We start from the raw sequence: 55963 nt of genomic DNA on the forward strand, positions 1-55963 counted from the left end.
GGACTCTACACACCTCAAGAACCCTATCTAATCCCGCTAAGCCAGAAAGTGAACAACACCATGACCTTCGGCCTACTCATTGCGTTCACGTTTCCAGCCATAGTTGAATTTAACAACTATAGATGGGGCAGAGAAGTAGACAGAAACATTCCAAGGCTTCTTCGAGACGTCACTGAGGCAATCCGATCAGGGGTAACGCTTCCAAGAGCCCTTGAGGAAGCCTCCCAAAGAGACTATGGACCTCTCTCAAAAGAACTTGAACACGCCATTTCCAGGTTCATCTTAGGAACAAGCTGGGAAGATTCCCTCATGTCGCTTGCTCAACGCCTTGGACGCCCAATCGCCATAAGATTTTCCACCATACTCATTGAGGCACATCAGACAGGAGGCAAAATGATCGAGGTCCTCGATGCAAGCGTCGACCTCTTCTCAAGCCTCGACGAGTACAAGGAAGAGCAATACAGCAACATGAAACCCTACACCATGACAATCTACATGTCTGCAATCATATTCATGATAATCGCCTACGTCGTATTGCACCAATTTCTAGCTCCACTATACGAAACATCAACCAGCGCAGCCACCGCAGCAGTGAAGGAATCTGGACTGCTAGAAGGAATTCTCGACATCAACTATTATACTTCAATCCTCTTCTGGGCCTCAATCGTCGAATCAATCTTCGGTGGTCTTATAGCAGGGAAAATCGGAGACAGAACCCTCTCTGCTGGTCTACGTCACTCAGTCATCCTCATCATCGCCACACTTGCCTTCTTCAACACACCAAGCTTTTAGGGAGACTTGAAAATGGAACAAACACAAAAAACGATGCAAAAAAATGTTCAAAACGAAAACCACGAGCAGGAACTATTAGGCAAGCTGATTAAACGAGGAGTCTTGGAGCTCAAACCGCGTCTAAGCGATGTGGGAGTCCACTATATCGAGGCTGAAGAAACCTTGCAGACTGAGGATCCAGCTCAGGTTAAAGGCATACTCAAAAACTTGGAGAGAAAAGGAGCTCTCGTAGCCCAATTCGTAGACCGAGTCCTAACGTGTCCAGACTGTGGTTCACCAGAGGTCTTCTCAAAATACGCCTGTCCAAAATGCAATTCCATCAACGTAGAGTACACAGAACTCCTTGAACACATGAAATGCGGATACATGGGCTCAAAAGACAAATTCACTAAAGCTTCATCTCTAATCTGTCCAGAATGCCAAACCGAACTCGTAGATGACGCCCTACAATACCGCAGGATAGGAAACTGCTACCAATGCGAAAAATGCGGACACCGCTTCGACACACCAGAAGTCATCCACTTCTGTCAACAATGCAAAAGAAACTTCACACATCGAGAAGCAAAATATATCAAAATATACGCATACAAGATAGCTGAAGAAACAGTAAACAAATTCTCGAAAGACCTACCACTCTACGAAAGCGTAGAAGAAATCCTCCGCGAAAAAGGGTATGACATCCAATTTCACAGTCAGATAACAGGGACATCCGGAGTACAGCATCCCTTCGACATCGTAGCGAAAAAACAAGACGTTCTCTTGGTCGCCGACGTATCCCTCACCGGAGACAAAAACGACGCCGTCTCCCTCCTTGGAAAGAAGATGGACATAAACCCCACAGAGTGCCTCTTAATCGACCTGTCCGACCGTGAAGAGCTCCTTTCTCTAGGCAAAGTATACGGCATAACAATCCTAAAAGGCGGAAACGAAAAACAACTCAAAAGAAAACTACGTGATTTTCTTGCCATCCTCGATTCGCCCACGCAAACTAGTTAGAGTTCTTTATTGTACTAGTAACAGGGATCTAGGTTTCGTTAAGAACGCCCACTTCATGTTTCTCCAACAGACAATCGGTTGCATAATAAGAGAATCGCTCCACCTAATGTCTACTTGCAGCAAATCTTGAGTTTGTCCTAGCCGCTTTGCATAAGCGTTGCAGGAGACTTTCTTCTGAATTTAACATCAAGAACGCGTTGCTTTTCGATTTGGTGAGTATTGATTATAACCAAAAGCTTAAGGGGAATTTCATTGCACTGGATCATGGCAAAGTAGAATGGCGCGCGCGCATTGAATCATCCACAGAAAAGAGGAACCCCACGCCGGTTTAAACTAAGTAGCACCTTAATGGCAAGGCTTAGCAAGCTGCCTCCAAGGTCACGCAAAATCTTCGGAATCAAATGGAAAAACGCCATTGGCATCAACTTCAGACGCAACGCAAAAGAATCGCTGACAAACTGCAGAACCCCAGAATACTACGCCTAACGTTCCACACGTTCAGACATTGGAAAGTAACAACAGAATACCACAAAACCAAAGACATACTCCGTCAAACAGCTGCTAGGACACAAGAACATCAACAACACCCTGGTCTACATTCAGCTAGTCACCTTCGAATCTGACGAATACCATGCCAGAACTGGCAAAACCGTAAGAGAAGCATGTGAACTTGCAGAAGCTGGCTTTGAATACTTCACAACCATGGAAGACGTTTAGATCTTCCGAAAACGCAAATAAGAGTATAGCTTAAACAGACAAAAACACAGGTTATATATTCGTTTAAACTATACTCTCTGCTCTCCCGAAAATCCATATTTCACCTATTTGGAGGAAACTCATTGACTGGAAAACCATTAGTTTCCATAGTTTCTGCTGGTCTTTCAAAATTTGGAAAGCGAAAAGGACTATACGGCAGAGAACTTTTCGTCGAAGCCGCAAGCGAAGCGTTCGAGAGATGCCCTAACCTAGACCCCAAAAAAGACATCAAAGCAGCGTTCATAGGCATGATGGGCGAATCTTTTGAACACCAAGGTCACACAGCACCAACTGTCATAGACTGGGTAGGATTACTACCCATGCAAGCAGTAAGAACCGAAGGAGCATGCGGCTCTTCAGGCGTGGCCATACGTTGCGGAATCTTTGCGGTTCTCTCAGGTCTCGCAGATGTTGTGATGGTTGGAGGCGTTGAGAAAATGACCCACAGAGCCACCGCAGACGTCACAGAATACCTAGCCATGGCATGTGATTTCCCCTTTGAACAGTGGAATGGCTTAACCTTCCCCGGACTCTTCGCCATGGTAGCTACATCTCACATGCACAAGTATGGTACAACCGAAGAGCAAATGGCTCTAGTGGCAGTGAAGAATCACCATCACGGCGCTATGAACCCAAAAGCCCACATGCAAAAAGAGATAACGTTGGAGAAAGCTATGTCTTCGCGTGTTATTGCGTGGCCCCTTAAGCTTTATGATTGCTCGTTAATAACTGACGGTGCGAGCTGTCTAATTCTAACCAAGCCAGAACTTGCCAAAAAATTCACGGACGCACCTGTCCACATAATTGGCTCAGGACAAGCGAGCGACACTATTGGACTGTACGAAAGGAAAGAATTTACAACTCTGAGAGTTGGCAAGCTTGCAGGAGAAGAAGCCTACAAGATGGCTGGCGTCGCTCCTTCTGACATAGATGTTGCAGAAGTACATGACTGCTTTACAATCGCAGAAATTGTGGCTTATGAAGACCTCGGCTTCTGTAAACCAGGAGAAGGCGGCCCCTTCATAGAGGAAGGACATAGTCAAATCGGTGGTAAAGTAGCCGTATGCACAAGCGGTGGATTGAAATCAAAAGGACATCCCGTAGGGGCAACCGGCGCAGCTCAAGCGTATGAGATATATTTACAATTAACTGGACAGGCAGGAAAAAGACAAGTTAAGGGCGCTGAGATAGGTTTAACCCACAACGTTGGAGGCTTAGGCGCAACAGGCGTTGTAAACATTTACAGGAGGGGTTAAAAATGACAGAGAAACCAGAACTTTTCACCATCGAAAGCTTCTACAAATTTGTGAAGGAAGGAAAACTTATGGGCGCCAAATGCAACAAATGTGGAGCACTGCTGGTACCTCCAAAGCCAATGTGCCCAAAATGCTTCTCCAAAGACTTGAAATGGAAAGAACTCCAAAAACAAGGAAAACTGCGAACCTACACCGTGATTCATATCGCGCCCAAAGAATTCCAGCAATCAACGCCCTACGCAGTTGGGATAGTTAAACTAGAAGATGATGCGCAACTGCCAGGAATGATAAAAAGTATAGCCTTAGATAAGATTAAAGTGGGCATGGATTTACGCGTTGGCTTTGAGAAAGAACCAGTATCCGAGGAGTGGCCACAATGGCCAAGATACTACTTTAAACCCTTGACATGATTTTTAAAACCTAGGCTCTTTCACTTTCTCTTTCGGTAGATTGCAACGTTTCCTCTGTCGTCAAAGCGTACAAATTCAAAACCAGCTTGGATAAGTTTGTCCTCTTCATCTAAGGTTTCCGCGTGCGCTACGTGCCACTCGTCGCTTTCAAAGTTAATTAGCTGTGTGTAGATGATGGTGTTTTCAATGCTACGATGTCAAGCTTTTTCTGCACAAATAATATGTCTTTGGTTTTATGGCATTCTATTGTTGTTTTCCAGTGGCAGAAAGTGTGAAAGGATATTCTCAGTAGCCTAGAGTTCTGGAGTTTGGCTGCTACCTTGACCCAGTTGGCCTAGTTGAACCATGTTAAGGTTTACCTCTTTTAGCAGAAACGAGTGCGCGTAACTAAAGCTCACGCAAAACAATCCTTTTAGCTCGCTCAAAATAGCCAGCCTCTCTCAGCTCAGATCGTTCTGGACGTAACCCACGAAGGCAAGCTTCAGGATGCTCCCACATATAAAGCTCTTCGGCCTTACGCCAAATCTGCTCACGAACAGCAGGCCAAAACGAACCCCTTACTTTCCGTGGCAAAGCCATTCCCACTCTACTCTTCTGAAACCTTGACCTTCTCAACCTTCTTTAGCCATGCATGCAGGTCTTCCGTCTCTATAACCCTCAAATTCACAACCTTACCCTCAAGCAATTCCTATCACCACACAAATTGTCAATCTATTGTTCGTTAATTACGTCTTCTGCTTCAGTTTTTATGATTTGTGGAAAAAAACTCCAGAGAAATCAATTAAAGCTGTAATTCATCTAACTGAAAATCATGAGATTATGTTCATCGTAACTTATTTTTATAATGTTCTCAAGAACAAGGTCAGACAGTTTCTTGACATAAAGAGAAGAGCAAAGAAGGTCTACTTCAGACATGGTTGTATGGATTATGAAATCTTCAGGAGTGATAACGATAGTGCTTGGAGATTAATAGATTCAGAAGCAAAGAACACTATGGTTAAAGAACACATTTTAGAACCTTAGTTTTGTGAGACGAAGTGTATTCAAGAGTGTTAGCATGGTTAGGCCGTCGTCTCCTAGGGCTACTGTGAACCAGAGAGGAGTGAATCCCATTAGTCCAAGTGCGCCGAGAACTAGTTTTACTCCAAGGGAGACCGCTATGTTTTGTTTGGCGATTCTTACTGTCATTTTGCTTAGCTTGTGTAATGTGGGAATTTGAGCTAGTTCGTCTTTGACTAAGATTATGTCCGCTGACTCCAAGGCGACATCTACTTTTCCTCCGCCCATAGCAATGCCTACATCTGAGGCTGCCAACGCGGGTGCATCATTGACACCATCTCCCACCATTGCTACTAGACCATGTTTTTCTCTTGTCTTGGCTATAATTTTCAACTTGTCTTCTGGAAATAGCTTAGCGTAAACTTCAGCAATTCCTATACGTTCAGCGGTTTCTTGAGCTATCTCAGCCTTGTCTCCAGTTAATATCGCTATATGTAATCCTGCTTCTTTTAGAGCCTTTACAGCTCGAACAGCGTCTTCACGGACATCGTCAATTATACATATTAAGGAAGTTGCTGTTTCGTCTAAAGAGACACAGACTGCAGAATGCTTCTCGTTCTCATAGGCTTCACTAATGGACTCACAATCACTGCCATATTGTTTCAGCAAATCCGTGCTTCCCACTATTACTCGAGTGCCATCTACGTATCCCATTATGCCTTTACCTGGGATCTCCTTCACATTCTTTACATCAAGCTCTCTGAAGTTAAGATTGCTATCTGCTGCGCTTTTTGTGACGGCTTGAGCAAGAGGATGATTAGAGAACTGCTCTAGTGCTGCTGCGTACATCAAAGCCTTTTCATCCAATTCAGAGACGCCTTTAATACAATGGACAACCGGTTTGCCAAGAGTCAACGTGCCGGTTTTATCAAATAAAACAGCCCCTATTTTATCCATTTTTTCTACGTAGACTCCACCCTTAATGACAACTCCTCTTCTCGCAGCAAGCGTAACAGCAGTAAACATCGTTGCTGGAACAGATATGATGAAGGCGCTGGGACACGAGATCACAAGAAGTATCAAGGCACGGTATAGCCAAATTTCAAAGGACCCAGAAAGAATACTAGGCATGAAGAAAGCCGTGAATAGGGCAAGAGAAATAACGATTGGAACGTAGAATTTGGCGAATCTATCAACAAGTTTTTCGATAGATGCCTTTCTTTTTCTAGATTGTATAACAAGTTTCACTATCCTCGAGACCAGTGTATCTCCAGCTTTTTTGCTAACAGAAATTTTTAGAACACCACTTGTGTTCAAAGTACCAGCATAAGCATTGTCGCCAAACTTCTTCAAAACAAAAGCCGATTCACCAGTCACCAAAGACTGATCAACGTAAGAAACACCATCTGTTATAACTCCGTCAAGAACAATTCTCTCCCCAGGCCTAATAAGAACGGTTGTCCCTGGCAAAACAGCCGTCACATCTACATTTTCCTCTTTGCCGTCATCAGTTATTATCCGCGCCTTGTCAGGCATAAATTCCGAAAGCTTTTCAACGGTTCTTCTGGCTCTGTCTTGAATGTACCCCTCAAAATACTCCGCTAAAGAGTACAGAAACAAGACGGTAACAGCTTCAAAGAGGAAAGCCAAGTACATGGCACCGAAGGCAGCGGTCGCCATCAGAAACTCCACTGAAAATCTTCTCTCAAAAATCAGTTCTTCAAAGCCCAAAACTCCGATGTAGCTGGCTGCAACGACAATTGTGGTGTAGTAGATGATTGTTGATACTGTAGCTTGTTCGTTCAGCAGAGGTATCACGAAACCCAGAGGAACACCTTGGACGAAAAAATCAAGTAAAGCAGCAGACGCCATTGTAAATGCCAAAGCGATAGCCATTGGAATCCAAATTCGCCTGTCTTTTTTGTCCTCAAAGTCTCCTTCTTTGATTCTAGAGACCATTTTCAACCTCTGCCTTCCTTAACATGTTCAACCTAGAAGAATCATATTAACATAGTGTTAAAAAAACGGATAGGAATATTAGTAGGATAGTATTAGGTTCTGATTATGTTAATATAAAGTGGTGTCCAATGACTGTTGTTAGTATAACTCTTCCTGGAGAGCTTCTTAGAAAGTTTGATGAGTTTACCAAAGCCAGAGGATATTATAGCCGTTCTGAGGCTTTCAGAGACGCTATTAGGAGTCTAATCGCTGAAGCAGAAATCGCTCGGCTCGAGAAGGGCCGAGTTGCAACAACCATTATGATCATATGTGACTATGCAAGAAAAGATGTGGACAGGCACGTTTCTGAGGTAAGACATGAGTACGATGATGTGGTTGTTGAGAACGTTCACAGGCACATTGAAGAGAAATATTGCTTGGAAATTTTCATCGCTGAAGGAAATTATCAGAGAATCTTGGACTTAGTTGGTCGAATTAGAGGAATGCGGGGAATTCTCGAAGTAAAAGCCCTGTTCATGCCTTTATGACTATGCGAATCTACTGTTCAAACACGTTCAGGCAAACATTCCTCTATTTTAGGCTCTGCCGTTCTTTGCCATGTGAAAAAATGTATACGGCATCTTTGACAGCGCGAAGTTTGTCAATTGACTTCAAAGCTTGGTCTGCACGGTAAAGTACGCCTGGGATGTTTCGTTTTTCCAAGTTTTCTCTAAGAGGTGCGGCATCGCCGCAATAAACAAACTTGTCAGCGCCGTACTGGATTATTGCCGATTGATGACCGATTGAGTGCCCTGATGTTGGCATAATTGTCACACTGTCGGTTACTCGGTATTTTCCTTTAACCAATTCATAATTTACATCAACATCAAAAAATTCTCGAAGATAGGCGGCGTTCTGAAAACGGTCTGGAGCATAGGCATATCGTATCTCATCAGCTTGAACATAAAAACGCGCGTTTTTAAACAGTTTATTGTTACCGCAATGGTCAAAGTGCAAATGAGTATTGATAACAACTGTTATATCTTCCGGCTTTAATCTGAAATTTTGCAGCTGCATTTGCAAACTTTGGTCTCGACTTCTCTTAACCGTGTGGAATCTTCTATATTGCGGAGGGAGTTCTCCGATTCCGGTATCTGCAAGAACTTTTTCTCCTTCACATAGCACAAGCAAAGGCTTCAATGCTGCTTCATAAGTTTCCCTTTGATACTTAGAATAGACGAGAAACCCTTTATCTAGAGTAAAATAGCCATTGCTGAGTAATTGACTTTCATTTTTTTAGCCACTGAAAATAATCGTCAGCCTTCGTTTTTGTTTAGCTTAGTTATCAGAATGGGCAAATCGGTTATTGACTCAATTGTGTGCACAGCGCCTGCGTGGTTTAATTTTCTAATCGCGTCACTTTCTTTTGCTATACCAACAGCGGTGGCATTCAATGCTTTAGCGCTTCTCATGTCTACGACGCTGTCACCCACCACAATCGTTTCATTAGCATTCATATTCAGAGCTTTCAGGGCAGCAGCGAGGTGAGACGGGTGGGGTTTTACATTTGAAACGATTTCTCTTGTGATCGTAGCATCGAAGAATTGCCTAAGGCAAAAGTTGTCGAGGATATAGTCTGTTGATTTTTCGCTGTTAATTGTGAAAATAGCTAGCTTCAAGTTCATCTTCTTCAACGTTTTTAATATTTCAAATACACCTGGCAGAAGCGAGGTCTCACGAGCAGCTTTAATCTCATGTTTGCCTGCCATGGAAAGAACATGTTTTTGAATAGTAGAGAATTCCCGTTCTTTTCTACCGTTGTTTCTCATGTAAACTTTGGCTTTTTTTAGCATTTCGAAGATGCTTTCATTTATAGAAAATATAGAGGCTGGCAAACCTTCGTTTGTCAAAAATTGCATTACTTCAGCTCTTACGGTTTTGTAGTCAAGGTTGAATTCAGCAAGAGTTCCATCCAAGTCAAAGACGACAGCTTTTATGGTCACGTGAAGCCTCCGAATGTTCCTATGGCTGGGCGATAGTGCAATGTATTATCTGATATAGGTTTCGGTTGGGAAAGGTTCCTAGGAAATTCTCTGGAGAAATGCTTGATATTTAGTCTTCTACTACATATCGGTAGGAAACATATTTTCCTGCTGTGGCGCTGTCCCGAAAGATTTTAACGATGTCGCCTGTTTTTGCGCCTATGGTTATTACTGCTGGGTCAGAAGTCTTTATTATTGGTAGTTGATAAGGTTGAACATGATATTGGGCCAGCAGTTTCTCGCGTTCGTCTGGTGGCAGAATTTCGTGTTTTGGCACAAGCTCATGGTCAAAAAGATTGAAAATTGGGAAAATTCGCGGAATTAGCTCTACCCCGTTTTTCTGTGCAGTTTTTCTAGCGGCCTGTGTATAACGTCCACCTGTGACTACTATTGCTCTTTCCAGTTTTTCCTCTTCCATTGTCTTCACTAAGTCTTTTATGAACTGAACTCCTACAGTGCGTTGAGATGGAATACAATAAATCATATTTTTGCCCTCTGGTGTTTTTACGAAGAATCCAATGGCATTTTTATATTCTTTCTTTTTCAGAAGTTTGTAGCCTCTCATTTTGATGAGGATTTTTACTCTTTTCTCTTCCAACGGTGTCGTTGCTTCATTACTCAAACATGTAACCTCTAATTAGCCGAATACTGAAAGACAACACCTAAATAGCCCTTAAACTTTGTGCTTACTGAGATTAGAACGTCTTTAAACACGTATAAACAAATCATACGTAATTCTTATTTTCGACACACTCTTCATATATCACTCGAAAGGTTTGGAAACATGAAAACTGCGGAAGCCTTTGCTCCAGCACATATTACGGGCTTGTTCCAGATATGCGATGAATCAGCCGACCCGCTATACAAAGGTTCGAAAGGCGCAGGAGTCTTAATGAAACATGGAGTAAAAACCAAAGTAACCCTAAAAAACGCTCCGGAAAACAATCTGGAAATATGGATAAATGGGCGTAAAACGGTTTCCGCAAACGTTTCCGAAACCGTAGCAAAAGATTTCCTATCCAAACTCAAAGAAAAAATCGCGGTGACAGTTGAACATGCCGTTCATGTGCCGATCGGCGCGGGTTTCGGCTCAAGCGGAGCTGCAGCTTTAAGTCTCGCTCTAACACTCAACAGAGCTTTAAATTTGGGCTTAACTAGCATAGAAGCCGCTCAAACGGCGCACACAGCAGAAATTCTGTGCAAAACAGGGCTGGGCACGGTCATAGCCGAAACTTGCGGCGGATTAGAAATACGCACAGAGCCAGGAGCATCCGGAATCGGAAAGGTTCAGCACATTCCAATAAGCGACGACTATAAGGTCGTTTGCCTAAGCTTCGGAAGTCTATCAACCAGAAAAGCTTTGACCGATACGAAGCTTCGCCAACGCATCAACGAGTGGGGCGGAAAACTTTTAGAAAGTCTCATGGAAGAGCCAAACTTGAAGAATTTTTTGAGGTTCTCTAAAAGGTTTGCAGAACATACGGGGCTAATCACAGAAAGGGTTCGTCGGGTTTTAAACGAAACAGATGCTTCAGGAATTGTTTGCAGTATGCCCATGTTCGGTGAAGGGGCCTTTTCTATAGCCAAAAAAGACGATTTGGAAACGCTTCTCGAAATCTTTCGGAGACATGGCTCTGCAGATAAAATCCTCGTCAGCGAAATCGACTTTGGAGGAGCGAGACTATTATGAAAATTAAGATTTCAGAGAGGCATCCTCGTGCTGAATCGTTGCGGATACGTGAAAAGCTCATAGAAGGGTTCGAAACGGGCGTCGTAGCACATGCCGGGCTCATAGCTCACGGCAGAGGGGAAGCCTTCGACTACCTTTTGGGCGAAAAAACCGTTCCGCCAGCATCTAAGGCTATAAGAGCTGCAGCCGCCCTGTTATTGACGGCGGAGAACCCGGTTATCTCCGTGAACGGAAACACAGCTACGTTAACAGCAAAAGAAGTAGTAACGTTAGTCGGAATTGTCAAAGCAAAAATAGAGGTAAATCTCTTCTACCGAACAGCCGAAAGAGAAGAAGCAATCAAAAACCTTTTAGAAAAAGCTGGGGCGAAGTTAGTTTTAGGCGTGGGCGAGAAAGCTTCAGCGCGTATTCCGGAAATAGGAAGCGAAAGGCGTCGTGTAGACCCGCGGGGGATGCTCGTGGCCGATGTGGTTCTAGTTCCTCTCGAAGACGGAGACCGGACCGAAGCTCTTGTCAAAATGGGAAAGAAAGTTATAGCCATCGATTTGAACCCGCTTTCCAGAACAGCAAAAAAAGCCTCAATCACTATTGTAGACAACGTCATAAGAGCTATGCCATTGCTTGTGGAAACAGCAAAAAAACTTCAAAAAGAAAACAGAGAAAAACTTGAAGAAATTCTGCAAGGGTTCAACAACACGGAAAACCTTAGCAAATACATAGGTCTAATCAGGGAAAGACTGAGCGAACTAGCTGCTAAAGGAAAATTCCTCGACTTGGAAAAAGTGGAAAAGTATGGACGCTGACAAGATTTTTGTTTTGGGTGCTGGAGCCATTGGAAGCATTTACGGCGCATTACTGTCAAGGAAGAAAGACGTTACTTTGATTGGAAGCCAAACACACGTAGAAGCCATACACGCTCAAGGCTTGAAGTTCACGGGTGATATAGATCAAAATTTCCGTTTAAAAGCAGATATAAGAATCACCGAAATTCCATCCAACACGCTCATTCTCTTGACAACCAAGGCTCATGATTCTGTTCGAGCTGTAAGCCAGATAAAAAGAATGTTAAGGAAAGACACAGTCATACTTGTTTTGCAGAATGGCTTAGGAAACGAAGAAATCGTCAAAGAACTAGTTGGCGACGAAGTTGAAGTTTTGCGGGGCTTAACGATGATGGCTGCCGAATTCCTAGAACCCGGAAAAATCCGGGTCTGGAAAAATGAAACAGTCATAGCGAAAAGCAAAACAGCTCAAGAAATAGCCGCCCTTTTCAACGATTGCGGCTTGGAAACACGTATTTCAAGAAACATCACAAACGAAGTCTGGAATAAACTCGTTTTAAACAGCGTCATTAACCCCCTAACAGCGCTTTTCCACATTCGAAACCATAAAATAGCGTCTGACACGCTCAAATGGGTTAGACACGAAATCGTGCAAGAATGCCTCGCCATAGGAAAAGCAGAAGGAATAGATCTCAAAATAGACCTAGATGAGCTTGACCGCAGGATTCTGAGCTACACCAACCTTTCTTCTATGTGTCAAGACGTAATGAAGAAGAAAAAGACAGAAATCGACTTCCTAAACGGCAAGATAGCAGAACTCGGACATAAACACATGATTCCGACGCCTGTAAACCAGACATTGACTTGTCTAACAAAATTCTTGGAGGAAAAACCAGTTGGAGCTCGAAGACAAGATTAAGCAAAAGAAAGGAAAAGACAAAATCGTGATGTTGACGGCTTACGATTATCAAATGGCGAAAATCCTCGATGAGGCTCTCTTAGATCTAATCCTCGTAGGCGACAGCCTCGGAATGGTTTTCCAAGGCTGCAAAGACACAAAAAGCATCACGATGGAAGATATGGTTTACCACACAAGAGCAGTGGCACGAGGAGCTCAAAACACACCTATTATCGGAGACATGCCCATACATAGCTATGACACTGTGGAAATGGCGCTAGAAAACGCCAGGCGATTTTTGGAAGCTGGAGCCAACGGCGTAAAAATAGAGGGAAACAAGCCAGAAATAATCAAGGCGTTACTAGACGCGGGCATTCCAGTTATGGGACATGCGGGACTTTTACCTCAAACAGCAGAAGCCTATAGGATGCGAGGTAAAACTCCAGAGAAAGCTGAGCGGATATTTCAGGACACTTTTGAAATCGACAAATACGGCGTCTTTTCCATAGTTTTAGAATGCATCCCAGAAAGTTTGGCGAAGAAGATTACAGAAAACGTTAAGGCGCCAACGATTGGCATTGGTGCTGGAAAATTCTGTGACGGCCAGGTTTTAGTCATAAACGATATGCTGGGACTCGATGAAAGTTTTGCACCTAAGTACTTGAAAAAATACACAAATTTGAACAAAATCATTAAAGACGCTGTAGAAAGGTTTACGGAAGAGGTGCGTTCAGGCGCCTATCCAGATGAGGAACATACCTACCATTAAGGGAGCGGAGCATAAATGAGAGAGAAGGGATTGCCAGCCGAAACTGTTCTGAAAGAGATAGAGGCTAAGCTCGGCAGAGATTTCGCGTTTGGATCTGGCAAGATTCTAGGGTCTATGTGCACTTCGCCTCACGCTCTGGCCCAGCAAGCATACACCAAGTTCTTAGAGAAAAATCTAGGTGACCCTGGGCTTTTCCCAGCTACTGCTCAACTGGAAAGGGAAGCCATCCAAATGTTAGGCTCGCTTCTGTCAAATCCAGACGCTGCCGGAAACATTGTCACTGGAGGAACTGAAGCCAATATACTCGCCCTCTGGGCCTTCAAAAATTCAAAAACGAAAAACGGCGGTGAAATTATCGTGCCTGTCTCGGCACATTGCTCCTTTGACAAAGCTGCGAGTCTACTAGGCTTCGAAATAGTTAGAGTGGGGTTGAACAGTCGTTTTCAAGTGGACGCGGAAACCGTTAGGCGGGCGGTAAACGCTAAGACAGTGGCAGTAGTGGGCATAGCCGGAACCACGAGCCTAGGCATAGTAGACCCCATTGAAGAGCTTTCAGAAATAGCCCGAGAAAACGGCTTATTTCTACACGTGGACGCAGCCTTCGGAGGATTCGTCATCCCATTCTTGGGGGAGTTGGGATACAAAGCGCCCGAATTTGACTTCCAACTGTCCGGCGTCTGTTCTATCACCATAGACCCGCACAAGATGGGTTTGGCTCCTATTCCAGCTGGCGGAATTCTTTTCAAGAATTCGGATTTGAAAGAGGCGATAACGTGGAAGGTTCCATACTTGGCTGGAGGCGAAACCGAGCAAGCAACTTTTGTAGGCACGCGTTCCGGGGCTTCTGTAATAGCGGTTTGGACGTTGCTCCAGCATTTGGGAAGGGAAGGCTACAGGAAAATCGTTAAGCGTTGCATGTGTTTAACATGGAAACTCGCTGAAGAAATTAGGCAAATCCACGAGTTAGACATTATGATAGAGCCTACTACGAACGTTGTGGGCATAAAATCTGATGTTTTTGACGTTAAGCAAATAGCTGGAAAACTGCTAAAACGAGGGTGGGCGGTTTCGCTCTTTCCACGGCATATAAGAATCGTAGTCATGCCACATACACGAGAGGAACACTTGGAAAGTTTCCTAAAAGATTTAAGAATAACAGTCAAAAAGTTAAACGGTTAGAAGTGTAAAAGTTTGAAACAGCATCCATCAAAAGACATAATCGGAACCAAAAGTGAAGAACTGGGGGAAAAACGGGTAGTTCTATGCGTTACCGGAAGTGTAGCCGCGGTTCGAAGCCCAGAAATTGCTAGAGAACTCATGCGTCGAGGAGCCAAGGTCTACCCCGTGATGTCCCAAACCGCTCAGAAAATCATCCACCCTTACCTAATGGAGTGGGCAACTGGAAACCACGTAGTCACCGAGCTAACCGGAAAAATTGAGCATGTGGCTTTGGTTGGCGAACGTCCTGAAAAAGCGGACTTGGTGCTCATTGCACCTGCCACAGCTAACACCATAAGTAAGATAGCCGTTGGAATAGATGACACAACCGTCACTTCCGTGGCTTCCACAGCCATGGGTTCTGAAACGCCTATAATGATAGTTCCAGCCATGCACCAATCAATGTATAAGCATCCCATACTTGAAGAGAATATCCAAAAACTTAAGGCCCTAGGCATACAATTCGTCGGACCCAAAATCGAGGAAGGAAAAGCGAAAATTGCGGACACAGGAGAAATAGTTGAAGCCATCATCCGCAAACTCGTGGCTGAACAAGACTTTCGTGGAAAACGTTTCCTAGTCACTGCGGGACCAACAATCGAATACATCGACAACGTGAGGGTTATTACAAACAAGAGTTCGGGTAAAATGGGTGCAGCCATAGCTAAAGAAGCCCAGAAAAGAGGCGCGGAAGTCACCCTCGTTTATGGCTTGGGCACGGCTATTCTGCCTTTCAAAGCGAAGGTTTTGAACGTAGAAACAACTGAGGAAATGCGACGCACGGTTTTAGAAGAGCTAAGAAACGTAAATTACGACATTGCAGTCGCGGCTGCAGCGGTTTCGGACTGGACTTTGGCAAAGCCGTATAAAGGTAAGGTTTCCACATGGAAGGTTTCTTCGCTTACTTTGAAGCTGAAGCCTACCTCCAAAATCGTCGACAAAATAAAAAAGATAAGCCCAAAAACCTTTCTTGTGGTTTTTCGAGCTGGATACAGAGTTTCTGACAAAAAACTAATCGAAAGCGCTTATAAACGGTTAAAGCGAGCCAATGCAGATTTGGTCGTGGCAAACGATGTTTCAAGAAAAGGCGTGGGCTTCAGAACCGACACCAACGAAGTTTTCATAATAGACAAGAAAAAAAACGTTGTTCATGTGCCGTTAAGTTCGAAGTGTTTTGTTGCGAAGAAGATTCTGGACATGCTAAAAGGAAAAGTCAGCTAAAATAGGCTTATAAGCAGGGCGAATGTATGCATTTATGCTCCCATAAGCGAACGCAAATGCACGCACATCACACAGTAAGGATTGACTTTCAGGCTATGCGTCTACTGAGATGAAAACGTTGAGCAAACGCTTCAAGATTGTGGCTGTTGGTGGAACTTTCGACGAGTTTCATAAAGGTCATCGAGTTTTACTTAGAAAAGCCTTTGAAGCCGGTGAAAAGGTTCTGATAGGTTTATGTACAGACGACTTCGTGGAAAAAATGAAAAAACCTCATGAAATCGCGCCTTTCGCTGTGAGACTGGAGGAGCTAAGAGGGTTTCTGAGAAAACATGATTGGTTTGAACGCGCAGAAATCGTGCCTCTGTACGATCTACATGGGCCTGCATCAACCAGCAGGCGAATAGAGGCACTAGTTGTAAGCCAAGAAACTAGGCAAGGAGCCTGCGAAATAAACGGAAAGCGTAAGGCTGCCAATCTTCCACCCTTAGATGTTATTGTTATAAACATGGTATTGGCAGAAAACTGTGACCCTATTTCCACAACTAGAATTCGCCGCTTGGAAATTGACCGCGAAGGGCGACTGTTGAAGCGGTAGACCGGCTTGAAAAAAGGATTTCAAGGCATAATACGTCTATTATTAGTGTATTAGGGTGGATGTGTTGAAGAGAACTGGCGTGGCAAGGCTTCCGCTTCATTATGGCAGAGCACCAAGATGGCTTGTTGCACGGATGATTAAGCTGGCAGATGCAATTGTCACAATAATCATTGACGAATATGGTCAAGACTAGTTCTTACAGCGCATTTCAGACCCGTTTTGGTTTCAAGCATTGGGCTGCGTTTTGGGCTATGATTGGCATTCTTCTGGAGTGACGACAGTCTTGACGGGCGTGTTGAAAAACGCAGTTAAAACAGAGAAGCACGGGGTTGCTGTTTGCGGAGGAAAAGGGAAGGTGTCACGGAAAGCACCTAACGAAATCCGTTTGGCGGGCGAGAAGTTTGGTTTCTCGAAATCCGATGTTGACCGACTGGTTTACTCGAGCTAAATGAGCGCAAAAGTAGACAACACAGCCATTCAAGCTGGCTATCCCCTATACCATCACGCCTTCTTCCTATCAGAAGAGGGAAAATGGGCTGTTGTTCAGCAGGGAATGAGCGCGGAGGACAGAACGGCGCGAAGGTATCACTGGCTTTCTGACCGTGTGAAAGAATTCGTGGTTGAACCCCACGAAGCCATTGTAGGCGACACAAAAAGAGACACCGTGTTGAACATGACAGCTAAAGAATGCAGAAAAGCCTCAGTTGACATATCTAAAGAGAAGCCCACAAAATTCAAGCACTTGCTAGAATCAGCCAGACCCGCATATCAAAAGTCTCTACGCCAATGGATGCCAAACACAAACGACTATGCAATCAACATTCTATCTATGCCCGAAGAATCAACTGGAATGCACTACGCAAAGCTTACGAGTTTCAGCCAAGAAAAAGTCGCTGAGTTCATCGAAACACGAGCCAAAGAACTAGAAACAATGATCCACAAGAAAACGCCATAACACACCATAAAGACCCATTTTTATTTCTATATTGAAAGAGACAATCGAAGTAGCGACAACCACAAAGTTCCATAAAGAGTGAATCATCTCCAAAACAAAATGTCATAAATCTCACTCGACATCAAAACAATTTTTCTCCTCCATCTACAGCACCTTCACACTTGAGCTAATGGGAGCACATAACAGAAGGCCTAGCCTAAGATGGACGAACGATTTTTATTAACTGTACAAGGTCAACACTTTTCGTATACCCATCACAGAAACATGATACTTGTCAGCCCCATCCTTCTTAACAAAATGCACATACCCAAGCTCCTTAAGCTTTCGTAAATGCTCCAGAATAGTGGAAAGCTCCTTATCTGTCCACTTCGCAATCTCCCCTACCGCAAGTGACCTTTCAGCGTTAATGGCGCCCACATTATGCAACATGCATAAAAACCTGAACTCTTCAGGCAACTCTGGACGAGGCGAAACAGGAGGATACCCACTCATAACTTATCTCTCTCCTAAAACTCTCTTATAAACATCAACAGTTTGCTTCGCAACAGCCTTCCAACTAAACCTGCTCTTGACGGTCTCATACGCATTTTTGACCAACCAATCCCTATAGCCTTTATCAGACAAAACGCGCTCAACCCCCCATGCAATCGAATCAAGACTACGAGGATACACATGAACGCCCGTTCTATCATGTTCCACCACCTCTGCCAAGCCACCCACCTGACTAGCCACCACAGGCACCCCCGCCGCCATACCCTCCAACGCAACAATCCCAAACGGCTCATAGACCGAAGGCACAACCATCACATCTGCGCCCTTAGTCAAAGCAATTAAATCATTATCAGAAATAAACCCAGTGAAGTTGATCCGCCACCGTTGCCCAGACTGATCGGCTAACCACTCTAAATGCCCCTTCATCCATCCTTCACCAACAACAATAAACTTCGCCTCAGGAAAACGCCAGCTAATACGCGGCACAGCTCTAATCAAAAATTCAACCCCTTTCTGTGGCACCAAACGCCCAACATAAAGCACCATTTTCTCATTATCTCCAACTCCAAAACGTCTCCTAACAGCCCACTGGTCAACACCAACATCATACTTTTCAACTTCAATCGCGTTCGGAATAACATCCACCTTCTCTCCAGGCACATGAAAATGACCACAAACCTCACCCTTCATAGAATTGCTTGTCACAATTACACGAGCTGGTTCATAACATGCCCACCACTCCATTCCATCAATCGTATAAGAACCAGGATCATGCAAACTTGACCGCCCATGCTCAGTGCTATGCATCGTACAAACCAAAGGCTTGTTCAAAAAATGTTTGAAACCAATACCCGCAGGCGCCACAAGCCAATCGTGGATGTGGATCAGATCAAAATCAATGTCTCTGTTTGCCGCGGCTAAGCGTTTCTCCAAGAAATGGTTGAATAAAAAAGTCCACGTAAGGAAGTTTGGATGCCCAACTTCGGTTTTAGAACGGTAAACCTTGAAACCCTCAACCTCTTCATAGTCTGGTGTTCCCGGAAAATCCAACGTAACAACGCCTACATCGTTTCCATCTTTCGTCAACGCCTTTGCCAACCCAAAAACGTGACGGGCAACCCCCCCGACAATTCGAGGTGGAAACTCCCAAGACAACAAACATATTTTCATAAATCACACTTTGCCATTCGCTGCTAATGATTCAAGTTGCTTCACTCTAGCTTCAACAACTGCTACAAGTCTTTTGCGAAGTGTTTTACCAACTAATTCCTCACTTGTTATGGACGATATTTTTTCCGCAAGCTTTTTGTCGCCTAAAACTTGACTCAACCACCTCTCGAAGTCGCCCCTTTCTGTATGGTATTTGAGCGACTGAATAGTGACCATATTGAGGGCCCTAGCAAACTCGAACATATCATGGGTTGTCACATTAGTTGGTCGTGCAAACTCGTAGAAGAATGTGAAGCCCTTATCGGTGGGCAGTCGCCGCAGAATCCACTTGGCCGCAAGCTCAGGTTTCTGAAGCTCCTGCAAAATCCTAGCCTCAAAATCGGAGATCACATTAGAAAACGAAACGAAAGCATCGATCGGGTTTCCCGAAGGATTAAAGTAGCAATGTACGTCGCCAGGTCCTCCACCCTTCACGCTCATATAATACAAGTGATCGCTCATCTGGAAATACCGCCAAAATCTCAGCCAAAACTTATCTCCTAAACCCTTCACAAAAGGTTCCAAACCCTTCAAGAATTCGTAAGAAACCCTCTGCATCGAATTGCTAATCCAAGCGCTTGGATCACGTTCAAGATCAGCCCACGAAATAGTATCATACTCGTGCACATCTATTTCTCCAACCGGCTGATGGAGACGTACAACCTCGGAAGGAGTTCGCCAATACAAATGTTCCCACTTAAGGACTTCACCCGGCAGCCATCTGAGAAATTCATGGATTCCAGTCTCGGGCCAATGGTGCTCCCCAAAAGTCTCATAATCGATAAAGATAACAACCGTTTGTCCTTCTATGGCCGCTATCCAGCTCGCGTATCTCTGAGCTGTCAAAGGCCATTCGTTCCACCACGTTGAAGAGAAACGGAAGCCAATGTCATCTGAGAGACGGTAGTTGCGAACCAGAACAGGAATAGAAGAACCCTTTGCCTTATATACGTAGTTTGGGCTTCGCCAATCAAGGATTCGTTCAACACCTTCTGTTATTATTGCCTTGTAGCCCATATCCGCGACAGTTTTAGCGATGGCATTGTTGTAGAGGCATTCGGTGTTTTCAAATACTTTTGGTTCATAATCAAACAGGTCTTTCATTAGTTGTCGATGCATCTTTACCTGTTCGATAAATTCAGATCGGTTGATGCCGAATAGGCTGGCGAGAGAATGATAGTATGTTTCGTCTAGAAACTCTACGCATCCGGTTTGCGCCAACTGCTTAAACGATTCGAGGAGACTTGGATTCCAGCTTTTACACTGCTCGATAAAGACTCCTGAAATTCCATAGGAAACCTTGAACTGCTTCTTTTCTCGTTTGAATTTTTCAATCTCGTTGAGGATTATGTTATTTGCTGGGAAATAGCATTTCCTAGCTGCACGGTCGAAAATGTGTTTGTTAAGAGCATTATCGAAGTAGAGTTCGAAGAGGTCTTTCTTGGATTCTGGGGGTCTTGCCAGTAGGTCTTGGTGGAAATTGGGGTTTAGCCGCAGTGGCTGGTGGACCTCGAACATGAGACAGATGTCAGTCAAAGTTGTTCCGACCTACTGGAATTTTTTGGTCGTTCCATAGTAATATCTCCCATTTATTTAGTTTCACTACTAGAAAATTTTTCTAGAACATTTCTTTCAAAGTTCGGTGCGTCGAGCAACACATCCTCAACATAAGCTCTTAAAGGTTCAGCCACGCTCCATGCTTGAGATATGCAACCTCTAGGATAATGTGGTGGTTCACCATCGAAGATTTCACTTAACGTTCCAAGTCCAGCATACAACATCTGCTTCTTAAAAAAAGGTTGAAGAAAGCTTTCAAAAGCAAAGTTTCGCCACTCTGCATCAAAGTTTTTGACTTCCATGAACGCTGTGACGAACGGTCCAATCAACCAAGGCCATACTGTACCGTTGTGATAAGCATAGTCTCGCTCAGCCCAGTTTCCAGAATATCTTCCGCGATATTTCGGGTCGTCCTCGGACAGGGTTTTCAGCCCATAAGTTGCCCAAAGTTTTTCGTGTACAGTAGAGACTACTGCTGCTTGCTTTGTTTTATCAAGCATAGAAAAGTCGAGAGAAACAGCGAATATTTGATTTGGCCTAAGTGACGCATCCTCAAATTCATCGTTTATGACGTCGAAGAGACAGTGCTTCTGAGCATTCCAAAATTTTTCATTAAAGCTCTTCTCAGCTCTTTCCGCGATGTCTCGATATTTTTCAACCAAGTCGCGGTGCTTGAAACGGCTTGCGAGAAGCTCCATTACTTTTAACGCGTTATACCATAATGCTTGAATTTCAACTGCTTTTCCATCTCGAGGGGTAACTGGGTTGTTGTTTGTCATGGCATCCATCCACGTTAGCTGCGGTCCATGCATGAGCAAACCATCAATGTCTAAGTGTATGTCGTTTATTGTTCCTTGTATGTGATGGCTAATTACAGACTGCAACATTGTCCAAAGTTTTTGCTGGACGAAGGTGATGTCACCTGTGTATTTTAGGTATTGAAGAACGGCATTGAAATACCACAAAGTCGCATCAACAGTGTTGTAAACTGGTTTTTCTCCAGCCTTGTCTGGAAAACGGTTTGGAACAACACCATTACTGCAGTAATGCTTGAAAGTTAGAAGAATTTCTCTTGCGTCTTCAAAACGTCCAGTGACGAGAGTTAAACCTGGCAGAGAAATAAGCGAGTCGCGCCCCCAATCTTCAAACCAATGGTAGCCCGCAATAACAGTTTTTGTTTTTGTGGATGAACGGTTTGCAATGAAAGAGTCAGCGGCTAGAATGAGCCATTTTAACCAGTCTTGCTGAGTCGCTCTTGGATGTTGGTCGTAGAATCTTGTTAAGAGAGAAACTGATCTGTCGACCTCTTTTTGGTAAGAGCTGTTGAGACTTTTCAATCCTCTACAGAGGGATGAATGAACATTTTCAGCGTCTTCTCCGTCTTCACTCGCCACAGCAATAATGTAAAATTCTGTTTTTTCACCAGATCTTACGGGAATTTCAAATCGTCCAGGTATGTAACAATCATCAAAACAACTGGTTCCTTGGGAACTGTCTGTCCTAAAGAATATGTCTTCAACCCATTTGTCTCCTTTGGAGATGTACTGTCCCAAGTTCGTAGACATAACCAGTGTGGATTGAGGTTTGGCTATCTGAAGTATTGTTTTTTGTGCAGATGGTTTCTGAACGAAGCTCCATCCAAGGTTGTTTTTATCGGTAACTGAGTGGAAGTGTCTCGAATTGATGAAGGGAAAAATCTGTAAGGCTACTTTTTCCTTGAGCGGAGAGAAAACTTCGTAAAAAACAACTATGGCGTTCTTTTGGTAAGGCATAAAAATTGTCTTGCGAAGCTTCAATTTGTTCATATTATAAGTGAAAGTGGGGAATAGAAGCAGCAAGAAGTTTTTGAGATATTTGTAACCTTGTGGATGTATGCCGTGTCTGAATTCGTTGGCACCTAAGGGAAAGGCTTCGCCGTCAACAAGAAGTTCTTCGTCGAGCTTTGAAAGCACAACTCTCCTATCAACGGGAGGATTAAAAGACGCAACTAAGAGCCCATGGTACTTGCGCGTGTTGATTCCCAAAACACTGGAAGAAGCATACCCGCCTAAACCATTTGCCACAACCCATTCTAATCTGATTGCCCTTTCCAAGTTAGAGAGAAAGCCACTGCTCAATTCGATTTTTGGCAAACTGTTTTCCATTCTGATTTAATCCTTAGGGCTTTACCAGTTTGGCGACGTTTTTTCCTCGCGCAACCCCATAGTATCTAGCAACTGGGTTGCACTTTGTCCTTAACAGGAAAGCATGAGGCTGTCGCAATTTTAATTCCGTGAGCGTTTCAGCGAATCCCATACCCTTAGCGACCACAAAGTCAGTTTCATCATAGGCCTTAATGAACTCTCCTGAACGCTCGTCTGGCAAAGGCAATCCAACAGCGTCAGCCCCAGTTGTGATGGTGGCATCTGCTAATTCATACATGCCAACAGCTTTAGCATCTTCTAAAGTAGCATCGTTCAAAATGGGACCGCCCTTCACTACAACTATAACCTTTGCACCCAGCTGCTTCAATTCGCTAACTAGAAGCTTGTCTAGAGCTATTTCCCCAGCATTGTCTATTAGATAGAGAATGTTGCTCGCCTTCGCAGCTTCTTCGTAGATTTTTGATATGTCATCAATTACCAATTCCTTTTCAGCGTCAGCAATCAATTGGTCCAGTTGATCAAAATCGACTTCGTGTTCAGGAATGTCAAATTCGATGATATTGCCCACAATCGCAGCTAGACAGGCCTTTCGAAACCTTTCCTCTGATGATTTTTCTTTTTCAATCATGCCTCGAAGCGAAGGAAGCAGTTCCAAAGCCACCTGATTACTCTCACGTTTCTTAGCTGCATAAACATCTGGATTACCTGAGATTTGTTTGATCATTCGATCACGTGTTGTCCCAAGAAAGGCCGCAACTGCGTCTGGTCTAAACTCCTTTGCCATGTATTCTAGAAGTGCTGACGCCGCTTTAAATTGCAAGTCAGGATTTTTTGTGGCTTCTGCAATCTCCAAATAGCCGCGGTGAATTATGCACGAAAGGCATTCGATTTCAACCTTCAAATACGAGCACCCTTAGAGAGCAGTTGCAGCTTGAGCAAAATCTAAAAGCACTTTGTATGGTTCTTTTACTTTCACAATGCCACTTGCGACAAGAACGCCTTTTGTGCCAAGTTTTAACGCTGCAGTCACATCGTTGCCGCTGGTTATGCCTGCGCCGCAAAGAATCGTAACCTCTGGGTTCACTTTCTTGACAAGCTCAACAGTTTCAGTAACAATTTCAGGTTTGGCTTTTGACACTGGGATGCCGGTTCCGATGAGTTCAGGCGGCTCTATCGCTATAAAATTTGGCTTTAATGTTGCGGCAGAGAGGCTTACGCTTGCGTTGTTGGTGCAGATCACTTGAACCAAATTGAGCCCCTTAGCTCTTCTGATTACAGCGTCGATTTCAGCTAATTTTAAACGTCGCTCCGAGTGGTTGACTAACGTTCCTATTGCTCCAGCTTCTTTCACTGCTTCAGGTAAAACGTGACCAGTGAAGCTGCCCGGTCCTATAGAATCAATGTGCTGAGCGAAAATTGGCAGAGAAAATGTTTTGGCAAGCTGAGCTATGTCTGAGTATTGAGGGGCAAGCCCGATACACACATCTGTTTTGCAGCTAACTTTCTCTGCTTTCTTAGCTAATTCTAGAGCTTTCTTTCCCGTACCCTCCATGTAAGTTTTTAAGTTTACAAGAATTAATGGTGTCCAAAGCATTTTCATTTGTGTTGTCACCGCTTATAGCATAAAGAGATAGCGTTAAAACAGTTTTGCAGAATTACTTTTGGTTTTCCGCCACATAATAGTACTCGCCTATTTTGCGCTGATGCTTGTCGGTCCTTGAACCTTCCTTGTTTACTCGTGGTCTTTTTGTCGTTGGGTCTCGTCGAAAAGTGACTTTCATTTTTTTCAGAAAAGCATTCATGCCTTTTCTGAGAGTTGTTGGAGGGTTAGCAATACCTTTTACACCTGGCTCTCCATCGAAGACCATCAACCGGTCAGCGATGAAATCTTGTGCAACTACATCGTGTTCTACAACAAATGCTGTGGCGTTTTTGTTTTCAATGACTCTTCGAATGGTGCGAGCCATGTTCAAACGTTCTTCAACGTCTAGATAAGCGCTTGGTTCGTCAAGCAAGTACAGTTCAGCTTCACGGGAAAGACATGCCGCAATGGCGACTCGTTGAAGCTCACCCCCACTTAGTTGACTCACATCGCGATCTAACAGTCCTTTCACATTGAGAGGTTGCAAAACTTCGCTATGATACCAGCTTGCCGTGAAATCTTCCTTTTTGATGCTTCTTAGCAGCTCTTCTGCGGTGCCCTCATATGCCGCAGAGATGTATTGCGGTTTATAACTTACTGCTAATTCGTATGATGCAGATGTTGTTCCCTTGTCGGGTTTCTCAATTCCAGCCAAAAGCTTTATGAAAGTTGTTTTTCCAATACCGTTTGGACCTAAGATTCCAATAACTTCTCCTTTCTTAACCTCTCCTGGCTCCACTCCTAAAGTGAAACCTTCGTAAGACTTTATCATTTTCTCCCATTTCAGTACAGTTTCGCCAACACCCCAGCTTACTGTTGGAGGTTTTACGTGGAAAACTATCGACTCCTTTCTGAACCGAACGTTTTCATCTGAAATAAACCCTTCCAAGTAGATGTTTATGCCCACACGCACTCCGTGAACGTGGGAGATGATGCCGTAAACACCCGGTTCTCCATAGAGGACACAGATTTGATCTGACAAATAGTCGAGTATGGCGAGATCATGTTCTGCAACAATCACCATCTTATCTTCTTTTTTCAGGCTTCGTATTGCGCGAGCAACTTCCAGACGCTGTTTGACATCCAGATAACTTGAAGGTTCGTCGAAAAGGTACACGTCAGCCTCTCTGGATATGGCGGCGGTCACAGCGACTCGTTGAAGCTCGCCGCCGCTTAAGATGTCCAAAGCGCGATTCCAAATCGGTCCAAGTTGTAGCTGCTTGGCAACTTTCTTCAACTCATCTCTTTCATCAAGCCTCTCCAATAGTTCATAAACTTTGCCAGTGACTACTCGGGGAATCTTGTCTACGTACTGTGGTTTCTGGGCGACTTTCAAATTGTTTTGGCTTAGCTTCAGGAAATATTCTTGAATGGTTGAACCTCTATAATGCTTAATGATCTCTGTCCAAGGTGGGGGGCTGTCGTAGTAACCAAGATTTAGGTCAATTTCGCCAGACAAGATTTTAATTGCAGTGCTTTTCCCAATACCGTTTTGACCTAGCAACCCGAGTACTACGCCTTGCGATGGAGTTGGCAGACGGAAAAGCTTGAAGGCGTTTGGTCCAAAACGGTGGCTGCATTCTACTTCAAGTTCATCTGGCAAATTGACGATTGCAAGGGCTTTGAAGGGACACTTTTTGACGCAGATGCCGCATCCTACACAAAGGGCCTCGACAACTCTGGGTTTATCTTCTTCAAAAGCTATGGTCTCAACCTTGCTTCTCACTTTAGGGCAAAAGCGATAACATTCTCTATTGCAACGTTTGGATTTACATCTATCTTTGTCGAGTACTGCGATTCTAATCATGATCTTGCCCATTATTTAATGTTGACTCTTATAGAGTATATGGGAAATTTATAGCTGTTAGCTATTTAACTATTCAAAACCAAGATTTGCATGTAGAAAACGCGTATTAAGTTTTGATTTCTGTTATATTGTGTCGTGTATTATTTTGAAGACGCGTGCGCATCTGAAAAGTCCGCGCTGCAGTTGTATTTGTGTTGTACATTTAGACGCGAAGGTTTATTAAATCGTAATATATGCTTTTATTTACCAAAGCTAAAGAGATCACCAAGATGGCCCTACAGATTTGCAAAAAAACAAGCAGATACGAAGAAATACTCAACAAAGCAGTAAATAAGACACTCAACCGAGTTTTCGGGACCACAGCAGCCAATGTCATTTACACATACTTGGAAGATTACCATTCTATAAGGAAAAACGAAATCGCCGAAAACCTTGAATCTTTCAGTCAAGCAATGCAAGAATACTTGAATTCAGGGGCAACAGTCGTGCAGAAAGAGATACTCGAAAGCTTCTACTCTGGTCTAAGCCTGTTTCAACACGTTGAACTTGAAGAAAACACAAACAACGAGTTTGTCGAACGCCTTAGGACACTACTGCCTTAATAGGAAAGGCAACGCCAATCGTTTTTAGTTTTTGAAGCAAGAAATCATCCTAGCAGAAGATTACACAGGAATCTTGATAGCTTCTATTCATAAGCCCAGAAGACAAGCTTCCTATAAGACAAAAGTCTTTTCCGATCGTGAAAGCTTTTTACAGTTTTAATAAGATGTAATGAACATGAAAGCTTAGAGTTAAGCTGGGACACTTAATGAGAGTTCTTTTCGTAGAACCGCCGAAAGAATATTGGTTTGTCATGGGCGAATATCTTCCTCCCCCTCTTGGAATCCTTGAACTAGCTGCTTACCTTGAAAGCCAAGACAGAAACGTTGAGATAGAAGTGCTTGACTGCCAAGGTGAAGGATTAGGTTGGAAAGAGTTAGAAAGGCATATCGAATCATCGAACCCCGATATAGTGACTCCAAGCGCCCTCGCAACATGCAACGCCTACACAGTTCTCCGCACAGTAGAGACTGCGAAAAAAATAGACCAAAACATCACAACAATTGTCGGAGGACAACACTTCACAGCCACAGCGCAGGAAAGCCTCGAAAACTATCCAGAAATCGACCTAATTGTGCGCGGAGAAGGCGAACAAACCTTCAGAGAGCTAGTGCAGGAATTTAAGAAGAAGAAACCTTCCCTTTCAAAAATCAAAGGCATCTCCTTCAGGCATAGGGGAAAAATCGTTCACAACCCCCCACAACCTTTAATTGAAAACTTGGATGACTTGCCCTTGCCAGGCTACCACTTCGTAAAAGAACACATGAACAAGTATCATTTCACTATGATGGCCAGCGCAAAACCATACGCTCTCATTGAAGGCTCGAGAGGGTGCCCCCACAAATGCACTTTCTGCTCTCAATGGAAACATTGGCAGGGCACATGGAGAATCAAATCGGCAAGGCGAATAGCAGACGAATTTGAATACTGCTATAACGAGTTTGGAAGCAGATTTCTTTGGCTAACTGACGACAATTTCGATCTAGGAAAACACGCCGATGACTTGTGCAACGAAATAGCCAAGCGGGGAATTGCCGACGACATAATGTGGTTCATGCAGGCCAGATGCGACGACGTCATTAGGCACAAGGATGTTTTGCCTAAGATGCGGAAAGCTGGAAACCGTTGGATACTCACAGGGATAGAGAGCGGCAACAAGGCCACACTAGAGAGGTTCCACAAAAAAATAAGTCCCAAAGACGCCGAAGAAGCGATAAAACTGCTAAAAGAAAACGACATCTTCGCCCAAGCCACCCTCATCATAGGGGAACGAACAGACTCAGCTAAATCGATCGCTAAGTTGAGAGAATTCGTAAACCACATCGACCCTGATTTGGCAATCTTCATGATTCTAACACCGTTTCCCGGAACCGAACTTTACGAAACTGCTAAACAAAACGGGTGGATAGAAGACACGAACTGGGCAAACTATGACATGACTCACGCAATAATGCCTACCGAAACCTTGTCCAGAAAGGAGGTACAAGAAGAACTGTACAAATGCTACCGCAGCTTCTACGGTTCCATGGGCAGACGGTTCAAAGGACTCTTCTCCCCAAACAAGCTGAAAAGAAAAACCTATAGATACCTTGCAAGCCAAGGTCTTTTGAAAGCGTTAAGGGACCTGTTTTGAGAACACGCCACAACTTTGCCACTATATTTTTCCTCACATTCTCTTTTTTAGGACTAATCCTCATCGCCGTATTTGCAAACGTGGCGCCAACAACACAAAACGAAGTTTCTTGGCGAAAACCCCTCGTCGGTACTGTTTTCAGCATTGTCTGCGTCCTAGGAATTCTTGCTGGCGCATTTCCTTCAAAATGCTCAAAAATGTTTCATTTTAGAAAGATAAAGCAGGAAGGGTTTGCTCACGAATCAGCTGGTTCGCTGGAAAAGCACGCATTTCGTGGGCATCACCCTAATTGCGGAAACTTTGGTGCTCACGTATTTCGAGTGGGCAACAGAGTTTTTTGCGCTGGTTGCGTGGGATTGATTCTAGGCGCTGTTCTTTCTCTCCTTGGAGTTGCACTGTACTTCTTTGCCAATCTACCAATTTGGTTGAACCATTGCCTGGTTTTTTGGATCGGTCTCATAGGAGTTTCTTGTGGGCTGCTTCAGTATCACCTGTTTAACTGGGGCAAAAGCTCTATTCACCTCTCAGTGAATACTTTCTTTATCTTTGGTATGTTTCTACTTCTTGTTGGAGTCGACGCAATAACTCAGAATGTCATTGTCGATTTTTATCTGATTGCCTTAAGCATTTTTTGGCTCTATACCAGAATACTGCTTTCTCAACTCGACCACAAAGAAATTTGCGATGCTTGTCCCATTGAAGAATGCGGAATTTTGCCGTAGAAAAAGCGTGGAAAATGACTAGTGTCTGCGCCGCATTCCGTAGAGCGCGCCAGCGATAAGCAGTATGCCAACAATAACTATTATGAGTGGCCACAAGTAACTCCATACATTAGCAAGCCCTAACAAGATCGCCAGCCCAAAGAAGACAATCATAACTCCAAAGATTATCCCCGCTATAGCCCCCCCGTGAGGCAACCCAAAACATTCATCTTCAACATGATGGCGTTCACGCGACCCAAAACATTCATTGTCCGAGCGATACTTTTTTTCCGGACGAGATACTCGCAGTGGCGCACCACAATCCGCGCAGACCTTGGCATCGTCCTCGTTTTTGGCTCCACATTTAGTACAGTAAACCAAGCCTGTTCTCTCCATAATCCAAACACTTGATTGGCTGATTCGTTTTTAAGATTTTGGGTAGCTTTAACGGCTCAGCGAACCTCGTTTCACGATTTTAAGCTGCAAAAAGCTGGAAATTGCGACTAAACTATGTATTTCTGGTTCGTCTTTTCAAAATCCTTCACAATTTCCATCACACGTCTTGGCGCCTTCAAAGCATCCAACGGGACCCCCCGCAGTAGAGACCAAGGACCTGACTTCGCCAGCCGCGTGGCAACATGTTCCTCACCGAAGCACGCTTTAGAAACCCTGTGCACGAGGGGTCGCACTTCAGCTTCCGAGATGTACCCTAAGGCGTGAAGGTACTCATGAAGTAGTAGTGTATAGACGAAAGCGTTTAACAGCTTTCTAGACTTCGTGGTTGATTCAACTATTTGGACAAGAACACGGTTTAAAACTATGTTGTTTGTTCCTAACGGATGGTACGCCCCAAGCCTGAGAGGCATGTCATCGAGGAAAAGCATCATTCCTCGCCTTTGTTGCTTCAAAACAGCCTTCGCGTTGTCTTTTACTATCTCCCACACTTCGCTGTATCCCTGCGCATTATCCAACCACTTTCGGTTCGCTTCTATCTTGTCCATGGATCCTTCAACTTATCTGAAGTGAAAAATCGGTGTTTTCCTTCTTTAATCTTTTGCAGCATTACAGTTTTAGGGCTTCGGTGACACCGCGACGAAGACCACAACGCCGACAATAGCAAGGCCCACTATAACAAAAAGGAGAATATACTCTTGCGGAAAACCAAAAATGTAATGTTGCACGTTGTAGTTGAGAGTTACGGATTTGATTTCTTCTGAGAACCGGTTTTCAAAGCTGAAGCTGTACGTGCCTGTTTTCGCGGCGGTAAATCGAAAGTTTGTTGGGTTAGCAATTGTGTAGTTCAGGATTATCATACCATCGGGATCGGAAACAGAGAAGTTAATTGCGTTGCCCAATACAATTACTTGTCCAGAAAATTCGTCTCCCTCGTTCAGGTTTACAGTCCTAATTTCGCTTTTTCCTCCTGGCAGTTCTATAGTCTCAGAATATGCAATGGCAAATCCACACGCTGAGACGAAAGCAAGGAGAACGCAAAGAACAGCAAGAAGGCCCTTCATACTCTTAGCTACCGTGTTCTAGTAGGAATCTTGAGAGAAAAGAATTATGAAAACCAAATATGAATCAGCAATACAGCAAGTCATCACAACATTATCTTAGCATAAGGATCCTCAGCCTCTTCCGGAAAATCCACTTTCTTTCTCACCTGCCGCATCACCCGTTTTCTATTCTTCGTGAAAGTACCTATCAAACTAGCTTCTATACCCTGTTTTTGCAATTCCCGAAGCGCTTGCTCTCTTTTCTCAGGGTCGACTGCAGCTAGAAGAGTGCCAGTAGAAGAGATTGAGAGAAGCTCTCTTTGCGAAAAATCAAAGTACTTCCGAAGAATCTGTGCCTCTTCCAAAATTGGAAACTTATCCGAATCCACAGTAAAGCCGAGATTTGAATTTTCAGCCATTTCGTTCAAAGCTGCTACCAGCCCTCCTTCAGTGGTATCATGCATAGCGTGAACTCCTCCGAGATCAGCAAGAAGAAATGCCTCTTTGACGCATGTTTGCTTGTTTACTAGGTTTTGAAGCGCTCGGGTTCGAGCGGTAGTGAAGAGTTTCTCTGCAAGGGTTCTGTGCGTGAGAGCGAAGTTGACAACTGTTTCGAGGCCAATTTGCTTAGTGCAAAGTATATGGTCTCCAGCTTGGGCGCCTCCTGGAGTAATCAGCTTATCTTTGTGAACTACACCATAAGCAGTGCACGCTCCAACAAGTGTTGAAAGCCCATCATAGGTCCCCGTGTGTCCAGTTACAATCGTCATGCTAAGCTCCTCTGCTGCCGTACAGACTTGCTTCATAACTCTTATGAAAGTGTTCGCTTTCATTGACGGGGGGCCTGTCAGCGTTATTGTGCAAAATTCTGGCTTCGCGCCGAACAAGGCTACGTCTGATGCTGCATAGTGTATGAGTAGCCAGCCAAACCATTTCTCCGGTACGCCGATGCAGGGATCTGTGGATACAACGAGATATTCGTTTTCGTTTATTATGTGAACGCCTGAGTCGAAGCCAGGCGCGGGTGGGATTATGGTTTTTGGGTGTTTCTTTATGCATTTAAGCAGTTTTCTTAGCTCGTTAGTATGGAGCTTTCCCACTTCAACCATGTCCAAAGGAGCTATATTTTCAACATTTTAACGCCTTTACTGGTTATTTTGAAAGGCAACCATTCCAACGGATGGTCGCAGCCTTCTATCTTCACTATACGCAGTTCTCTGCAACATTTCTCTTCATTAAACCTGAAGAAGAAAATGTTATGGGATTTGTTTAGGTCGAGATCGGTTGCCCGCTGAGTTGCAACGTCTTTCTGCGTAGCCTCGGTCATTATATCTATGTTGACAATGTTGTCGAAGTGGCACCAATTGATGGTCCAATCCTCCACTGGGTCCATATACTTCAAATCGTATAAGGAGAAGAGTTGTTCGCTGAAATCCCCAGCTGCGAATCTTGTCACCTTCTTTTCTGAAAGCAAGTTATCGATACGTTTCATTTCCTCAAAGTTGTCTAGACCGAAGTAAATTACTCTTGGGTCTTTTGGGTAAGGTTCAAAATGGGGAAAGGCTTGTATAGCGATTAGTTTTCCTGCCTTCTCGTAGGGTTCTATGTTCCATCCAAAGGATTTGAAGTATGCTCTCAACCGTGGAAACGGCTTATCCATAACGTCGAAAGCAACGGTTTCCCCTTCTTGCAGTCCTTGCCAAAGAAACTGCATGGCAAAAACGGTTTTTCCAGCCCCCACAGGTCCATAAAGAATGTTTCGCGAACCAGACTCGATTCCGCCGCCTATTAACTCGTCAAGCCCTTTGATTCCAGTTTTGAGTTTCACTACGCTTACCGCTTTCTGTTCATTTATATATTCCTATCATGCCGCTTTTGGCAAGCAAATATATGAAATAAGCACTAACGAGAAGCTCTGGTACTATGTAGGCGCCGTTATAGATAGCAGAGTAAATAATGGGGCTCATTCCCTCAGGAGCATAAGAGCCAAAAAAAACTATTCCAGAAACAAAATGTGCCAAGAACCTACCAAAGATTCCTATAGTTGCTCCAATAAGCGCTGGAGTAACATTTCTTTGCTGTTCCCCTTTTCTATTGGTTCGTATTTTGTCTTCTAGCCACAATAGAAAGATGAAACTAAACGCAAAAATCCAAGAAAAGAACAAAGTCTCACTTAGCTTATATTGCGTCAGCTCGTAGCTGAAAAGGAAGAAAGTAATAACGCAAAGCAACACTGCGATTAACCGGTCTATGGTAATAGTTGTCCCTTTGCCCAAAGATGGGCGCCTTTGAAAGAAGCCAGTGAGTCCGAGGGCTCCAAAGGCTATTGGATAATCGAGCAACGCCTGCATTGGATGATAGACAAAAGGTTCGACTACTAACTGAACGAGTCCATAGAGTGCACCGGCAAATAGACCTATTTTTGGGCCTCTTCTCAACGAGAGCCATATAATAGGCACCATTGAACCGGCTGTTACCGAGCCTCCTTGTGGTAGACTGAATACCTTTACGTAACTTAGTGCAGTTGAAACAGCAACAAAAGCAACTATTTCAGCGATTATCTTTGTTTGAAATATGGCCTTACTTTCACTCAACTTCATTCCCTCCGCCAGTATTACCTGGATCAGGTTCAAAGGGTTAATGGGTTTCACCCATCTTCTCAGCCGGGTCACGTTCCCAGCTCCCCTGCTAGAGCATAAAAAAGGAATCAAATATATAACAGTAACGATGCAAATGGCAGTCTGCCAAAACATAGAATAGGGGAGACTCCTTTAAGCACTGAAAAGGAGTTCTCGCCTTGGTCAACACTGGTCTTGTCGGAAGATGTGGTCTTTATTGTGGTGCTTGTGAGATTTATAGAGCTCATAAAGACGGTGGGAAGTATCGTCAACGAGTAGCAGCTTTTCTTAAGTGCCCTCCAGAGAAAGTGCGATGCGAAGGTTGCCAAGTTTTAACTCCTGAATGCTGGGGCAACGATTGCAAAATCCTCCAATGCTTAAACGCGAAAGGATTCAAGTTTTGCTATGAATGCCTTAACTATAAGGAGCATGATTGCGAAAAATTCGAGAGGTTCTCGGAAGCATACTTGAAAGAAGACGGAGTAGATTTGAGAGCTAATCTATCGAGAATTGAAGCAGGCGAGGTTGAGGATTGGCAAAAGAAGTCTAAGGAGAAGTTCCGCTGTCCATATTGCGGTAAACCCCTGTCTTTCGGCGCATTTAGAAAGAAGTGCTACCACTGCGGTAGAGACCTTCACATTAGAACATGATATGGCGGTCGCATATTGAAAATCCATTTTCCATTTAAAGCGAAAATAGTCTACTTAATCTTATCCAAAAAACCAGAAGAAGCGTTAGAGCAGCTTAGCAGGTACTACAATGTTGAAATTCCTAAAGTGAGAATCGGCATGCCGAAGGGCCACGCGAAAAATCGGGGTTGTTATGTTGTTAGAAAGAAGACAATATACTTCTCAAACCAAGATGCTCTTTATAACCCACATGTTGTACTCCACGAATTCTATCATCACTTACGCACTCGAGGAGAAAAACATAGAGGCACCGAAAAACTAGCTGATGCATTCGCTAAAAATTTTCTAGAAGTTTATAGACAGATGCCCGGCATCCACGGTGACCAGATAGAAACCGATACAAATAGCATTCAACAAATATAATGTACTGATTCTCAATAAAGAAGCTTGAAAACAAATCTTAAAGGACTCAGACCAAGCTCTCACATTAGAATCTCTTTGTGCACCAAGCCATTATACACCCCAAAGTTCCAGCGGCCACGTCAATTGCACCATCAATGTTATGCAATGTGATTGGCAATGTAAAGAATGGGTTGTACGGGACCTCAAACATAGGAAAAAGAAATCGTTCACTTAACTCCCATAATAAGCCGCCAACAAGTAGGAATCCAAGTAGTCGGATTAGTAGGTCTGTGTAATGCAGGCTTTCTTCATCGAACTTGCTCATTAGATGCTTATCCAAGCCCATAACGTTTGCTAACTTGCTTGCGGATTCTGACAATACGAAGCCGAATAGAAAGTGTTCAGGTATGTCAAGCTCCGGAAAAATTCGGTTTAGAAAGAGAAAATCTATAAAGACAATTGCCAAAAGCAGAAAGCCTGGTAAAACCACCCTTTTATCAAGCAAAACCGCTTTAATCATCATCCAAAATTTTTCTTTCCATCATCCTCATCTTTCTTTTTAATCTGTAACATTTTTTTGCATATCTTTTAGATTATCGTAGTTCAAGAATTTATACTCGAGGCGTTCTTAAAAATGGTGACAAGGGGCTTTTTCTTGTCTGATTGTTAAGTACAGATGGATGTCGCACATGTCTTGGATATTAAGTTCAGATCTAATTTGTGACAGAGCTTTGAACTTTAGGAAGGCTTATTCTTAGGTCGCAGACATCACCCATAGAATCTGGTGGTGAACTTCTGAATTTACGTTATTTTTATAGGCGAGTAGCCTCTCCTTTTCGAGTAAGGCGTACAAAAATGAGTATTTCCCACTCCAATCCACAATCGTGGAGACAGCAATTTATGCTATACAAACTTGCTGAGATAGGAGCTTACCACAGAACTGTGAAGGTCTCTACCCAACATATGGCGGAAAAGGTCGGGATTTCCCAACAGACAGCCTCTCGCCACCTAATAGAACTCGATAACCTAGGCTGGATCAACCGGTCAATCACGCCTGAAGGTTGCCTAATTAGGCTGACCGATTTGGGGAAGGCGCAGTTGAATAATCTACACTCGAAGTTGAAAGTCATTGTAGAAGCTGCTCATCCTCTTTCAGTAACACTCGAAGGGGTGGTGTTTAGCGGTCTAGGCGAAGGTGCCTACTACATCAGGCAGGATGGCTACAAGAAGCAGTTCATTGAAAAACTTGGATTTGCCCCGTATCCCGGTACTTTAAACGTTAGACTAACCTCCGACTATGACATGAAAACCAGACAGGAGTTAGAAGGCTACCCAGCTGTGGAAATTAAAGGCTTCGAAGATGAGTCGCGGACCTTTGGCCCAGTCAAATGTTACCCAACTCTTATAAATAACAAGGCGAAAGGCGCCTTAATATTTGCCCTTCGAACCCACTACGACTCATCTGTGCTGGAAATTATTGCGCCTCAATACTTACGTAATCAGCTTAAAATCAAGGACGGCCAGAAGGTGAAGTTTGAAGTCTTCACGATGCCCTAATAGCCCATTCTATGAGCCAAATAGATTTTCCGACTTTTCGCTAGGTAATATCCAATTCCTAATCCTGCAACAAGTCCGCCAAAATGAGCGAATACGTTTGTGCTTGTGGACATAGTAATGATGAGGAACATGAAGACGAAAACCAGAGCGCTCACTATAGAGCGTTCAACCATCTTTCTCATATATATTATGACAGCGCCGAATAAGCCAAAGATGGCGCCAGACGCTCCAGCAGATATAGTTAATGGAGGCAAAAGTAAGCTTAGAAGGTTACCTGCAAGTCCAGACATCAAATAAACAAGATAGTATTCAGTGTCAGTGAAAAGTTCTTCCGCTCTTAACCCGAATATCAACAAAAAGAACATGTTGCTGAAAATGTGAACTATGCTTACGTGGACGAACATGGATGTAATTAGCTGCCACCACCAACCATAATGGAGAACTGCATAATTGTATTGACCATATATCGCCAAGACATTGCTTGAAGCGCGAATAAAGTCATTTCCTATTAGAGACGTATAAATGTAAACTGCCACGTTGACAGCTACCAAGATGAACGTTGGCGAAAACCTACAAGTCGTACTTCTCAATCAAACGCCTTCTTTATTCCTAGTTCTAAATGCGCAAGTACGTAATGAAGTCTTTTATTTATCAAAGGCAAATAAGAAGCGGTCTACAATGAAGGTTTTCATTTCAGCGGACATGGAAGGAATTTCAGGTATAACACATGCCGAACATGTACTCCGAAGCGGAAAAGAGCATGAACGTGCCCGAAAACTTATGACCGAGGAAGTAAACGCCGCTGTCGAAGGCGCTTTTGAAGCAGGAGCCAGAAAGATAGTAGTCAACGATTCTCACGGCACTATGAAAAATATAATCCCAGAAGAACTCCATGAAAACGCAGAACTCATAACTGGCTCACCTAAACCCATGTTTATGATGGAAGGCCTCGACGCGTCGTTCAACGCTATATTTTTCATAGGCTATCATGGAATGCGAGGCGCCTATCCAAGCATTCTTGAACATACATACAGCAGCCGGGTAGTATACAACATATCCATAAATGATAGACTAATGGGCGAAACTGGCATCAATGCTGCAATAGCAGGGTATTATGGTGTGCCCATTGCGCTAGTCACTGGAGACCAAAAACTGATAGAAGAAGCACACACATTCCTCGGAAAAGTTGAGACTGTAGTTGTCAAGAAAGCTGTGGGAAGAACCGCTGCCCGTTGTCTCAGTCCAGTCAAAGCTAGACAGCTAATAAAGAAAGGCGCGATTAAAGCTTTGAAACAAATTGGCAACCTCACACTTTTCAAGATAAAGCCGCCGATAAATCTTGAAGTTGCATTCATCAATCCGGGAATGGCTGAAATGGCAGCCTTAGTGCCAGGTTCAAAGCATATCAATGGCAGAACTATCTCTTTTAGCTCAGAAGATATGATAGAAGTTTACAAGGCTTTTCTGGCGATGATTACGCTGGCTGGAACAACAGTCTAGGACCTACGTTTGTACAGTTGGATTATTTTTCTCTTGATTTCAGAGCTGCTATTAAGCTCGTCTTCACTGAACTTCCCAATTTTTACAACCTTTATTTCAAGGCCTTTATTCACAATAGCCTTTCTCACAATTTCTCCAATACCTTTCTGGTCATGTCCCAAAGCGATAATGTCTGGCTTTATCTTTTCAACAACCTTGTCTATGCTAAATTTTTCGTACCCTAGAATCGCTTCATCCACAACCTCTAAGGATTCCACCAACGCTCGACGTTGGTTCTCAGACATTACTGGTTTCTCGCCTTTCCTATTTTTTACAGTCTTGTCTCTTGCAACAATGACAATTAGCTCCACGTTTTTTCCACCCATCTTTTTTGCTTCTTCTAAGAACTTAACATGCCCAAGATGAAGCAAGTCGAACACGCCTGCCGTTAGAACTATAGGGCGCTTCTTTTCTACTTGTTTTCTATTGGCCATTGAAACTCCACCATTTCTAGTAATTTTAACGCTTCGAGCAAGCCTTCACAATACGCCACCGAGGCGAGAGCGGTCTCAAATCTTTTTTGGTCACGATAATATAGCGCATCCTCCAAGTATCTCTTCGCATAATCCAAAACCTTTTCGCCCCCTCCTTTATGGAAACTTCCTTCTTTTATTTGTTTGAAAACTTGCTGAGTGTTTCTTAAATATTTTTCAACTAACCCTTCAATAGTCATTTAATCAGCTTCTTTACGCTTTCAGGTGCATTTGTGAGCTCAATGAGAGCTTCTGCCTCTACAAAATGAAGTTTTCCTGGGAAAACGAGTGTGTGCGGAGGACTACCGAAATCATAATCTAATGCTTCGCCGAGTAGACAGGCTTTAACAACCGGGTTCATGGAACCGGCTCTTGCTATACCCACAACTAATGTACAGTATGTAATTATTGACTCTCTCCTTCTTTTCTCTGTTACCAGAAGCGTTTCCAGCGCCTCCTTTATAGTCATAAATCGCTTTTCCTCTGCTCTGACGTCTAGGAAGCAAAGTGTATGTAATCCTGCCTCTAGGTTCGTTTTCACCACGTTGTAGGGCGTTTCTGAAACAATGCAGCCGTCGGTAAAGGGGATTGTTACGCTTCTCCCAAACTTGTAGTTCTGCAAGCCTGACATCCCTATTGCTGCGGAGACTATAGAAGCGCCATGGACTAGGTGCGTTTTAATTCCCAATTTTTTTGCTTTTATCCGTAAATTCACATGTGTGGTGGCAATCAGCGGATCCCCAGGAACAAGAAAAACCGTTCTGCCTTTCTTTGCCACAGCAAGAATCTGCCGCCCATTATCCTCTTCAAGCATTTTCCTATTCACCACAACAATCTTCTTCCCCGTAAGATTTTCCAGTTTCTCAATATTCAGCCCCTTCATTAGACTGGTGTATAATTCCACGAAGACAAAATCTGCCTTTCTCACTTCTTCTAGACCACGTAGTGAAACATCGTTTTCGTCGTGTAATCCCAAGCCAACAAACACAAGCTCACCCATTTAAGTCACCACTAGCTTATGTGCAATAACGAAAAATATTAGGGTAGCTATGCTACAAAAGGATTGGAGAACTTGTGGGCCCGTAGCTCAGCAAGGCTAGAGCGGCGGACTCTTAATCATCTTTATAATCCTAAAAAGAGCTTAGATTGGGCTTCTTTTAAGGAAAACATGTTGAAAAACCGTTCTCGTAAACATGCCAAAGACGTAACAAACTATGCTAAGAAGTATTGCCATTGCTTGCTGAAGGAAGATTTCTCTGAGCTTCGCAGCTTCTCTCCTTCTAAAAGAAGACATGTTCTAGCTGCACTCTCAAACTTGAGCAAGTTTCTAGGAAGATATGAAGATTTCAAGAAACTCATTAGAAACTACGGTTTGAAATGGGAATCGGTTAAAGTTGAGGATTTGCTTATTTCACGTCTTAAAAGGTTTGATGCTCAAGGCTCTGTTTTAGAATGGGTGAAGGTGATCAAAGAGAGGTTCTCACAGTTTAGCGTATTCATGGATTTCGTCACTGTCAGTGGCTTGAGGCTTGTGGAAGCTATTGAATCTTACAATTTGATGATAGACTTGTCTGACAAGGGAAAATTAAACGAGTATTATGACGTTGAAAGAGAAGTTTTGGAGCATTTCAGATTCAAACAACTTTTCATAAGGAACAATAAAAAGGCTTTCGCAAGCTTTGTTCCTAAACAGCTAGTTAAAAGAATCAGCAGAGAAGAAAGGCTAACAATTTCCAAAATCTACAACCGCATAAAAAGGAAAGGTTTCAAGCCTAGATTTAGCGATGTTAGAGAATACTACGCTACTTACATGACGAAGTATCTAACGCAGTCAGAGATTGACTTTCTGCAGGGCCGTGTTTCTGGTAGTGTGTTTATGCGTAACTACTTCAACCCGGCATTATTGGATGATTTGAAAGAACGAGTTTTCAAAGGAATCAAGAATTTGAAGGTGTTAGCCTGATGCAGAAAGCCGAAGTTAGATTTGATAACTATCTACTGCCTCATTTTCTACGCAAGTCAGTGGTTGCTAAAACGGAATCTGGCGACATAATGGGCGTTCTCAGAAGGTTTGAAATGGGAACACAGACTTCGCATAAGCCTACTGTTCTGATTATGGAAATAGAAGATACTCTGCTAATCGTTAGAGCTTGGGATACTATAGCGACAAATGAGAGGATAAGGTTTTGAGTCAGCAGTTTTATGAAAGGTTTGTCAGCTTATTTTTTGGCTTTATTATTCTTTTAATGCTGGTTTTCGTGACAGCAGAGCTAATCTTCTTTTATTTTTCCATGCAAAACATCATTTTCTACTATGCTTATTTAGGAATGCTATTGTCTGATTTTTTCTATTTCATAAAGTATTATTTGCAGTTTAGAGATTTCAGAGAAGCTCTGAGTCAAGGCTTGCTTTTTCCATCAAACAACGAAAGCCCTTCAGATTTAGAACCATTAGAAACAGATGGATTAGAAGATGTTTCTTTGAAAGTTTGTCTATTCTATCGAAATGGGGCTAGTTTGAATGACATAGCTAAAGATTTTGGTTTCAGCCATCCTACTCAAGCGAAAAGAGAGTTGATTAAAGGCTTGGATATTTTGCTCAAAAGTTATGAAAAACACGAGAAAAAGGTGAGTGAAAAATAATGCCTCAAGCATGGCTTCAGAACGTTAAACGTAGAACGAATGAAGATATTAAAGAGCGTTTAGGGATTCAGCAAATTTACTACATGGTAACAGCTAACTCGTGGCCCTATAAGACAAACATGGAATTCTACATTAAAAGAGACAAAGCCTTAATGAGCTTGCTATTTCTTACTGCAGGCCGAATCTCTGAAGTGTTATCACTAAATAAGGAGCAGTTTGATTTTCAAGCTGACAAAAACTTCATTATCATACGAAACATGATTCTAGTTAAGAGGTTAAAGACAAGAAAGGGTAAACCAGTTAAGCATAGAACTGCTCCTATTCGTGACGAGGTTCCGCTTGCGCTTAAAGGCCCACTATCCAAATTCACGAGGCTTGTTCAAGACTATCTCAATCTGATTGAAGAACCTAAAGAGAAGTTATTCAAGTTTAAGCGTCACCGTGCATGGCAAATAGTGAATAATGTAACTGGACAGTGGTGTCACTGGTTCAGGAGCCAAGCTGAAAGCTACTATGGAAAATACGTTTTTAACACACCCTTCGCACTAAGAGATTTTGTGGGAGTATCAGATATTGAAAGCTTGGGGCCATATGTGAAGACTCAATGGAGAGACTACCAAGGCAAATTGCTCGGAAAAACAGATTAAACCATTTCGAAAACTGACTCAATATAGAAAAATGGGGAAACTGAGCCGAAAATGATTTACTGACTAGAGTTTTCTATACTGTTATATCTGCGATTTGAGCTTTGGGAGCATTCGTTTTGACTGAGTAAATTCCGTTTTTGCATCCGTCTTTTGATTCGTAGGCTTCGCTGGAAGCTATGACTTCACCATTGGGAGCTTTTAATCTCCATCTGAATTTTTCGGCAGCATCTTTATAGATTTCGAATTTTGGCATTGCTGACAAAATAATCGCCTCGCTGTAATAGTAGGCGTTGTTTAAAAATGCCCCTTAACACACACATGTCAATGACGAGCCATCAAACTATGGACGTTTCTTGTGCGTCTATTGAATATATAAGTCTCCTCTAGCATTTTGGCGTGGAATCTAATTTTCAATCGATTCTCGACATATTAAAGAGATTGAAATAACCTCCTTCAAACCGTTAGTGGCTAGATATCTTGTGGTATTGGTTGGAAGATAAATACAAGAGCGAGTTGTTAACACTCTTGAAGATTTTTAAGGGGGATAGGATTATTGCTTTTTCCTACGAACAGAAAGATGATTTGTGGAGTCTATTTATTCATCTCTCCAATGGTGTCATTCAGGTTAGGGGCAACAAAAAACACACGTTAGAAAGAACTCTTTACATCTCACCAATAGTCGAAACTGTTCCTTGGAAAAACCGAGCAAACTCTTTCCTCAATATTTAACGACTAAACCAACTTGTGTCTTTTGAAAGAATCCAATGCATTCTACAATATGCCTCTATTGTAGAATAAATGTTGATTGGAAGGGCTTAATGAACAGAGATAGAGTTATTCTATAGACTATAAGCCTCTCGCACTAGTCGTATAGGCGTTTGTTCGGTTGTTTGCTTGTTTCTTTTGGTTTAATCATCTCTTTTTCGCTTTGAACAACACGAAATCCTTTGATGCGTCAGCAATATCAACTGGAGAACCATTGTCGTCTAGGATGAATCCAATTTGGTGGAATAATCGTATATCTCTTCCGTTATGCGTATCCATCAACGCATACAAAATCGCTATAGCCCCTAGTGAATGAAGAGCGTTATCTAAATTGCCACTCTCAAGCGTCACTACCTCTGAATGCTTCACATCAGTAAAAGCACTCCACCATTCGAATTTACCATTCTCTTTGCGAAATGGATATAAGACATACTCACCTAACCCTGCAATACCAACGGCAACTAGATGAATGTTCTCTATCTCTTTGGATAGCCATTCTTGGTAATTTTTTATGTTCAGCGTATTTTCCTTCTGATTTGCTGCTTTTACCAACATATCCATAATAGAGCTGAAAACACTTCCACAATCTCTAAGAATACTAGCAAACTCGTAAGAGAACACCTCAAAGTTAGCGTGGTGGAAATCAACATATCGGCTTGCTTCAATCATTCTACTCTCAATCGCAGCATAGCGAAGTGCTGTGTAATCTAGAGTATCTGGAAACCAATTTCTTTTTGAGAATTTTCTCCATAGTAGCTGTGTTAGTCTCCTGTACCTTGGCATTCTAGGATAGTCTCCCTTTTTTCATGGGAATACATATTTTGCCTTTTCTTTTTGACTTTTTCCCTCTAGTTTCTGCTTTTCTTCCTTAATCAACTGTTCTAATGCGATCTCCTTAGCCTTCTCACGTAATTGAACATCTGCTAGCAGTTTCTTAGCTTTAGGTTCCTTCTGCCTAATTGCTTCATGAATGCTTGCCTTACTCCTACAAAACACAATACTGAGTTGATCGTATGAAAACCCCTTCCACCCTGCATCTTTATCTTCAGGATCAACATACGACTTGCTTTCAAAATAGACTAACGCAATTAGTACTTTATGCTCTTCCGACATATGCCGATTACACATAGAAACTGGATAATCACGCAATAATTCTAGGAAGAAACATTCATTCATTTCTTCTTCATTGGTTTTATCTTTTCTACGATAGAATTCTCTTATTTTCTTAATGAGCTGCTCTACCGTAATGTTAGAATAGTCAGTTTCAATAGGCGGTAATTGTATGCCCTTTTTCCTCAGAAGCCATAGACTCATAGAGCTTTCACTCCAAAATCGCCTCTAATCTATCATTACTGCTCAAAACTCGAGAAGCCTTCTTTCGCTTGTCAATAACTATGAGTTTCTTAGTCTTACGATACAGCTTAAACTTTTTCAGAACAGTGTCTAAAGGCACTCCTACAGCTACACAGTTTATCGCACTCAGAAGCATACCCTTACCCAAATATCCATTAGAAACCGGATAATAACTATGCTCACTGTCAAAATAGTGCTCCAAAATAAATAGCAACTCATGAAAACTTAAGGGTTCACCGTAAGCTGTGACAAGAACAAGAGTGTCGTTTTCACCTTTTTGGCCGTCAACAAGCTCAAACAGAACCATTAAGGGTTAACCTCACCTTCAAGAGCTGGTTTTTCATGCAAATCTAAAATCAACTGTGCTGAAGGAACCCTGTCTTTCCACTCTTCAGCTAGAATAAACACTTTATTACGCCAAGAAGGTTGAGGGTGGATATCCCATTGATCCAGCACCCTTTTGAAGTATATCTCCTTATGCTCCAAAATCTGTTTTTCGTGGATTTGTTCTGCGGTTAACGGTGGATCCAAAACTAATTTTTGGCTGTATTTCTTAATGTGCTCTTCATAAACTTCTTTTGAAATATAACCCAGCCGATACATTCCTTCAGTAAAGGGTAATAGGCCAGCATAACTTCTCCCTAGGCCTTTATCTGCTTGTAGTCTAATGAAACCCACATATAGAGGTTTTGAAAGATAAAGCATGACTCCATGTTCTCTGAAATTACCCAATAGAAACGCCTCTCGGGAAAACAATGAATGGTAGAAGTTTGGGGCTATAGTAGCTAGTTAGATACAGTATGCGTTTTAGCAGTATGCGTTTTAACAGCTTACCACTGAGCTGTTCATGTCTTCTGGTTTCGGATTCTGTGACAAAAGTTTTAAACAGTTTTGTGTATATTTCATCCATTGAGGCCCCCACCTCCTTTTTTGTGAGCTTGCTTGTTAGCCTCCTTTCTGAGCCTTCTTACCAGCACGATACCTTCGTTTTTGATCTCTCCAGAATTTTCGCAATTCTGGGCCATGCTTGAATCCTCGAGCCATTTTTATCAACTATAGTCTTGAGGACAAGCCATATATAATAGAATCTACGTTAAAGTCTAATAGACTAGAACCGCAATAACGGTGTGAAATATGAAAAGAAGCATGAAAGTCTTTCCTAGTCTAATACAATGTCTATTAGAGGGCTGAGCATTTTGGGAAAGAATATTAGCATTTACTTAACTGACGAAAACTTGGAATTTCTTGATCAATTATGCAAGGCTTGGAAAATGGGAAGGAGTCCAACAGTCCAATACCTTCTTGACTATATTCGGAAAATGGCACCAATGATGCTTCAAATAATGAAAGAAACACAATCTCCTTTAACTGATCACTTAACTAAGATATTTCCAGAATCGGAAAGAGGTGTTAAGCCATGAGTATTGAAGATTTCACTCAGGAGAAACCCAACCTGAATAATGCTTGGGAGACTTGGTTATCAATTGGGTTAAAAAGTGAGATCACATCAATACAGCAGTTACATCAATTGAGCCTTCAGATAATAAAATCAAAGATATACCCTATGATTACTGCACTAATTGGGGATGGACTGATAAAATGGTATTGCTTCCTTATCCATGGCAGAAACAACGATCCTAATCTTTACTTTCATATAAGATTCGAACCCCAAGAAAGAATAGAGAAAAGAGAGGAAATAGAAAGGTTCCTTCCGGAATATTGTGAGCATACGAAGACATTTTTAGAAGGTGCTAACGAAAGAAATGATGATCCCAAAAAAATAAGCGATATTGACGAATCTCTCTTTGAGCAAGGAGAGATCGAAGAAGCTTGGAGAATAATTGGAGAGCAATCTGGATGGATTATGAAGTTTTTGAATGCACATAAAAATGATGTAAACATTCTAGATGCTCAATTTGTGCAATTCCTACATTTCTTTACGAACATGGTAGGATTAGGGAACCAATTTACATATCGCAATATCAGGAGATTCTGAGTTTGGGTGAAAAGGCATGACTGGGATTTATAGAAAAAGTTACTCGAGTGAAAGTATTCAAAATACTCGAGTGAAAGTAATCCGCAAAACCGTAGGCATTACATTGCCACAGAGTCTAGTCAAAAAAGCTCGAAAACACAAGCTAAACATAAGTAGAATCACAGAACAAGCCCTAAATAGCATTTTAGACTATCTTGAATCCCCAAACAAAACCGAAAGCTCTAAATTTCTTAATTCACGTTCTTTTCTGAAAGAAAGTGAGTGGGCCCGTAGCTCAGCAAGGCTAGAGCGGCGGACTCTTAATCCGTAGGTCGCGGGTTCAATTCCCGTCGGGCTCGCCATATTCTTCCTCAAAACATGGATCAAGTATAGTTTGGAATTTCGTATCGCCACATTACGATTTCGTTGTTTGTCAATTTGTATCTGTCAGCGCCAGCATCGTCATATTTCCATGTTTCCTGTTCATTATTCTAGCGATGCCGCATCCAGAAAAAAGAACCTCAACTTGCGAATTTACCTAGCTCATATGATTATGCATACAGAGCATTTAATCTTAAATACGAAATCCCTGAAACAATTAGTCAGGTGTGACAAAATGACTATTGAAAAGCCTTCACACGAATTGTCCGTCGGCGAAATCCTTTCGCTAACGTTCAACCTTTACCTTTCCAAGTTTTGGCAGTTTTTCTTGCCTTTTCTAGTTGCCGGAATAATAATAGGGCTTTCCACATATGCAATAACTTCGTCTTTTCCTCTGCCAGCACAGCCAATCTCGACAGTCTCTTATGAAGAACTAGTAGAATGGCTTTTTGCTTTCTTTTCAGTAACCATCACAATAGGTGTTTTGTCGGGTCTCGTTTCGTGGATTGTAGGTGCCATCACTGTTGGAGTTGTTATCAAATGTGCTTCTGATCAAATAGAGAAAGGTACTTCAAATCTTGGCGTCAGCTTTGACTTTGCAATTTCCAAGCTTCCATTACTGCTCGTGGCTCAACTTGTTGCTGGAATCTTGACTCTAGTCGGATTGGTGCTTTTCGTAGTGCCTGGCATAATTATCGCCATAATGTTTTCGCTGATAATCCCCACAATAATTGTTGAGCAAAGAGGAGCCTTTGAAAGTCTGGGAAGAAGTAGGAGGCTCGTAAGTAATCGCTGGCTGAAAATCTTTGCTCTCCTATTGGTCTTAGGCATAATTGTTGGCATCGTCACCGGTGTCGCAATCATGTTAGCAATGCCATTCAACACTAGCTATCCAGTCATTGGTCCCCTTATCACAAACGTAATACCCGCCTTTGTAAGCCCAATTTATCCAATTGCGATAACCTGCCTCTATTATGCAATGGTTGCCAGAGAAATTCCACCGCCTCCACCACCTCCCACCCTTTAATCTACCGTCGCTTGAGCCTTGCCGGTAATGTCCATACGTGATGGTTGGCGTGGTTGTCTAGGAGGGAAACATCGAGGTCTCCGAAATATCGTCGAGCTTTCAAGGAAGAACTATTTTTTTGTCTTCACTTCTCTCTTTAATCTCTCTATTTCTTTTCTTAGATTTAAGATTTCGAAAAACAAGAATAAAGTGCCATGTTTTGCGAAATGCTCCACTTTCTCAGTTGTAGACTGATCACCCACTCTATCTCCAACTTTCTTAACAACTTCTTTCAAAAATAATTCCTTTTGACTCATTGCAAATCATCATAGAAGACACTCAGTTTTATGATAAGAGTTATGAAGTTTGAAACCTTATTCAAAATCTGAAATATCTGTGTAAGAAAGATGTGACTTGTGAAAATTACGGAAAGCAATATTGTGTGTTATCACGAATTTGACGACTACTCCAACTTGCATCGCTAAATTCGATTTATCACAACAGCAGAGCAGTTGAGTGGATCGTAGGCTAAAAATTATGTGGCATCCTCAACAGTTAACATCACGTCGATTTCCTGTTGAGAGTTTCTTAGCTTTGTCACGAAAGACCTTGAGAAATCTATGGCTGCTTTGTTAGCCTTTATTGCAAGCGTCCTTTCGCAGATATAGTTGCTTTTACGAACAACCAGATCAGTGGGATGATTAAATGTAAGTCTTGAGTTTCCCCGAGCTACAACTACTTCCTTTTCGCCGCCAACTTGAATTACAACGGTCAGTTTAGCGTCTTTTTTCCTCAGAATCTTCTTGAATTCATCACTCAAGTCTTTTATTCCTTTGCCCGCTCCCACAGCGATTATGCAATCGCCTCGTTTGGTTAGATAAGTATCCTTTGTAATTTCGAACGTGCTCTTGTTTGTGGCAAGAATTTTTTCATGGCCTCGTGCAATTATGGCCTCAACTGCTTTCATGGCTGTTCGTCTTTGATAATATGAGTTCAAGTATTATGGCGTCATGGCCCATACCGAAGAAGTTGCGCCCGATGCCGGATATTCTAAATCCGTGTTTGTAATAGAAGGGAATTGCAGAGGCACATTTGTAATGTACTTCTGCTACAATGATTTTTGTTTGACTGTTTTTTAGCGCTTTGAGCTCGGTTTCTAAAAGCAGTGTTCCGATGCCTTGATGTTGGTGAGCTAAATCTATGGCTATGTCTTCTAGTACACCGTGACCATTGGTTACATCGCCCATCACGTAGCCTACAACTTTGTGGTCCTTGACTGCTATAAAAGCCAGCTCAGGCTTGCCTTCTAGTTCTTCTTCAATATGTCTTTTATACCCTGCCTTCTCGGCGAAGGGGTTAGCCAGCATCGCTAGTTCAGAAACGATTTCTAAGTCGCTTTTCCGCATTTTTCTTATGATTATTTCTTTCATGCTTTTATGCACACGCCGCTATTCGAGTACTTCTACTGAGTCAACTTTCCCATCGCCGTCCAAATCAAAACCTTGAATAATCACGCCAAAATTATCTTCACCTTGATAATTCTTTAATGTTTGTTTCCAAAACTTCGCAAATGCGAGGACACATGCCTTGGTACCTACAGCTTTGTTGCCTGCAAAAACTATAACTCTCTTGTCTTTGGCCCACGGGTTTACTATCTTCGCAATTAGCCCCACGGTGTCAGCAGTATACACATTCTTAGTCTTTTGAGAAACTAGACCACCGAAAAGAAAACCATGCTCTGAAGGCGTCATATTAAACCTTATGGGAAGATGATCGTTAATTTCTTGGGTAATAAGATTGGTGCCTGGACCACCTACTAGAATCAGGTTGTTTTTTTCCTCTTTTTCAGCCTTTACATCTACATCCAGCTTTATGGCAAATTCATCTGGTAGCTCTGCATATCGCCCGAGAAAAAATGTCAGATAGGATGCATAGTGGCCATCACGAGCACTTGTTTTGAAGGCCCCGTGAGGATCAGGGCTCCCTACCACAATTTTGCCATCGAAGAGACCATCTTTCAGAACAGGATGTAAGAATAAAGATGTTTTTCTGTCGATAAAAGAGGGTAAAATCATTTTTTGCTTTTGACCGCCGAAAGGCAATTCCACTCCGAAAGCTGGAAAGCTTGCCTTGTAGTATTTTGCGATTGCTCCTTTCCTTTCCTCTTCTTTCACCTTTCTTATAACGTTCGCTTTTGCCAGCTTTCTCATGTGGTAATAGACTTTTTGCTCGTGAATGTTCAGCTTTTTAGCTATTTCCATTGGGTACATTTCTTTTTTACTGAGCAACAGGAGAATTTTCCATGTTAGCTTGCTTAGAACTGGCTTCAGTTTTTCGGGATGCTTATAAATGACAATTTCTTTGACTTCTCGCCATTTTCTGTCTTCACTGATCAGCATTTTTTTTTCCAATGTTCTTCTTTTGAGCATAAACCAGTTCCTTTATAAATATTTTATTAATGCCTCAGAGATTAAATATGGCCGGGAGGCTGTGGCTTTAATAGTTGATGTTACGTTTTCGATGAACGTATGAAAACCATTAAAAAAATGCTTTTTAGGCTAAGAGGTTTTTCCTAAAAATGCTTATAGAGCCCCCTTACTTACTAAGTCTTGAATTTCAGCGATTCAGCAAAGAGTTTGAGTGAGGCAATAAAAGAATGTGTGGAATATTTGGGTGTATTCTCAAAAACGGCAGTGCTGCGCCAGTAATTCACGCTGCTTTAAAACGACTTGAATACCGTGGCTACGATTCCGTGGGCGAAGTAACAATAGAAAATGGAAAGCTATTCGTGAAAAAAGATGCGGGAAAAATCGACGATGTCCATGCCATACGGAACCTTGATGACTTACCTGGGAGAATTGGCGTTGGACACACTCGTTGGGCGACACATGGAGCACCACTTCAAGTGAATGCACATCCCCACTTTGACTGTTCAGACCCGCCTAGAATAGCAGTCATTCATAACGGTATAATCGAAAATTTCACCGAACTCAAAAAGGAATTAGAAGACAGCGGGCATGTTTTTAGATCAAAGACTGACACTGAGATAATAGCTCATCTGATAGAAGAGAATCTTAAAAAGAAGGAGTTTACATCAAAAGTTACTGCCGCTTCAGACTTTGAGAATGCAGTGATTAGCGCTATTGAGCGTCTTCAAGGTTCTTACGCAATCGCAGTCGTTTCAACTTATGAACCTAACAGAATTATCTGTGTGCGCAACGAAAGTCCTCTTGTTCTAGGCATCGCTGACGATGCTTACTACTTTGCCTCTGATATTCCGGCGTTCCTACCTTTAACAAATAAGGTTGTTTTCGTGGAAAATGGAGAACTGGTAACTCTAAGCGATGAAGCCTATGAGATAAAGAAGCTGGTTGATGGTAGCACCGTGGTTCGCGAACCGAAGCTTGTTGACTGGACATCTGAAATGGCTGAGAAACAGGGGTATCCACATTTTATGTTGAAAGAAATTCATGAACAACCGCTTTGCCTTCGCAATACATTGCGGATTCAAGATAAGTATTTGGAGTTGTTGACAACTTTTCTTGATAGATCTCGCGAGGTAATTATGGTGGCTTGCGGCACATCCTATCACGCTTGTCTAGCGGCATCCTACATGTTCTCAAAACTGTCATTCTTGGCTACTCACCCAGTAATAGCCTCAGAGTTTACTGAGCAACATGGCAAATCGGTTAACATTGACAGCACAATTCTTGCAGTCAGCCAATCGGGTGAAACAGCCGACACTTTAGCTGCGGTTGAAACTGCAAGACAAAGAGCCGCCACAATTCTTGGATTGACAAACGGTGTAGGCTCCACTTTAACTCGCGTCTCTAGAGTTTACATTGGTCAACAATCTGGTCCTGAAATCGGCGTAGCAGCAACTAAAACATTTACGTCTCAACTCTCGGTTCTTTCGCAGTTAGCAATCAGGTTGGCTAAGAAGCGAGGTAAGGTTTCTCAAGAAGAAATTGATCTTCTGGACGAGAAAATCGAAGAAATTCCAGATATCACGGAAAAAATAGTTAAGACACAAGAGGAAAAAGTAAAGGCATTGGCCAAAAAATACAGGAATAAGCGTTGCTTCTTCTTTCTAGGCAGAGGAATAAGCTACGCAACTGCTCTGGAAGGTCGCTTGAAACTTATGGAGATCGCTTACGTGCCATCCATTGCTTTTCCTGCTGGCGAAAGCAAACACGGTCCCATCAGCCTTATTGAGCAAGGGTTCCCAGTGATTTTTGTTTGTCCTCCGGATGATACGCGGAAGACCCTAATAGGGAATATTATGGAGATGAAAGCTCGGGGGGCCTCCATTATTGCCATTTGTGAGGAAGGTGACGAGGAGATAATGAAGTTGGCCGATGATTACGTTGAAGTTACGAGAGGGATTCCTGAAGTTTTATCGCCTATACCTTACGTGGTGCCCCTTCAACTTTTTGCCTACTACATGGCCATCGAACGTGGCTATGACCCAGACATGCCTCGTAACCTAGCAAAGTCAGTAACAGTAAAGTAATACGCTTCCTCGCCCTCCACTTCTCCAATTTCAAGTACTTAAGGAACCTTAGCAATATTGTAAAGTGAGAGGAGCCTGCTAAGAGATGAAAAGAGATACAAGTGCTTGGGAGCAACTGGTTGACAACCTTGCTAACGAGAAGGCTCTCCGTTCCTTGGACGCCATTCGTGCAATGAAACAAGTGCCCCGCGTCCTCTTTTTACCCGAACGTTCGGTCGAATATGCGTCAGTAGATGCACCATTGCCGATAGGCAACGGACAAACAGTTAGTGCGCCTCACATGGTTGCGATTATGAACGAAGCGTTGGAGTTGGAGTTGGGGCATCGTGTCTTGGAGGTTGGCGCTGGCTGTGGGTGGCATGCCTCAACTATTGCAGAGATTGTGGCGCCGAAGGATGCCTCAAGATCGGGGCGGGGACACGTTTACACTGTGGAAATTGTAGCTGAGTTGGCACGGCTTGCTAGGGAGAATATTATGCGTCACGGGTTCGGTGATCGCGTGACTGTGATTCATGGAGACGGTTCATTAGGCTATCCCGATCAGAGTCCTTATGACCGCATTTTAGTAACTGCAGCCGCTCCTGAAATCCCTCCTCCTCTTGTGAAACAGCTTAAGATTGGGGGTGTTTTAGTTACTCCTGTTGGTAATGTTCACTTGTTTCAGTCTTTAATTCGTATACGTAAAGGTGCTGATAGTAGTTTGGCTAGAGAGAATTTGGGTGGAGTGGCTTTTGTGCCCTTGACAGGGCGTTTTGGTCATAAGGTTTAAGCGTTTTACCCGAAGAATGCATCAAGAGTGGTTTTGGCTTTCTCTTCCTTTATTCCCTTACTCATCTTTTCTAAAGCTTTCCTTACTCTGCCTTCTGTGAAGTCATGTTCTCTGCAAAGAAAATCCACAACGCCTCCTGTGTCAGGCTCGCGCCATTCTAGGCTGTAATTATCTGTGACTTTTGGGTGGAGAAATATGTCTTTTATTCGTTGATGGTTGGCTGGGAATTCTTTATTTTTTAATGATGTTCGTAGCAATTCATCAAGGCTACCGTGTTCTTTGATGAGTTTTAGGGCTGTTTTTGGACCGATGCCTTTTACTCCTTTTGGGTTGTAGTCTGTGCCGACAAGGATACCTATTTCTACCAGCTGCTCGTGTGTTATGCCCAGTTCGGCTAAGACTTTGCTGAGTTCAATGACTTCTGGAACGACTTCTACATATACTGGTTTTCTTGGAAGTTTGCGTCTGCCGCTTATTGTTACGTTGCGGATTAGAGTTGGGGCGCCGAATAGAAGTGAATCATAGTCTTGGCTGGCGCAGAAATCTGAGACTTCTTTTTTAGTCATGTACGCTGCTTGGGCTTCTCCTTCGCTTGGTGCTTGAATCCATGGAATGCCCATGAGCGTTAAGAGTCGTTTGCTATCCTGTTCCATGTAGTCTTTCAGTCGGGATGTGGCTTGAGCGTAGGTGCGGGCTTCTTCAATCCTGCCCTCTGCCAAAGCTTTTTCATACTTGACAGTAGCTTCTTCTTTTGTCTTTATTCGCCGTTTGATTTCAACTTTTTTTAGGGCTGGTGGGGCACCATCGAAGACATAGGCGACTTTTATACCCATTTCGACGAGGTTTGAGGTGCGGTAGAGCAGACCGCTAAGATGGCTGGTGACTCTGCCAGTGTTATTCTTCAGTGGAGTGCCGTCAGGTTGGCGGATAATTGCCAGAAATTGGTAGAGAGCATTGTAGGCGTCGATAGCGATGGATTTTCCAGCGAGGTTTTGCAGATCAACTTGAGTTTTTGGCACTAAAACCTTAAGGTTAACTCCCAAAGCGTGGCACCATTTAATAGAAACGTCGAAGACACAAAATAAGCCTTACCATAAGCTCGCAAAATGGCTATACGAAAAAGGTTAACTACCATTCTTGACCGGGTATTCTGACATGCGAACTTATACGAAAAGGTTTTTAGTATAGCATGCTGATTCTTGTCAAGCAAATGAGTAATGTCTGCATGAGGTGAAATACAGTTGTCAATATTTGCGGCACCAGGAGCATACGACCGAGCCATAACCGTGTTCTCCCCAGATGGCCGCTTATTTCAGGTAGAATATGCCCTCGAAACAGTAAACCGAGGAGCAACCATACTAGGAATAGTCTGCCCAGAAGGCGTAGTTTTAGGTGCAGAAGAAAAAATTGAATCAAAACTACAAGACTCAAGCTTCACATGGAAAATCTTCGCAGTAGACAGCCACATCGGCGCAGCAGTTGTCGGCTTAGGCTCTGATGCACGGATTCTAATCGACCAAGCACGCGTATACTGCCAAAGTAACAGATTAATGTACGACGAGCCCATTGATGTTGAAGTAATTTCCAAACGCATAGGCGACATAAAGCAACTTTATACACAGCACGCCGGAGTGCGTCCCTTCGGAGTCTCTATAATCTTCGGCGGCATCGACAAGACAGGTAACCGCCTCTTTTCTACAGACCCCAGCGGAACATACAGAGCCTACAAGGCAATTGCGGTGGGCGTTGGAAGAGAAACAGTTGAAGGCATCCTGAAAGAGGAATACCGCGAAGACTTAGGCTTGGAAGACTCCATAAAACTCACCGTGAAATGTCTCAGAAAAGCGCTCGAAGCCCGGGAAGAACAGCTTAGAGCCAAGATCAGCATAGTACCCACAACTACAAAAGCTTACCACGCACTGCCAGACGAAGAAGTCGAGAAATATATGAAGACCGTAGAGTAGAGTGAAATGCTGAAATGAGTGAACGATACACCGTTGCGCGCATAACCCGCGACGGTGAACGCTTCGAAATCCTAGTTAAACCGCAACCCGCCCGAAACTATACAATGGGCAGAACCACGTCAATATCTGAAGTCTTAGTTACAGACACAATATTTACTGATGCTGACAAGGGCACAAAGGCAAGCGAAGGCAAACTTGAAACTGCTTTCAAAACAACAGACATTCTGAAAATCGCGGAAATAATACTGAGAAAAGGAAATCTACAGCTGACAACAGACCAGAGGAGACAACTAACTGCAGAGAAACGAAGACAGATAATTGTTTTCATAGCACGTCAAGCGGTTGACCCTAAAACAAACCTGCCTCATCCACCCTTACGCATCGAACAAGCAATGGAACAGATCCACTACTCAATAGATCCTTTCAAAGAAGCTGAAGAACAAGCAAAAGACATAATCAAACTTCTACGTCCGATTCTCCCACTCAAAATAGAGCAAATCCAAGTCAAAGTGCGAATCCCCCCAGAATACGCCGCAAAAGCCTATGGAACAGTCAAAGGTTATGGCACGATTAAACGTGAAGAATGGCGCGCAGACGGCTCATGGTTCTCCATAATCGAAATGCCAGCAGGTCTCTACGGACCATTCTTGGACAAACTTGGAGAACTAACAAAAGGAACGGCAGAAGCAAAAAAGACGTAAAAAAAGGTTAAAAAAAGGAATGGTGGCGAAAAATGCCCACATTTTATGAAAGACGACAACTTGTAACTCCTGGCGATTTAGTAGCCGAAGGAAACTACATAGCCGGTGAGAACACATTCAAAGAAAATGAAAAACTGTACGCAACTCGTGTTGGACTAGTAGAATATGAAGAACGAAAAGTCAGCGTTGTCGCTTTGAAATCGTTCTATATTCCAAAAGTTGGAGACACCGTAATCGGAAAAGTGATGGAAATAACATTAGGAGGATGGATTCTAGATATCGATGCACCTTATCCAGCGGTCCTACGTGCTTCAGACGTCATGGAACGGTCATACCGCCCTCAGAAAAACGAACTATCATCCATCTTCGATATTGGAGACCTAGTTATAGCCAAAATTGTGTCTTACGACAGAACCCGCGACCCGCTTCTGACAGTACGAGAGCCTGGTCTTGGAAAAATTACTCGTGGTCAAATCATTGAAATCACTTCAACGAAAATTCCGCGAATTATCGGCAGGAAAGGTTCAATGATAAGCATGATAAAACGTGAGACAGGATGTCACATTCTTTTAGGCCAAAATGGAGTGGTGCTTATAAGCGGCAAGAACTTAGAAGACGAGCAGCTTGCAGCTATGGCTATCCGCAAAATAGAAGACGAGTCCCACACAAGTGGTCTAACCGATCGCGTAGCAGAAATGTTGAAAAAAGAAAAGGAAGGTGAAATTAAAAATGCCTAAAGCAGAAGGAAAATTGATTGACAAAGATGGTGTTAGAATAGACGGAAGGAAATTTAACGAGTTAAGACCAACAACGATACAAATTGGCATTCTTAGCAATGCAGACGGCTCAGCATATATTGAGCAGGGGAAGAATAAGATTTTAACGGCAGTTTATGGACCTCATGAAGTTCATCCAAAACATCTTGCTTTACCCGACCGTTCTCGATTGAGATGCCGATATCACATGGCGCCTTTTTCCGTGGATGAGAGAAAGTCGCCCGCTCCTTCAAGAAGAGAAGTAGAACTTTCGAAAGTGATACGAGAGGCCTTAGAACCATCAATCTTTCTAGAATACTATCCTCGAACATCCATAGACCTCTTCATAGAAGTCCTACAAGCAAACGGCGGCACAAGATGCGCAGGAATAACAGCGGCTTCATTAGCTTTGGCAGATGCAGGTGTTCCCATGCGAGACTTGACAGTCGCTTGCGCTGCAGGAAAATTAGAAGGGCAGCTTGTGCTTGACTTAAATGACAGCGAAGACAAAGAAGGGGAAGCAGACGTTCCTCTAGCGTATATGCCAAACCTAAACGCCATAACACTGCTTCAGATGGACGGTCAATTAACGCTTGAAGAATTTGAAAAAGCCATTAAGCTCTCTCTTGAGGGTTGCACACAACTCTATAAGATCCAAAAAGAAGCGTTAAAGGCG

The 55963-nt window shown here is 43.0% G+C and carries 67 protein-coding genes, 1 tRNA gene, 2 pseudogenes and 1 riboswitch (1 of these 71 cut by a window edge); of the genes and pseudogenes, 36 read left to right on the plus strand and 34 right to left on the minus strand.

Annotated elements, in window-relative coordinates; all coding sequences use genetic code 11:
* From NWE91_05595 to NWE91_05620, 6 genes are all read left to right on the plus strand, one after another.
* On the plus strand, positions 1 to 792 hold a 792-nt coding region (locus NWE91_05595), incomplete at its 5' end, for a type II secretion system F family protein (protein ID MCW3985865.1).
* A gap of 12 nt (positions 793 to 804) precedes the next feature.
* Positions 805 to 1788, plus strand: coding sequence for a hypothetical protein (locus NWE91_05600; protein MCW3985866.1), 984 nt, complete (start codon positions 805 to 807; stop codon positions 1786 to 1788).
* A 291-nt stretch (positions 1789 to 2079) separates the two neighbouring features.
* A complete protein-coding gene (locus NWE91_05605) occupies positions 2080 to 2274 on the plus strand; it encodes a hypothetical protein (protein MCW3985867.1) in 195 nt (64 codons plus the stop codon).
* A 353-nt stretch (positions 2275 to 2627) separates the two neighbouring features.
* A complete protein-coding gene (locus tag NWE91_05610; GenBank protein MCW3985868.1) occupies positions 2628 to 3800 on the plus strand; it encodes a thiolase domain-containing protein in 1173 nt (390 codons plus the stop codon).
* Between the two features lie 2 nt (positions 3801 to 3802).
* Positions 3803 to 4210, plus strand: coding sequence for a Zn-ribbon domain-containing OB-fold protein (locus NWE91_05615; protein ID MCW3985869.1), 408 nt, complete (start codon positions 3803 to 3805; stop codon positions 4208 to 4210).
* 753 nt (positions 4211 to 4963) lie between these two features.
* Positions 4964 to 5233 (plus strand): hypothetical protein, encoded by a 270-nt coding sequence (locus NWE91_05620; protein ID MCW3985870.1) that lies wholly within the window; start codon positions 4964 to 4966, stop codon positions 5231 to 5233.
* On the opposite strand, the gene NWE91_05625 is transcribed toward NWE91_05620, so the two are convergent.
* Positions 5222 to 7168 carry a cation-translocating P-type ATPase gene (locus tag NWE91_05625; GenBank protein ID MCW3985871.1) on the minus strand — a complete coding sequence of 649 codons (1947 nt, stop codon included), beginning with the start codon at positions 7166 to 7168 and terminating at the stop codon, positions 5222 to 5224. The genes NWE91_05620 and NWE91_05625 overlap by 12 nt on opposite strands.
* A gap of 128 nt (positions 7169 to 7296) precedes the next feature.
* Between NWE91_05625 and NWE91_05630 the strand changes: the two genes are divergently transcribed.
* Complete coding sequence (locus NWE91_05630; GenBank protein ID MCW3985872.1) at positions 7297 to 7695, plus strand: CopG family ribbon-helix-helix protein; 399 nt, start codon at positions 7297 to 7299, stop codon at positions 7693 to 7695.
* A 43-nt stretch (positions 7696 to 7738) separates the two neighbouring features.
* Here NWE91_05630 and NWE91_05635 read toward each other — a convergent pair whose 3' ends face one another.
* The 4 genes and pseudogenes from NWE91_05635 to NWE91_05650 form a co-directional block, all read right to left on the minus strand.
* Positions 7739 to 8347 (minus strand): N-acyl homoserine lactonase family protein, encoded by a 609-nt coding sequence (locus NWE91_05635; protein MCW3985873.1) that lies wholly within the window; start codon positions 8345 to 8347, stop codon positions 7739 to 7741.
* Between the two features lie 116 nt (positions 8348 to 8463).
* Positions 8464 to 9150, minus strand: coding sequence for an HAD family hydrolase (locus NWE91_05640; GenBank protein MCW3985874.1), 687 nt, complete (start codon positions 9148 to 9150; stop codon positions 8464 to 8466).
* A gap of 109 nt (positions 9151 to 9259) precedes the next feature.
* Positions 9260 to 9502, minus strand: a complete 243-nt coding sequence (locus NWE91_05645; GenBank protein MCW3985875.1) for a DNA-directed RNA polymerase subunit H — start codon at positions 9500 to 9502, stop codon at positions 9260 to 9262.
* A gap of 15 nt (positions 9503 to 9517) precedes the next feature.
* A pseudogene (locus NWE91_05650) lies at positions 9518 to 9787 on the minus strand (restriction endonuclease).
* A 186-nt stretch (positions 9788 to 9973) separates the two neighbouring features.
* On the opposite strand from NWE91_05650, the gene NWE91_05655 reads away from it, so the two are divergent.
* From NWE91_05655 to NWE91_05690, 8 genes and pseudogenes are all read left to right on the plus strand, one after another.
* On the plus strand, positions 9974 to 10879 hold the full coding sequence (locus NWE91_05655; GenBank protein ID MCW3985876.1) for a pantoate kinase: 906 nt from the start codon (positions 9974 to 9976) through the stop codon (positions 10877 to 10879).
* Entirely contained in the window at positions 10876 to 11682 is an 807-nt protein-coding gene (locus tag NWE91_05660) for a 4-phosphopantoate--beta-alanine ligase (protein ID MCW3985877.1), read from the plus strand. Before NWE91_05655 ends, NWE91_05660 begins: the two co-directional genes overlap by 4 nt.
* Positions 11672 to 12580 (plus strand): 2-dehydropantoate 2-reductase, encoded by a 909-nt coding sequence (locus NWE91_05665; protein MCW3985878.1) that lies wholly within the window; start codon positions 11672 to 11674, stop codon positions 12578 to 12580. The genes NWE91_05660 and NWE91_05665 overlap by 11 nt, the downstream gene beginning before the upstream one ends.
* Positions 12558 to 13328 carry a 3-methyl-2-oxobutanoate hydroxymethyltransferase gene (panB, locus tag NWE91_05670; protein MCW3985879.1) on the plus strand — a complete coding sequence of 257 codons (771 nt, stop codon included), beginning with the start codon at positions 12558 to 12560 and terminating at the stop codon, positions 13326 to 13328. Before NWE91_05665 ends, panB begins: the two co-directional genes overlap by 23 nt.
* A gap of 15 nt (positions 13329 to 13343) precedes the next feature.
* Positions 13344 to 14507, plus strand: coding sequence for a tyrosine decarboxylase MfnA (mfnA, locus tag NWE91_05675; protein ID MCW3985880.1), 1164 nt, complete (start codon positions 13344 to 13346; stop codon positions 14505 to 14507).
* A gap of 12 nt (positions 14508 to 14519) precedes the next feature.
* A complete protein-coding gene (gene coaBC, locus NWE91_05680; protein MCW3985881.1) occupies positions 14520 to 15767 on the plus strand; it encodes a bifunctional phosphopantothenoylcysteine decarboxylase/phosphopantothenate--cysteine ligase CoaBC in 1248 nt (415 codons plus the stop codon).
* A gap of 118 nt (positions 15768 to 15885) precedes the next feature.
* Positions 15886 to 16362 carry a pantetheine-phosphate adenylyltransferase gene (locus tag NWE91_05685; protein MCW3985882.1) on the plus strand — a complete coding sequence of 159 codons (477 nt, stop codon included), beginning with the start codon at positions 15886 to 15888 and terminating at the stop codon, positions 16360 to 16362.
* Between the two features lie 79 nt (positions 16363 to 16441).
* Positions 16442 to 17317 (plus strand): annotated as a pseudogene (locus NWE91_05690) (DUF763 domain-containing protein).
* A 219-nt stretch (positions 17318 to 17536) separates the two neighbouring features.
* On the opposite strand, the gene NWE91_05695 reads toward NWE91_05690, so the two are convergent.
* The 7 genes from NWE91_05695 to NWE91_05725 are packed head-to-tail and all read right to left on the minus strand — an operon-like array spanning position 17537 to position 26168.
* Positions 17537 to 17809: a transcriptional regulator gene (locus NWE91_05695; GenBank protein MCW3985883.1), complete on the minus strand. Its 273-nt coding sequence runs from the start codon at positions 17807 to 17809 to the stop codon at positions 17537 to 17539.
* A gap of 3 nt (positions 17810 to 17812) precedes the next feature.
* Positions 17813 to 18979, minus strand: coding sequence for a glycosyltransferase family 4 protein (locus NWE91_05700; GenBank protein ID MCW3985884.1), 1167 nt, complete (start codon positions 18977 to 18979; stop codon positions 17813 to 17815).
* A 3-nt stretch (positions 18980 to 18982) separates the two neighbouring features.
* Positions 18983 to 20554: a DUF5752 family protein gene (locus tag NWE91_05705; protein ID MCW3985885.1), complete on the minus strand. Its 1572-nt coding sequence runs from the start codon at positions 20552 to 20554 to the stop codon at positions 18983 to 18985.
* Positions 20555 to 20607: 53 nt separating this feature from the next.
* The gene (locus NWE91_05710) at positions 20608 to 22707 is read right to left on the minus strand and encodes a glycogen debranching enzyme N-terminal domain-containing protein (protein ID MCW3985886.1); all 2100 of its coding nucleotides are present in this window, start codon (positions 22705 to 22707) and stop codon (positions 20608 to 20610) included.
* Between the two features lie 25 nt (positions 22708 to 22732).
* Entirely contained in the window at positions 22733 to 23620 is an 888-nt protein-coding gene (locus tag NWE91_05715; protein MCW3985887.1) for an ARMT1-like domain-containing protein, read from the minus strand.
* Positions 23621 to 23632: 12 nt separating this feature from the next.
* Complete coding sequence (gene tpiA, locus NWE91_05720; protein ID MCW3985888.1) at positions 23633 to 24319, minus strand: triose-phosphate isomerase; 687 nt, start codon at positions 24317 to 24319, stop codon at positions 23633 to 23635.
* A gap of 55 nt (positions 24320 to 24374) precedes the next feature.
* Positions 24375 to 26168 (minus strand): ribosome biogenesis/translation initiation ATPase RLI, encoded by a 1794-nt coding sequence (locus NWE91_05725; protein MCW3985889.1) that lies wholly within the window; start codon positions 26166 to 26168, stop codon positions 24375 to 24377.
* 269 nt (positions 26169 to 26437) lie between these two features.
* Here NWE91_05725 and NWE91_05730 point away from each other — a divergent pair, with 269 nt between their 5' ends.
* The 3 genes from NWE91_05730 to NWE91_05740 all read left to right on the plus strand — a co-directional run bounded on the left by NWE91_05730 (position 26438) and on the right by NWE91_05740 (position 29123).
* The gene (locus NWE91_05730; GenBank protein ID MCW3985890.1) at positions 26438 to 26770 is read left to right on the plus strand and encodes a hypothetical protein; all 333 of its coding nucleotides are present in this window, start codon (positions 26438 to 26440) and stop codon (positions 26768 to 26770) included.
* Positions 26771 to 26976: 206 nt separating this feature from the next.
* Positions 26977 to 28401, plus strand: a complete 1425-nt coding sequence (locus NWE91_05735) for a B12-binding domain-containing radical SAM protein (protein MCW3985891.1) — start codon at positions 26977 to 26979, stop codon at positions 28399 to 28401.
* On the plus strand, positions 28398 to 29123 hold the full coding sequence (locus NWE91_05740) for a hypothetical protein (GenBank protein MCW3985892.1): 726 nt from the start codon (positions 28398 to 28400) through the stop codon (positions 29121 to 29123). Before NWE91_05735 ends, NWE91_05740 begins: the two co-directional genes overlap by 4 nt.
* An 18-nt stretch (positions 29124 to 29141) precedes the next feature.
* On the opposite strand, the gene NWE91_05745 is transcribed toward NWE91_05740, so the two are convergent.
* From NWE91_05745 to NWE91_05770, 6 genes are all read right to left on the minus strand, one after another.
* Positions 29142 to 29483, minus strand: coding sequence for a zinc-ribbon domain-containing protein (locus NWE91_05745; GenBank protein MCW3985893.1), 342 nt, complete (start codon positions 29481 to 29483; stop codon positions 29142 to 29144).
* Between the two features lie 122 nt (positions 29484 to 29605).
* Positions 29606 to 30103, minus strand: a complete 498-nt coding sequence (locus NWE91_05750) for a hypothetical protein (protein ID MCW3985894.1) — start codon at positions 30101 to 30103, stop codon at positions 29606 to 29608.
* A 69-nt stretch (positions 30104 to 30172) separates the two neighbouring features.
* Positions 30173 to 30619 (minus strand): emp24/gp25L/p24 family protein, encoded by a 447-nt coding sequence (locus NWE91_05755; GenBank protein ID MCW3985895.1) that lies wholly within the window; start codon positions 30617 to 30619, stop codon positions 30173 to 30175.
* 83 nt (positions 30620 to 30702) lie between these two features.
* On the minus strand, positions 30703 to 31707 hold the full coding sequence (locus tag NWE91_05760; protein ID MCW3985896.1) for an AIR synthase-related protein: 1005 nt from the start codon (positions 31705 to 31707) through the stop codon (positions 30703 to 30705).
* Positions 31708 to 31718: 11 nt separating this feature from the next.
* Complete coding sequence (locus NWE91_05765; GenBank protein ID MCW3985897.1) at positions 31719 to 32453, minus strand: RAD55 family ATPase; 735 nt, start codon at positions 32451 to 32453, stop codon at positions 31719 to 31721.
* On the minus strand, positions 32446 to 33192 hold the full coding sequence (locus tag NWE91_05770) for an energy-coupled thiamine transporter ThiT (GenBank protein ID MCW3985898.1): 747 nt from the start codon (positions 33190 to 33192) through the stop codon (positions 32446 to 32448). The genes NWE91_05765 and NWE91_05770 overlap by 8 nt, the downstream gene beginning before the upstream one ends.
* Positions 33181 to 33295: riboswitch (TPP riboswitch) on the minus strand. Its footprint overlaps the gene before it by 12 nt.
* A gap of 100 nt (positions 33296 to 33395) precedes the next feature.
* Between NWE91_05770 and NWE91_05775 the strand changes: the two genes are divergently transcribed.
* On the plus strand, positions 33396 to 33866 hold the full coding sequence (locus NWE91_05775) for a DUF3795 domain-containing protein (protein ID MCW3985899.1): 471 nt from the start codon (positions 33396 to 33398) through the stop codon (positions 33864 to 33866).
* A gap of 15 nt (positions 33867 to 33881) precedes the next feature.
* Positions 33882 to 34268: a hypothetical protein gene (locus NWE91_05780; protein ID MCW3985900.1), complete on the plus strand. Its 387-nt coding sequence runs from the start codon at positions 33882 to 33884 to the stop codon at positions 34266 to 34268.
* A gap of 64 nt (positions 34269 to 34332) precedes the next feature.
* Here NWE91_05780 and NWE91_05785 read toward each other — a convergent pair whose 3' ends face one another.
* Positions 34333 to 34770: a hypothetical protein gene (locus tag NWE91_05785; protein MCW3985901.1), complete on the minus strand. Its 438-nt coding sequence runs from the start codon at positions 34768 to 34770 to the stop codon at positions 34333 to 34335.
* Positions 34771 to 35147: 377 nt separating this feature from the next.
* Here NWE91_05785 and NWE91_05790 point away from each other — a divergent pair, with 377 nt between their 5' ends.
* Positions 35148 to 35804, plus strand: a complete 657-nt coding sequence (locus NWE91_05790; protein ID MCW3985902.1) for a DUF120 domain-containing protein — start codon at positions 35148 to 35150, stop codon at positions 35802 to 35804.
* Here the strand turns inward: NWE91_05790 and NWE91_05795 are convergent.
* Positions 35801 to 36394, minus strand: coding sequence for a rhomboid family intramembrane serine protease (locus tag NWE91_05795; GenBank protein ID MCW3985903.1), 594 nt, complete (start codon positions 36392 to 36394; stop codon positions 35801 to 35803). The two genes, NWE91_05790 and NWE91_05795, sit on opposite strands and share 4 nt — an antisense overlap.
* A gap of 88 nt (positions 36395 to 36482) precedes the next feature.
* Between NWE91_05795 and NWE91_05800 the strand changes: the two genes are divergently transcribed.
* A complete protein-coding gene (locus NWE91_05800) occupies positions 36483 to 37304 on the plus strand; it encodes a M55 family metallopeptidase (protein MCW3985904.1) in 822 nt (273 codons plus the stop codon).
* Here NWE91_05800 and NWE91_05805 read toward each other — a convergent pair.
* From NWE91_05805 to dph5, 3 genes are read right to left on the minus strand one after another with little or no spacing between them, the layout of a single operon-like run.
* On the minus strand, positions 37301 to 37777 hold the full coding sequence (locus NWE91_05805; GenBank protein ID MCW3985905.1) for an FAD synthase: 477 nt from the start codon (positions 37775 to 37777) through the stop codon (positions 37301 to 37303). The two genes, NWE91_05800 and NWE91_05805, sit on opposite strands and share 4 nt — an antisense overlap.
* Positions 37756 to 38016 (minus strand): DUF357 domain-containing protein, encoded by a 261-nt coding sequence (locus tag NWE91_05810; protein ID MCW3985906.1) that lies wholly within the window; start codon positions 38014 to 38016, stop codon positions 37756 to 37758. The genes NWE91_05805 and NWE91_05810 overlap by 22 nt, the downstream gene beginning before the upstream one ends.
* Positions 38013 to 38816, minus strand: coding sequence for a diphthine synthase (gene dph5 / locus NWE91_05815; GenBank protein MCW3985907.1), 804 nt, complete (start codon positions 38814 to 38816; stop codon positions 38013 to 38015). The genes NWE91_05810 and dph5 overlap by 4 nt, the downstream gene beginning before the upstream one ends.
* Positions 38817 to 38984: 168 nt before the next feature.
* On the opposite strand from dph5, the gene NWE91_05820 reads away from it, so the two are divergent.
* The 4 genes from NWE91_05820 to NWE91_05835 are packed head-to-tail and all read left to right on the plus strand — an operon-like array spanning position 38985 to position 41105.
* Positions 38985 to 39779, plus strand: a complete 795-nt coding sequence (locus NWE91_05820; GenBank protein MCW3985908.1) for an integrase — start codon at positions 38985 to 38987, stop codon at positions 39777 to 39779.
* Positions 39779 to 40006, plus strand: a complete 228-nt coding sequence (locus NWE91_05825) for a hypothetical protein (GenBank protein MCW3985909.1) — start codon at positions 39779 to 39781, stop codon at positions 40004 to 40006. The genes NWE91_05820 and NWE91_05825 overlap by 1 nt, the downstream gene beginning before the upstream one ends.
* A complete protein-coding gene (locus tag NWE91_05830) occupies positions 40003 to 40458 on the plus strand; it encodes a hypothetical protein (protein MCW3985910.1) in 456 nt (151 codons plus the stop codon). Before NWE91_05825 ends, NWE91_05830 begins: the two co-directional genes overlap by 4 nt.
* A complete protein-coding gene (locus tag NWE91_05835; protein ID MCW3985911.1) occupies positions 40458 to 41105 on the plus strand; it encodes a site-specific integrase in 648 nt (215 codons plus the stop codon). Before NWE91_05830 ends, NWE91_05835 begins: the two co-directional genes overlap by 1 nt.
* Before the next feature lie 73 nt (positions 41106 to 41178).
* Here the strand turns inward: NWE91_05835 and NWE91_05840 are convergent, their stop codons facing one another.
* From NWE91_05840 to NWE91_05865, 6 genes are all read right to left on the minus strand, one after another.
* Positions 41179 to 41358, minus strand: a complete 180-nt coding sequence (locus NWE91_05840) for a DUF1508 domain-containing protein (protein ID MCW3985912.1) — start codon at positions 41356 to 41358, stop codon at positions 41179 to 41181.
* Positions 41359 to 42017: 659 nt separating this feature from the next.
* Entirely contained in the window at positions 42018 to 42653 is a 636-nt protein-coding gene (locus NWE91_05845; GenBank protein MCW3985913.1) for a hypothetical protein, read from the minus strand.
* A gap of 21 nt (positions 42654 to 42674) precedes the next feature.
* Entirely contained in the window at positions 42675 to 43184 is a 510-nt protein-coding gene (locus tag NWE91_05850) for a hypothetical protein (GenBank protein ID MCW3985914.1), read from the minus strand.
* A 7-nt stretch (positions 43185 to 43191) separates the two neighbouring features.
* Positions 43192 to 43530: a hypothetical protein gene (locus NWE91_05855; protein ID MCW3985915.1), complete on the minus strand. Its 339-nt coding sequence runs from the start codon at positions 43528 to 43530 to the stop codon at positions 43192 to 43194.
* Positions 43530 to 43955 (minus strand): hypothetical protein, encoded by a 426-nt coding sequence (locus NWE91_05860; protein MCW3985916.1) that lies wholly within the window; start codon positions 43953 to 43955, stop codon positions 43530 to 43532. The genes NWE91_05855 and NWE91_05860 overlap by 1 nt, the downstream gene beginning before the upstream one ends.
* Positions 43948 to 44133: a hypothetical protein gene (locus NWE91_05865; GenBank protein MCW3985917.1), complete on the minus strand. Its 186-nt coding sequence runs from the start codon at positions 44131 to 44133 to the stop codon at positions 43948 to 43950. Before NWE91_05865 ends, NWE91_05860 begins: the two co-directional genes overlap by 8 nt.
* A gap of 286 nt (positions 44134 to 44419) precedes the next feature.
* On the opposite strand from NWE91_05865, the gene NWE91_05870 reads away from it, so the two are divergent.
* The 4 genes from NWE91_05870 to NWE91_05885 all read left to right on the plus strand — a co-directional run bounded on the left by NWE91_05870 (position 44420) and on the right by NWE91_05885 (position 46606).
* Complete coding sequence (locus NWE91_05870) at positions 44420 to 44644, plus strand: hypothetical protein (protein ID MCW3985918.1); 225 nt, start codon at positions 44420 to 44422, stop codon at positions 44642 to 44644.
* The gene (locus NWE91_05875) at positions 44641 to 45219 is read left to right on the plus strand and encodes a hypothetical protein (GenBank protein ID MCW3985919.1); all 579 of its coding nucleotides are present in this window, start codon (positions 44641 to 44643) and stop codon (positions 45217 to 45219) included. Before NWE91_05870 ends, NWE91_05875 begins: the two co-directional genes overlap by 4 nt.
* 263 nt (positions 45220 to 45482) lie before the next feature.
* Positions 45483 to 45560, plus strand: a tRNA-Lys gene (locus NWE91_05880).
* 254 nt (positions 45561 to 45814) lie between these two features.
* Positions 45815 to 46606, plus strand: coding sequence for a hypothetical protein (locus NWE91_05885; GenBank protein ID MCW3985920.1), 792 nt, complete (start codon positions 45815 to 45817; stop codon positions 46604 to 46606).
* Between the two features lie 110 nt (positions 46607 to 46716).
* On the opposite strand, the gene NWE91_05890 is transcribed toward NWE91_05885, so the two are convergent.
* The 4 genes from NWE91_05890 to NWE91_05905 all read right to left on the minus strand — a co-directional run bounded on the left by NWE91_05890 (position 46717) and on the right by NWE91_05905 (position 48996).
* Entirely contained in the window at positions 46717 to 46902 is a 186-nt protein-coding gene (locus tag NWE91_05890; protein ID MCW3985921.1) for a hypothetical protein, read from the minus strand.
* A gap of 218 nt (positions 46903 to 47120) precedes the next feature.
* The gene (locus tag NWE91_05895; GenBank protein ID MCW3985922.1) at positions 47121 to 47552 is read right to left on the minus strand and encodes a DUF371 domain-containing protein; all 432 of its coding nucleotides are present in this window, start codon (positions 47550 to 47552) and stop codon (positions 47121 to 47123) included.
* Positions 47539 to 48015 carry a GNAT family N-acetyltransferase gene (locus NWE91_05900; GenBank protein ID MCW3985923.1) on the minus strand — a complete coding sequence of 159 codons (477 nt, stop codon included), beginning with the start codon at positions 48013 to 48015 and terminating at the stop codon, positions 47539 to 47541. Before NWE91_05900 ends, NWE91_05895 begins: the two co-directional genes overlap by 14 nt.
* An 18-nt stretch (positions 48016 to 48033) precedes the next feature.
* Positions 48034 to 48996, minus strand: a complete 963-nt coding sequence (locus tag NWE91_05905) for a helix-turn-helix domain-containing protein (GenBank protein MCW3985924.1) — start codon at positions 48994 to 48996, stop codon at positions 48034 to 48036.
* 245 nt (positions 48997 to 49241) lie between these two features.
* Here NWE91_05905 and glmS point away from each other — a divergent pair, with 245 nt between their 5' ends.
* Positions 49242 to 51098 carry a glutamine--fructose-6-phosphate transaminase (isomerizing) gene (gene glmS, locus NWE91_05910; protein MCW3985925.1) on the plus strand — a complete coding sequence of 619 codons (1857 nt, stop codon included), beginning with the start codon at positions 49242 to 49244 and terminating at the stop codon, positions 51096 to 51098.
* Between the two features lie 85 nt (positions 51099 to 51183).
* Entirely contained in the window at positions 51184 to 51867 is a 684-nt protein-coding gene (locus NWE91_05915; protein ID MCW3985926.1) for a protein-L-isoaspartate(D-aspartate) O-methyltransferase, read from the plus strand.
* A gap of 5 nt (positions 51868 to 51872) precedes the next feature.
* Here NWE91_05915 and fen read toward each other — a convergent pair whose 3' ends face one another.
* Positions 51873 to 52910 (minus strand): flap endonuclease-1, encoded by a 1038-nt coding sequence (gene fen / locus NWE91_05920; protein MCW3985927.1) that lies wholly within the window; start codon positions 52908 to 52910, stop codon positions 51873 to 51875.
* 198 nt (positions 52911 to 53108) lie between these two features.
* On the opposite strand from fen, the gene psmA reads away from it, so the two are divergent.
* The 4 genes in view from psmA to rrp41 are tightly spaced (at most 32 nt apart) and all read left to right on the plus strand, a layout consistent with a single transcriptional unit that may run on beyond the window.
* Positions 53109 to 53831 (plus strand): archaeal proteasome endopeptidase complex subunit alpha, encoded by a 723-nt coding sequence (gene psmA, locus NWE91_05925; GenBank protein ID MCW3985928.1) that lies wholly within the window; start codon positions 53109 to 53111, stop codon positions 53829 to 53831.
* A gap of 14 nt (positions 53832 to 53845) precedes the next feature.
* On the plus strand, positions 53846 to 54532 hold the full coding sequence (locus NWE91_05930; protein ID MCW3985929.1) for a ribosome assembly factor SBDS: 687 nt from the start codon (positions 53846 to 53848) through the stop codon (positions 54530 to 54532).
* Between the two features lie 32 nt (positions 54533 to 54564).
* The gene (gene rrp4, locus NWE91_05935; protein MCW3985930.1) at positions 54565 to 55269 is read left to right on the plus strand and encodes an exosome complex RNA-binding protein Rrp4; all 705 of its coding nucleotides are present in this window, start codon (positions 54565 to 54567) and stop codon (positions 55267 to 55269) included.
* On the plus strand, positions 55262 to 55963 hold the 5' portion of the coding sequence (rrp41, locus tag NWE91_05940) for an exosome complex exonuclease Rrp41 (protein ID MCW3985931.1). 36 nt of this gene lie beyond the right edge of the window; 702 of the gene's 738 nt are visible here — the first part of the coding sequence; the start codon lies at positions 55262 to 55264; its stop codon lies off the right edge, out of view. Before rrp4 ends, rrp41 begins: the two co-directional genes overlap by 8 nt.

Source organism: Candidatus Bathyarchaeota archaeon (assembly GCA_026014805.1).
Taxonomy (GTDB): domain Archaea; phylum Thermoproteota; class Bathyarchaeia; order Bathyarchaeales; family SOJC01; genus JAGLZW01.

Bases quoted from the DNA above. Each gene is read 5' to 3' on its own strand.
- NWE91_05600 (MCW3985866.1), top strand. From the start codon at position 805: ATGGAACAAACACAAAAAACGATGCAAAAAAATGTTCAAAACGAAAAC.
- NWE91_05615 (MCW3985869.1), top strand. From the start codon at position 3,803: ATGACAGAGAAACCAGAACTTTTCACCATCGAAAGCTTCTACAAATTT.
- NWE91_05625 (MCW3985871.1), bottom strand. From the start codon at position 7,168: ATGGTCTCTAGAATCAAAGAAGGAGACTTTGAGGACAAAAAAGACAGG.
- NWE91_05630 (MCW3985872.1), top strand. From the start codon at position 7,297: ATGACTGTTGTTAGTATAACTCTTCCTGGAGAGCTTCTTAGAAAGTTT.
- NWE91_05655 (MCW3985876.1), top strand. From the start codon at position 9,974: ATGAAAACTGCGGAAGCCTTTGCTCCAGCACATATTACGGGCTTGTTC.
- NWE91_05660 (MCW3985877.1), top strand. From the start codon at position 10,876: ATGAAAATTAAGATTTCAGAGAGGCATCCTCGTGCTGAATCGTTGCGG.
- NWE91_05665 (MCW3985878.1), top strand. From the start codon at position 11,672: ATGGACGCTGACAAGATTTTTGTTTTGGGTGCTGGAGCCATTGGAAGC.
- mfnA (MCW3985880.1), top strand. From the start codon at position 13,344: ATGAGAGAGAAGGGATTGCCAGCCGAAACTGTTCTGAAAGAGATAGAG.
- NWE91_05695 (MCW3985883.1), bottom strand. From the start codon at position 17,809: ATGAGTGGGTATCCTCCTGTTTCGCCTCGTCCAGAGTTGCCTGAAGAG.
- NWE91_05700 (MCW3985884.1), bottom strand. From the start codon at position 18,979: ATGAAAATATGTTTGTTGTCTTGGGAGTTTCCACCTCGAATTGTCGGG.
- tpiA (MCW3985888.1), bottom strand. From the start codon at position 24,319: ATGAAAATGCTTTGGACACCATTAATTCTTGTAAACTTAAAAACTTAC.
- NWE91_05725 (MCW3985889.1), bottom strand. From the start codon at position 26,168: ATGATTAGAATCGCAGTACTCGACAAAGATAGATGTAAATCCAAACGT.
- NWE91_05730 (MCW3985890.1), top strand. From the start codon at position 26,438: ATGGCCCTACAGATTTGCAAAAAAACAAGCAGATACGAAGAAATACTC.
- NWE91_05735 (MCW3985891.1), top strand. From the start codon at position 26,977: ATGAGAGTTCTTTTCGTAGAACCGCCGAAAGAATATTGGTTTGTCATG.
- NWE91_05750 (MCW3985894.1), bottom strand. From the start codon at position 30,103: ATGGACAAGATAGAAGCGAACCGAAAGTGGTTGGATAATGCGCAGGGA.
- NWE91_05755 (MCW3985895.1), bottom strand. From the start codon at position 30,619: ATGAAGGGCCTTCTTGCTGTTCTTTGCGTTCTCCTTGCTTTCGTCTCA.
- NWE91_05760 (MCW3985896.1), bottom strand. From the start codon at position 31,707: ATGGTTGAAGTGGGAAAGCTCCATACTAACGAGCTAAGAAAACTGCTT.
- NWE91_05785 (MCW3985901.1), bottom strand. From the start codon at position 34,770: ATGATGATTAAAGCGGTTTTGCTTGATAAAAGGGTGGTTTTACCAGGC.
- NWE91_05790 (MCW3985902.1), top strand. From the start codon at position 35,148: ATGCTATACAAACTTGCTGAGATAGGAGCTTACCACAGAACTGTGAAG.
- NWE91_05800 (MCW3985904.1), top strand. From the start codon at position 36,483: ATGAAGGTTTTCATTTCAGCGGACATGGAAGGAATTTCAGGTATAACA.
- NWE91_05805 (MCW3985905.1), bottom strand. From the start codon at position 37,777: ATGGCCAATAGAAAACAAGTAGAAAAGAAGCGCCCTATAGTTCTAACG.
- NWE91_05810 (MCW3985906.1), bottom strand. From the start codon at position 38,016: ATGACTATTGAAGGGTTAGTTGAAAAATATTTAAGAAACACTCAGCAA.
- dph5 (MCW3985907.1), bottom strand. From the start codon at position 38,816: ATGGGTGAGCTTGTGTTTGTTGGCTTGGGATTACACGACGAAAACGAT.
- NWE91_05820 (MCW3985908.1), top strand. From the start codon at position 38,985: ATGTTGAAAAACCGTTCTCGTAAACATGCCAAAGACGTAACAAACTAT.
- NWE91_05825 (MCW3985909.1), top strand. From the start codon at position 39,779: ATGCAGAAAGCCGAAGTTAGATTTGATAACTATCTACTGCCTCATTTT.
- NWE91_05835 (MCW3985911.1), top strand. From the start codon at position 40,458: ATGCCTCAAGCATGGCTTCAGAACGTTAAACGTAGAACGAATGAAGAT.
- NWE91_05840 (MCW3985912.1), bottom strand. From the start codon at position 41,358: ATGCCAAAATTCGAAATCTATAAAGATGCTGCCGAAAAATTCAGATGG.
- NWE91_05845 (MCW3985913.1), bottom strand. From the start codon at position 42,653: ATGCCAAGGTACAGGAGACTAACACAGCTACTATGGAGAAAATTCTCA.
- NWE91_05850 (MCW3985914.1), bottom strand. From the start codon at position 43,184: ATGAGTCTATGGCTTCTGAGGAAAAAGGGCATACAATTACCGCCTATT.
- NWE91_05855 (MCW3985915.1), bottom strand. From the start codon at position 43,530: ATGGTTCTGTTTGAGCTTGTTGACGGCCAAAAAGGTGAAAACGACACT.
- NWE91_05865 (MCW3985917.1), bottom strand. From the start codon at position 44,133: ATGGATGAAATATACACAAAACTGTTTAAAACTTTTGTCACAGAATCC.
- NWE91_05875 (MCW3985919.1), top strand. From the start codon at position 44,641: ATGAGTATTGAAGATTTCACTCAGGAGAAACCCAACCTGAATAATGCT.
- NWE91_05885 (MCW3985920.1), top strand. From the start codon at position 45,815: ATGACTATTGAAAAGCCTTCACACGAATTGTCCGTCGGCGAAATCCTT.
- NWE91_05890 (MCW3985921.1), bottom strand. From the start codon at position 46,902: ATGAGTCAAAAGGAATTATTTTTGAAAGAAGTTGTTAAGAAAGTTGGA.
- NWE91_05895 (MCW3985922.1), bottom strand. From the start codon at position 47,552: ATGAAAGCAGTTGAGGCCATAATTGCACGAGGCCATGAAAAAATTCTT.
- NWE91_05900 (MCW3985923.1), bottom strand. From the start codon at position 48,015: ATGAAAGAAATAATCATAAGAAAAATGCGGAAAAGCGACTTAGAAATC.
- glmS (MCW3985925.1), top strand. From the start codon at position 49,242: ATGTGTGGAATATTTGGGTGTATTCTCAAAAACGGCAGTGCTGCGCCA.
- NWE91_05915 (MCW3985926.1), top strand. From the start codon at position 51,184: ATGAAAAGAGATACAAGTGCTTGGGAGCAACTGGTTGACAACCTTGCT.
- NWE91_05930 (MCW3985929.1), top strand. From the start codon at position 53,846: ATGAGTGAACGATACACCGTTGCGCGCATAACCCGCGACGGTGAACGC.
- rrp4 (MCW3985930.1), top strand. From the start codon at position 54,565: ATGCCCACATTTTATGAAAGACGACAACTTGTAACTCCTGGCGATTTA.